Here is a 53,619-nt window from a genome sequence, read left to right on the forward strand (position 1 = left end):
ACGATCATGGAGCTGCTCGCCGCCGGCCTGAAGGACGAGAGCATCGCCCGGCGCCTGGGCATGTCCCTGCGTACCACCCGCCGCCACATCGCGGACATCATGGAAGAACTCGACGCCGCCAGCCGCTTCCAGGCCGGATACCGGTTCGCCGTTCAGGGCGGCGGCGGTGCCGACAGCCCCGGACAGGCGACAGAGACCCGGCCGGCACCGGTGCCGGTCCCTTCGCGAGCCGGTGCCCCGGCGGGTTCCCGCTCCACCTGAACCGCCCCGCGCCGCCCGACTCCCGCCCCGCCGTCCTTCGACGCTGCCGGCTCGAGCGCCTTCTTCCCGGGGACGTAAGGACGGATTTTCACCGGGCTGAGCGCACCGGCCGGGGACCTCGTCGCGGCAGGCCTGGTCACGCGCGGCAGGTCCGATGGGTCGGGGTGCGGCACGCCGGGTGGTCCGGATCGCGCGGGCCGCACCCCGGCCGTCACAGGGAACGAGTCAGGCGGTCGGTGAGGAGACGGGTGAAACGGGCGGGATCGGGGAGCTCGCCGCCCTCGGCGAGCAGCGCGCCGCCGTAGACCAGTTCGGCGATCTCGGCGAGCGCGGGGTCGTCGGCGTCGGCCTCGTGGGCCGAACGCAGCGCGGTGATCAGCGGGTGCGTCGGGTTGAGCTCCAGGATCCGCTTGACCGGGGGCATCTGCTGCCCCATCGCCCGGTACATCTTCTCCAGTGTCGGGGTCATGTCGTGCGCGTCGCCGACGATGCACGCCGCGGAGGTGGTCAGCCGCGTGGACAGGCGGACCTCCTTGACCTGCTCGGACAGCGCGGTGGTCAGCCACGGCAGCAGGGCCGCGAAGTCCGCTTCGCGCCTGGCCTTCTCGGAGTCGGCGTCCTGGCCGCCGTCATCGCTCCCGTCAAGGTCGACCTGGCCCTTGGCGATGGACTGCAGACGGTGGCCGTCGTACGCCGGGACCTGCTCGACCCAGACCTCGTCGACCGGGTCGGTGAGGAGCAGGACCTCGTACCCCTTGGCGGCGAAGGCCTCCATGTGCGGAGAGTTCTCCACCATCTGGCGGGTCTCGCCGGTCAGGTAGTAGATCGCGTCCTGGCCGTCCTTCATACGCCCGACGTACTCGCGCAGGGTGGTGGTCTTCTCCGGGTCGTGGGTCGAGGCCGCCGAGACGAGGTCCAGCAGCGCCTCGGTGTTGTCGCGGTCCTCGATCAGGCCTTCCTTCAACGCCCGGCCGAACTGGTCCCACAGCTTCGTGTAACGCTCGGTGTCCTTGGCCTGCATGTCCTTGACCGCGCCGAGGACCTTCTTGACCAGGCGCCGGCGTACGCCGCGGATCTGACGGTCGTGCTGCAGGATCTCGCGGGAGATGTTCAGCGACAGGTCGTGGGCGTCCACGACTCCCTTGACGAAGCGCAGGTAGTTCGGCATCAGCGCTTCGCAGTCGTCCATGATGAACACCCGCTTGACGTACAGCTGCACACCGCGCTTGGTCTCCCGGGAGAACAGGTCGAACGGTGCCTGGGAGGGGATGAACAGCAGCGCCTCGTACTCGAAGGTGCCTTCGGCGCGCATGTGGATGGTCTCGGCCGGGTCGAGCCAGTCGTGGCTGACCTGCTTGTAGAACTCGTGGTACTCGTCCTCGGTCACCTCGGTGCGCGGCCTGGCCCAGAGCGCCTTCATGGAGTTGAGCGTGTCGACTCCGTGGGTGGTGGCGCCGTCGGCGTCGGTGCGCTCGGACTTCATCCGGATGGGCCAGCGGATGAAGTCCGAGTACTGCTTGACGATCTGGCGGATCTTCCACTCGGCCAGGTAGTCGGCCAGGCCGTCCTCGGTGTCGGCGGGCTTGAGGTGCAGGGTGACCGCGGTGCCCTGCGGCAGACCGTCGACGGCCTGGACGGTGTAGGTGCCCGCGCCGTCGGACTCCCACCGGGTGCCCGCGTCGGTTCCGGCCCGCCGGGTGTCCACGCTGACCTTGTCCGCGACCATGAAAGCGGAGTAGAAGCCGACGCCGAACTGCCCGATCAGGCTCTCCGCGGTCGCGGCGTCCTGGGACTCCTTGATCTTCTCCAGCAGCCCGGCGGTGCCGGACTTGGCGATCGTGCCGATCAGCTCCACGAGGTCGTCGCGGCTCATGCCGATCCCGTTGTCACGGACGGTCAGCGTGCGGGCGTCCGGGTCGGCCTCCAACGTGATGTGCAGGTCGGAGGTGTCGGCCCCGAGCTGGGAGTCGGTCAGCGACTGCAGCCGTAGCTTGTCCAGCGCGTCCGAGGCGTTCGAGATCAGCTCGCGCAGGAAGATGTCCTTGTTCGAGTAGATCGAGTGAATCACCAACCTGAGCAACTGCCGGGTCTCGGCCTGGAATTCAAGCGTTTCGACACTGCTGCCCACTCTGGGGTCTCCCTCTTTCTGGTCGGGACGTCGGGACGTGATGAAGGATAGGCCCGTCAGCGGCCGGATCCCCGACCGGCCCCGTCACCCGGTGGACGGGACCGGCGGACGAGTGCGGGGATGCGCGAGGAGATCCACCGGTAACCCTGGTGGAGGCCGCCCGGGAACGTCATCATCACGACGATGAGGACCACGCCGTAGACGGCCCCCGGCAGGTTGTTGGCCACGTCGATCGGCAGACGGCTGCCGGACGACAGGTCCGACGTCACGGACGAGACCACGACGAGCAGCAGCGACCCCCACACCGCGCCTGCCAGACTGCCGAGCCCGCCCAGGATGGCGGCGGCGAGCAGCCCGAACGACAGGTTCAGGCTGAAGGCTCCCGGTGATGCGAGCGAGGTGACCCATGCCAGCAGACCGCCGCCGAGCCCGCCGCACGCCGCGGCGACGACGAAGGCCAGCAGCCGTACCCGGGCGACGTTGACCCCGCTGAGAGCCGCGGCCGCCTCGTCGTCGCGGGCGGCCCGCATCGACCGGCCGTATCTGCTGCGACCCAGGTTGGCCAGGAACCAGAGCGTGACGACGGCGCAGAAGCCCGTGACCCATGCCTGCCATCGGGGGGTCGAGAAGTCGGCCCCCAGCACCGCCGGTGGCGGCGAAGCGAGCACCGACAGCCCGTTCGAGCCCTCCAGGATCCCGCTCAGGCCCCGGACGTTGACCAGCGCGGGAAGCGCGACCGCCAGGGCCAGGGTCAAGGTGGCGAGATACAGACCGCGCAGGCGGGCGGTCGCGAGCCCGAGAAGCAGCCCCACACAGGCGGCCACCACCAGTGCGGACAGCAGTGCTGCGGCCAGGTTCCAGTGCTGATGATTGATCACCAGCGCGGTGGTGTAGGCGCCGATCGCCATGAAGGCGCCCTGACCGACCGAGATCTGGCCGCCCGGCCCGGCCAGGAAGGTGAGTCCCGCGGTCGCGCACACCAGGTAGGACAGCTCCGCCAGTTGGAAGTTGCGGTAGGACGGGAGGACGGCGCTGACCACGAGGACCAGCGCCAGGCCGGCGAGGGCGGCCAGGCCGTGGCGGACCACCGTGAGGCGCAGCGCGCGTGCGGCCGTGACCCGGAGGCGTTTCACACTCTCCTCCCGGTCGCCGGTCCGAAGAGTCCCGACGGGCGGGCCATCAGGGCCACCAGCAGTACGGCGCATGCCCCGAGCGAGGTGACCTCGGAGCCCGCGTAACCGGACACGTAGCTGAGGGTGCAGCCCAGCAGCAGCCCGCCGACGACGGAGCCGACCGGGCTCTCCAGCCCGCCGATGATGGCGGCGGTGAACCCGTAGACCAGCACGGTGTCGAATTGATCCGGCCCCAGGAAGACCACGGGGGCGATCAGCACGCCGGCCAGCGCGCCGATCAGTCCGGCGAGCGCCCAGCCGATGGTCAGGGTCGCCCCGACCCGTACGCCGAGCAGGCGGGCGAGCTCGGGGGAGTAGGCGCCGGCCCGCATGCGCAGCCCCAGGGCGGTACGGCGGAACAGCAGCACCAGGGCGGTCATCGTGAAAGCCACCATGCCGATCGTGAACAGGTCGTTGGGTGAGAGCAGGAGCCGGACGCCGCCGACGGAGTAGCCCCGGAGACTGAAGGGCACGGGGTAGGCGCGGGGTGTGCTGCCCCAGATCATCGATGCCAGTGCGTTGATCAGGACGATCAGCCCCAGGGCGACGACGGCGGCGTTCAGTTCGGGCCCGTTCTCCACCGGCCGGATGAAGACCCGCTCGACGAGGGTTCCCAGGACCAGTCCCGCCGCCAGGGCGCAGCCCAGTGCGAGCCAGTACGACCCGGTGCGGTCCTGGACCGTCCAGCCCACGAAGGTCGTGAGCATCATCATGGCGCCCTGGGCGAAGTTGATGACCCGGGTGGCTCGGAAGATCATGACCAGGGCCAGGGCGATGGTCGCAAAGATCATTCCATCGGTGATTCCGGCGAGTGTGAGGTTGAGGAACCTGACCATCAGAACCCCAGGTAGGCGTGGCGGAGCCGCTGCATCGACCGGGGGTCGGCGGCCAGGGCGGAGGCGTCCTCGTCGATGACGACCCTTCCTAGATTGAGCACCACGACCCGGTCCGCGATGGACAGCGCGCTCCGGGCGTTCTGTTCGACCAGCAGCACGGTGCGTCCGGAGTCCTCGTGGATCCGGCGCAGGACGGCCATGATGTGGGCCACCGCGCGGGGAGCCAGGCCGAGGGACGGCTCGTCGAGGAGGATGAGCCGTGGACGGCTCATCAGGGCCGTTCCGATGGCGAGCAGTTGGCGCTCACCGCCGGAGAGCGAGGCGGCGACGTCACGGCGGCGCTGCGACAGAACCGGGAACATGTCGTACACCTGGTCGAGGTCTTCCTTGCGTCCGGCCGGCTTCGGGGAGATCAGTGAGCCGAGCCGGAGATTCTCGGCCACGGTCAGCTCGACGATGACGCCCTGACCCGACGGGAGGTGTGCGATGCCGAGGCCGGCGATGTCCTCGACCCGGCGTCGGTCGATCCGGTGGCCCGCGAAGGAGATGGATCCGGAGGCGGGGCGCGCCAGTCCGCTGACGGCGCGCAGTAACGTGGTCTTGCCCGCTCCGTTGGCACCGAGGACGGTCGTGATGGAGCCCAGCGGCGCCCGGAGGGTGACGTGGTCGAGGGCCCGGACCGACCCGTAGTCCACCGTCAGGTCGTCGATCTCAAGCATCCGGGCCGGTCTCCCCACCGAGGTAGGCCGCGATCACCGCGGGGTTGCTGCGGATCTCGTCCGGGGTGCCCCGGGCGATCTCCCGGCCGAAGTCGAGAACCACCACGTCCTGGCAGACCGACATGACAAAGTCCATGTGGTGCTCGACCAGGACGATCGAGATGGCCAACTCGGGCAGAATTTCGGCGAGTTCGCTGATCTCGCGAGCGGAGAGCCCGGCCGCCGGCTCGTCGAGCAGCAGTAGTTCCGGCCGGTTCAGCAGGGCGCGGGCCAGTACCGTGCGTTTCCGGGAGCCGTGGTCCACGGCGTGGACGGGCCGGTCGGCCAGTTCGGCGATGCCGAAGGCCTCGAGGCGTTCCATCGCCCTTTCCCGCTGCGTCTGCTCCTCGTGATCGGCCCGGGGCAGGGCGAGGAAAGCGGAGAGCAGACCGGTCCGGGCCTGTGTGGTGGCGCCGACGAGCACGTTCTCCAGAACGGTGAGCTCGGGGAACAGGCCGAGACCCTGGAGCGTACGGGCGATGCCGAGTTCGGCCACCTGGTGCGGGCGGTGGCTGCGCAGTACCCGCCCTTTCCACCGGACCGTGCCCGCCTCCGGCCGGACGAAGCCGCAGACCACGTTGAACAGGGTGGTCTTGCCTGCGCCGTTCGGGCCGATCACCCCCATCACCCGGCCTGCGGGCACGGACAGGTCCACCCCGTCGAGGGCGACGACACCGCCGAACCGTACGGTCACTCCGGAGATCTCCATGAGCGGATCGGCCACGGCCGTACCCCCGAACCCCTGCGCGATGACATGGCCTGCTCCGATCCGCTCACCTGCGAAGCCGATCGGGCCGGCGGGACAGTAGCAGTAAGGATTGCACCTTCAATGCGTATTTGTGGTGACTTGGTGGCTCGGAGTGCTTCCGTGCCGTTCGCCGGGATCCGGGTGGCGCCTGGCATCGGTGGGGCTCGGCTCCCGCCGACGGCTCGGGGCTCACCGGGATCGAGCGGTGAAGGAAGGCACCGAGTTCAGGACCGTGCCAGCTCTGCGGCCGCTACGACCCTTCCGCGAAGAGGCGCAAGGCCCGCCTGGCCTATTTCGATATGGCGCCTGGTGTTCGTGAGGTCGGTTCCCAGGCCCGCGATCAACATGAGTGAGGTTTCCAGGGCGAACCTGTACGGACTGTGGGGCCCATTGTAGTCGCCGATTATCTCGGTAGAGGCATCGCATTCACTCTGGGCCCTGGTGAGTTCGCCTGCGGCCTTGGCCAGCCTTTTCAGGGATTGATCGAGCAGGTTTTCAATTTCTCTCGGAAGGTCGGGCGGAAAGCCCCCGTCGCCGGGCGCGGGGTGCCCGATCTTGGAAATCTTGGATGTCATCCTCGCGCAAAATCGAAGATGGCCCGAGGCGGCCGTCAGCGCGTTCCTGATGAAGTTCAGTCGATCCGTGATGTCCGCTCGAATGCTGTCGCTTCCGATCCCGTCGACAGACTGGTAGATCTTGTCCAGTGAGCCCAGGAGCGTGGCCGGACCGGGGTTACCTCCCTCGCTGCTCCCGATACCCTTGCGAGCAGAGAGCAGGGCTTCTTTGTACAAGGCGTTGAATTGCTTCAGATCTCCCAGCACTGCTTCGGAGAAACGCCGCTGCCGATCCATTGCAATCTCCGTGGCCGACCCCGCCGGATCCTTGGACCCGACGTCCTGATGGGTGCCTCCCGGACTCTTTTTCTCGGGATCCGCATATCCGTCGGAGATCGGCGGAAGGGGGGCTTCGCTCCGGACGGTCTGCTTTTTTGTGCCCGCGTCTGAAAGTGCCTGGCCGACCGCGGCGGCGTTGATCCCGTCGCCCCATAGCTCGATGTTCTCCTTGTTGATACGGATCCTCCCGAGAGGTGCTACGGAGAGGATGGTGCGGAGTTCATCCCACGGCGGCTCCGTCGAATCGTCCGGGAAGGCCTCATTTATGATGACCAATCCCTGGAACTGGCGTACCGCCATGGTGGTCGGCTTCGGCGCCATGGCGAGCACTCTGCGGTTCACCCGCGTGGTCTCCTTGAGCATGTCCTTGATATTTTTGTGCTCTTTTGCGTAATCCGCATCGAAGATCTTGTCCTGGTCGCGCTCAGGGGCCAGCCGGATATCCAACGTAAGAAGCCCTTCGAGGAGCCTGAGGTTCTTCGGGCCGAACCCGTATGGAACTTCGAGCCACGACCTGGACTTTCCGGGCAATTTTCCCTTCTTCTTCATCCTGCGGATCTGAAAATCGTGGGCGACGCCAGAAGTCCCTGCGGCCAACTGGAGCATACCGAGGTACGGGGACATTCTCGATCCCTTGATGCATGCGATTCCCAGGCCGACATATAGCCACCCGATGAGCGGTGAATCACCGGGCTTCAGCTCTGCTATGACCCGACGGCTCTCGCTATTGAACGCCTCGTCAGCGAGAATGATTTCCGCTCGATATGAGAGTGTCAATTCCGACCGGGCAGGGTTCTGGACGGAGCAGCTCACGGTCGCCGTGAAGTAGCTGTTTCTGGAACTCTTCTCGACCTCACGCCGGAAGGCGACTTTTCCCTCGCTCACGCCCGCTTCGACGATCATCGAACACATCTGGCGGCGCACGGCCGCCAGTGTTTTCATCAGAAATGGAATTTCATCGCCCCTGAATGATCTCGCAAGCGACCCGTTGCCTGTGCTTATGGAGCAGTTGATGACAGGTTCCTGCTTGGAAATCCTCTGCTCTACGTCATCCAGCGTCAAATACTCGGTTTCCGATCCGGAATCGTCATCCATCCGTCCGCCCGTCATGGCGTCAGCTTCAAGTGAATACGGTGGATCCGGGTCGGGCGACCGGTGGAAGTCGGAGCCGTTCGGTCTCCGGTAGGCCGAGCAGGCCGCTTTCCACCAGATCTCATCGGTCGGAAGTCCGCTCAGTCTGCTGTCGGAGTTCATGAGACCGTGGATGGTCGTCGATCGCATTTGCGCCAGCTGCAACCAATGGTACATTCCCATTCCGCGCTGTCTGCCTGCAAGGAATCCGGCAAGGTCGGAAATGGATGCCTCGCTCGCCTTTCCCCCATATTCTAGAAAGTCGCGGATAATGGCCTCGTCGTCGTCGGTCCAGGTGCGCCAGTGGGTTGTTGCAGCCAGTACTTCGTGCCACCATTGATGACACTCGACTCCCGTCCAGGGCGCAGCGTCGAGATCTTTTCCCAGCTGCATGTCCTGCACTGTCCGAGATTCCTTCGCAGCGCACCAGAGCCAGTTCCGGGCATCTGGGGAGTCCGGCCAGTCCGGCTGCTTGACGGCAGGGTCATCCGCACTCGTCAGGACTGTTGTCAGTCCGCGCTCGTCGTCAACCGTCCAAGTCATTTTTCAGCTCCAGCGGAGGGGCAGCCGTGGCACTGGAATCCTGCCGGTGGCACGGCGTCCGGTACCGCCCGATCGGACAGGAAATGGTGAAGACTCGGGCCGCCATCGGGCACCGCCGACCTCGTTCCGTCGACGGCCGGCCTTCGGACGGGGCGGTGCCGGGGCGGCCCTTCGCCGGGGCCGGAGGTGATAAAACAGTTTTCCTTTAAACCACTATGATGGGGGCGTGGCGCGTCACAGCACACAGTCGAGGGAGTTCAGGTGACCGAAGCGGCGACAACCCCGTCCGGCAGACGTGTCAACATCGACAAGCAGGCCCCGCAGGCCTTCCGAGCCCTGCTCGCCACCGCCGAGACCGTCCGCAGGATCGCAGCCGAGGCCGGGATCGACCGGCGGCTGACCGAACTCGTCAATCTGAGGGTCTCCCAGCTCAACGGCTGCGCCTACTGCCTGGACGTGCACACCGGAGCCGCCCTGAAGGCCGGCGAGAGCGCCCGGCGGCTCGGAGTGCTGGCGGCCTGGCGCGAGACGGAGGTGTTCACGGTCCGCGAGCGGGCGGCCCTCGCGCTGGCCGAGGCGACCACCCACCCCGCCGACGCGGTGGCGCAGGAGGCCGCGTACGGCGCCGCCCGGCAGGTGTTCACGGCGGACGAGATCTCCGCGGTGATCTGGGTGGCCATCGCCATCAACGCGTTCAACCGGGTCTCCATCCTCAGCAGGCACCCGGTCCGGCCGGGTGCCACCCGCTGAGGCCGGGCGGCCTCCGACCGGCCCGGCACCGAGCCGTGGGGCCGCCGACGACAGGCCGGGTCCGGGCAGTGGCCCCGGCGGCCGGGACAAGGAGATCCAGTTGATGCCTCGTAGATTCACGGTGTCCGACAGTGTTGTCATCCGGGTCGGCCCGCACGAGGTCTACCGCCATGTCGCGGATCCTTCCCGGATGCGCGAATGGAGCCCCGAGAACACCGGGGCCACCGTCCACGGGAATGCCGAACGCATCGGTGTCGGCACCGTGTTCGACGGCACGAACAGGCGTGGGCCCGTCCGCTGGACCACGCGCTGCATCGTCACGGCGGCGGAGCAGGACCGGTTGTTCGGCTTCCGGGTGTGTGCGATCGGTATCCGCAAGCCGCGCCTGCCCGTTCGGATGGCCGGCTGGGAGTACCGTTTCGAGGCGGTCCCGGAGGGCACCCGGGTGACCGAGACCTGGACCGACGAGCGGCGCAGGTGGCCCGGAGCCGTCGTCCAGGTGTACGACCGGATCGCCACACGGGGATCCACCTTCGCGGAATTCCAGGTGGGAAACATCCGCAGCACCCTGCACAACCTCAAGGCCGCCCTTGAGCGGTCCGACGTCGCTTGAAAGCCTCCCGCCGGAGGGGTCAGCCCACCTCGCTCTCCTGTCGCCACAGGAGTTCCGTCAGTCTCTCCAGCCCGGCCGCCAGATGGCGGCGGTAGGTGCTCATCGGCAGCCCGAGCAGGTCGGCGGCGCGCTGCTGGCTCCCGGCGGGCTGGAGATAGGTGTGGTGCAGCGCTCGGTAGGCACGTCGGTCCAAGGGGGAGGCCTCCAGTTGCGCAGCTGCCCCCAGGATCACACGGCGCAGCGTCGCGGCGGTGTTCCCTCCGTCGTCGCCTGCCGTTCGGGTGACTACCAGGCGTGAGCGCAGCAGATCGGCGCGGGCGAGACCGTCGGCGCGTCCCAGCCCCCGCAGAGCCTGCCGGACACCGGCGGCGAATTCCTCATGGGACAGCAGGCGGGTGGCCTGCGGGGGCGGTGGGGCGGTCACCGACCAGGGGTCGGCTGCGGACTGGCGGGTGCTGAGCAGGTTCAGCCAGCTGAGCGGCGGGGTCCGCCGCCAGTCGTGGACGAACACGCCGAAGTGGCGGCCGCCCACGGTGAAGTCGGCCGCGGGCGCCCGGGTGAAGTCGACGTAGGCGCAGGCCTCCTCCCACCGCTGCGGGTCGGCGAACGGGAGAAGGGTCAGCGCGGGCGGCCGGTGGACGAGATAGTCGTGGGTCAGCCGCAGCGTGATCAGGAGTTGGACCTCGGACGCGTCCTGGTAGTGCTCCGCGCTCATCCAGTACCGGACCAGCAGGGCCTTCTCGCCCTCGCGCAGGTCGCCGCCCGATCCGTCGAGCAGCCAGGCCCTGGCGGCGGTCGCCGCCGGGTCGGCGGGTTCGGCCGGCCCGGCTTCGCGGCCGAGGGTGAGGGTGGTGCTGTATCCGGCCGGTGGACCGCCCGGTTCGCGTACCACGCTGGTGGTGGCGGCCGGATCGGTGCTCCAGGCGGTCAGCAGGTCGGCCGAGGGACCGCCTTCGTGGCGCCGGGTCATCGTGTACAGCGCCGGCAGGTCCCGCTCGGCGGCGGGTAGTACGGTCAGCCGTTCCCAGCCCAGGGGCTGGAGGCTGCGGCGGGCGGCGGTGCCGTCGAGCAGCGGGGCCAGCAGCGCTGCGACGGATTGGTTCTCGCGGTGGAGGAAGGCGAAGTCGGTGAGCACCGACCGCTGCCGGGTGGTGTCCCCGCGGTCGAAGAACTGCTGGTAGTAGGCGGCCGCGCGCTTGTTGAGCGCGGCTCGTCGGTCGGGGTCGCGCCAGCGCAGTTCGGCGTCCAGGGCGCGGCGGACGAGGTCGTGCGGGGACAGGCCCCGCGAGCCGCAGTGGACGGCGGACAGACCGCGGAGCCAGTCGAACAGATCACGTGCGTCGGGCACGTCGAGCAGCTCGGCGAGCAGCGGCTCGGTGGTCACCAGAACCTGGGCACAGGCCTCCAGCGCGCCCCGGTGCGCCGCGGAGGGCACGGTCTCCAGCAGTCGTGCCAGCAGCCCGTGCACCACGCTGGGCGAGTCCGTCAGCCGGAGCAGGCCACTGCCGGTCTGCCGCCACAGGTCGGCGGCCAGCGCCAGCGCGAGGGGATGCCCGCCGGTGGCCTCCACCACGGGGCCGTGGTTCCGGTCGGGTACACCGTGCCGCCGCAGCAGTTCGCCGCTCTCGGTCCGGTCGAAGTGGCCCAGCCGCACCGGGTGCAGCAGTCCGTGCCAGGCCGGATCGGTACGCCATTCCAGGGGCGGTTCGGCCCGGCTGGCGAGCACCACCAGGGCGTCCGGCCGCAGAGCGGGCAGCAGGTGCTCGCTGATGATCGCGGGATCCTCGACGACCGGGTCGGCGGCGTCCAGGAGAAGAAGGAGGGCCGGTGTCCCGGCCAGCGAGGCCAGGTACCCGTCGTCGCCGAGTTCGCGGGGCAGCGGCCACGCGGTGGTGCGTCCGGCGGCGGCACCCTGCCGGGCGAAGTGGTGCAGGAGCGTGCTCTTGCCGACCCCGCCCGGTCCGTGGATGTGGACGACCGCTCCGGCCGGCCGCCCGAGCAGCTCCGCGAAGACCGCGTTCTCGGTCCGTCGGCCCACGAACCCCCGGTCACGCCCGTTCACCAGCCGGTCGGCCAGCCGTTCCGCCAACACCTCACCCCGCCCCATCCGGCACATGACCGCAGCTCCGGCAAAGACCGCAGCCAGTCTCCGGGGGCGCGCGGAGGGGAGTCAACCGGCGCGCGGGCGCACACCCGCCCTCGTGGGCCTCGGAGGTTCCGGCCGTTGCACGGGGGACCCGCCGGCGGCCGCCGGGGCCGGCGCGGCGGCTCCGCGATCTTGTCCCGGGTGGTCGGCCGGTGAGCGCCGTGAGCGGGAAACGGCCTGGAACCGGGCAGATGATGGACTGTCAGGTGGATGGAGCCCGTCGATACCTTCAGGACGTCGCAAGGCCCACGGGCCGACCGGCACCGGACAGGCCCGACGATCTCGCGCCGACAGGCCGCGCGCGGAGTTCCAGGGTCACGGAAGCATCGGAGAGGACATCTCATGGCACTCACCCACGCCCGCCGGCGCAGCACGCGCATCGCCACCGCACTCACCGTGGCGGCGGCCAGCTCGCTGGCCCTGCTGGCCACCGCCGGTACCGCCTCCGCCAACCAGTTCTACGGCGGCACCCTCCACCCCGGTGAGCAGCGCTGCGTGCAGCAGTACGCGGGGTACCAGGTCCGCGGGGACGGGCAGGCCACCGGACAGGGCGCCAAGTTCAAGATCCAGTACAACGGTGTCACGGTGCCCGGAACCGGATCGACCGGTCTGGTCAGCGCCTGGGCCGCCGAACTGCGCAGCAGCTACGGCACCTTCCCCGGCCCCGGCTACTACACGGCCTGCGTCACCAACAACGGCACGGCCGACACCAACGTCCGGCTGCAGCTGCGGACCGACGGCGAGTTCAGCTGAGACACGCCCGTCCGCGTCGCCGGCCGGCGACGCGGACGGGCATCGGCAGGGCCGCCACCCGCCGCGGTCCCGCCGATCGCGCACCGATCCTGCGTCAGACCGGGGCCTGCCACCGCGACTCCACCGCGCGGGCCGGTCAGGGCAGGAGTACGGCATGCAGGCACCGGTGCTGACCGCCGGAGGGCGTCAGGACCAGCGCTGTCTCTCCGGTGATCTCCACCGTCAGGCTCCCGGCGGCATCCGCGCAGATGAGTCCGCCCCCGTCGCCGAGGGCACCGGTGGTGTGGACGGTGATCACTTCCGGGGCGGCATGGGTTCCGGGGGCGCTGGGGACGGTGATTGCGAAGCGCTGGACGTCGGCCATGTGGATCGGCCTCCTCCGTGAGCCGGACCCGGCCCGGATCCATGCTGCGGATCGCCCGGTGGCTCCATGGTAACCACCGGGCCGGGTGACGGCGGAGGCGGCCGGACGGGTCCGAAGGTGCAGACACCACCCGGTGTGCCGCGGCGACTTCGAGGGTGCCCACGCGCTGCATGGTGGTGACGTACGCCCGGCGTTCCGGTGGCCAGCAGGTCGCATTCAGCCGCCGTACACGCCGTTTCAAGGTCTCACCAGCAGAGTTGCGCTCCGTGCCTACCTCACTCTCGCGTACCGGCGTCGCCTCGGTGTGCGCCGGGGCTCTGACGTTCTCAGGGCTCGTCCTCACAGGGATGGTCGCCGCACAGCCCGCGGCCGCCGCAAACCCCACCGGCTACCAGAACGTTCGGATCAACGAGGTCACCTCCTCGAACAACGACACGGTCGAGCTGTACAACGCCGGCTCGACCGCGGTGAGCATCAGCGGCTGGAAGATGTCCGACGACGGCTTCTCACCCCAGTCGTTCAGCCCGTCCGCCACCACGATCCCGGCCGGCGGCTTCGTCACCTTCAACTCGCCCAAAGGCCTCGGCGACGCGGACAAGCTGGTGATCTACACCGCCGGCGGCACACTGGTCGACCGCGTCGAGTGGGCCACCGACAAGGCGAAGCCGGCGATGGCGCGCTGCGGCGGCGACGGCACGGGGACATGGGTGACCACCACCGCGGCGACCACCTTCGGCGCCCCGAACAGCGCCGGCTGCCCGGCGTCGCCACCGGCGGCGAGCCGGGTGCGGATCAACGAGGTCACCTCGAACGGCGCCGACACCGTGGAGCTGTACAACGGCGGTACGAGCGCGGTCGGCATCGGGTCGTGGAAGTACGTCGACGGCGACACCGGCCACTCCCCGGTCTCGATCTCCTCCTCCTCACCGAGCGCCGGCAGCATCCCCGCGGGCGGCTACCTCACGTTCGGCTCCGCCCTCGGCCTGGGCGACAACGACTCGCTCCTGCTCCTCGACGGCAGCGGCAACACCGTCGACTCGGTGACCTGGACGACCGACGGTGCCAAGCCGTCGGACGAGCGCTGTGCCGACGGCACCGGCTGGTTTCGGACCTCCGTGACCGCGACGCCCGGCAGCGCGAACTCCTGCTCGGGCGGCGGCAGCGGTGGCGGTGGCGGGCAGACCGGCCACCTGCTGGGCGGCGGCGGCTCGCTCACCGGCGGCTGCACCCCCGAGGCCGCCACCGGTACCGGTAGCGCCCCGGCGGGCACGGCGGCGTGGCCGGGCGGCCTGGACGTCACCATCGCCGACGACGTCTGCGCCTTCACCACGTCCACCGGCCCCGAGGGACGCGACGTGAGTGGCCTGGCATTCGACCCGGCGACCCCGTCGGTGCTGTGGGCCGCCAAGAACAAGAACTGGCTCTACAAGCTGGTCAAGAGCGGCAGCACATGGATCCCGGACCCCTCGTGGAGTGCGACCGGCAAGCAGATCCGCTTCGCGGGCGGCTCCGGCCAGCCCGACGCCGAAGGACTGACGGTCGGCGGCAACGGCCACATCTACGTGACCTCCGAGCGGGACAACACCGACAACACGGCTCCCAAGGACACCGTCATGGAGTTCGACCCGGCTGCCACCGGATCGACCCTCACTCCGGTCCGCCAGTGGGACATGACCTCGCAGTTCCCCCAGCTCGACACCGGTAGCAAGGACGACGCCAACCTGGGCTTCGAGGGCGTCGGCTACGTGCCCGACGGCTGGCTGACCGCGAACCACTGGACCGACCCGCTCACCGGCGCCGCCTACGACCCGGCCGCCTACCCGCTGCACGGATCGGGCCTGTTCTTCGCAGGCCTGGAGTGGGACGGCACCCTGCACGTGTACGGCCTGAACTCCGACGGCACGTTCACCACCTTCGGCGCGATCGCGACCGGCAAGGTCTCCGTGACGGACGTGATGTTCGACGCCGGCACCCAGCGCCTCGTCGCGAGCTGCGACAACACCTGCGGCGAGACGCACACCTTCATGAAGATCAACGCCGCCGGTGCGATCGTCCCGGACGTCACCTACACCAACCCGGCCGTCATGCCGGCCGACAACCTGGAGGGATTCGCGCTCGCGCCGACCTCGACCTGTGCCGACGGCTCCCGCGAGGCGGTCTGGTCCGACGACGGCATCTACGGCTTCGGCCCCGGGAGCACCTCCTACGGGCACGCCCTCTACAGCGGCACCTTCCCCTGCTGAGCCCGCCACCGCACGGCTACGAGGCTCCCGGCAGCCGAGGTCACGACCGACCTCGCCGACTGCCGGGAGCCTCGTCGTGCCCGGACCGGGCCGCAGCCGTACACGCCGACCCGGTGCGGAGGCCGTGAGGTCCGGCAGACGACCAGCCTGCGTCAAGCGCCTCCACGGGCAGGCGGGCCGAGCTCTGCGGCCAGGGCGGCTCGCTGCTCCTCGAGAGCGGACCTGGCGGTCGGACGGTACGCCAGGATCTGCCGGGCCAGCGCACCCACACGTGGCTGGGCCACATCCCCGGACGTGGCGAGCACCTCCAGCTCCGCGCACAGCGAGGCCAGGTGCTCCAGCCCGAAGGTGCGGCAGTTGGATTTCAGGGTGTGGGCTGCCCGGCGCGCGGAGTCCGCATCCGCATGCCGGACACCCTGCTGGATCTCCTCGACGAGAGTGGTGAGCTCACCCAGGAAGGCGTCCACCAGGTCGATGGCGGACTCGGTGTCGAGTGCGTCGGCGAGCATCCTGATCGCTTCGGGGGCGATGACGGGTTCCGGGGTGGCCATGGATTCTCCACGAGGTCGTCGGCGGGCCCGGGCCGACCTCGGGTTCCGGTGGCTCGGCGCGCCACCAGCCGTTCTGCTGCCCCCAAGTCTGAGGTGCGGGCCCCGGGTCCGCATTCACCGGTCGGGTAGTTCGCGGTCCCCACAGACACTGCCCCCCGGGGTGCACGATCGCGCCGAACTCGCGGGGTGATGTGCGTCACAGTACTCATCACCCCTTGATAACGCGGGGGAAGCACAAGAGGCGTGGAGAGTGACGATGCGGCGGCTCCTTCGGACCAACGGCAAGCACGGCAGGATGCTTCTCCCGGCCGGCGTTCTCTGCGCCCTCCTCGCCGTCGGCGGATGCCAGAGCGGGGGTTCCGGCCAGGCGGGAGGATCCGGCTCGGCCGGCACGAGCCTGTCGGCCGCCGAGATGACCGCAGACCTGGCCCGCAACGCCAAACCCATCACGGAGTACCCGGCCGTCCCGCCGCTGGACGGCGGAGTCGCGGCCCTGAAAGGCAAATCCGTCTGGTACATCCCCATCGGATCCAGCATCCCGATCGCGAACGCCGTCGGCTCCGCGATGGATTCGGCGCTCGCCACCGCCGGCGTCGAGATGCACGTCTGCGACGGACGCCTGCTGCCCGACACGATATCCGCATGCATGTCCCAGGCCGTCGCCCAGCACGCCGACGCCGTGGTCACGGGCTTCATCGACTACTCACTCGTACCGACGGCCTTCGACGGCCTGGTGTCCAACAACATCAAGGTGCTGGTCGCAGGCGAAGCCCCGAGCGGAGGACGCACGTCATCCCCGCAGCTGGCCTTCTACGACGCGACGCCGTCCTTCGTGCACGCGGAACACCTCGCGCTGGAATCGGTCGTCTCCGGCAGCGCCGGCAAGGCCAAGATCCTCTACATCGGGATCACCAACTCCTCGCTGACCCGGAACATCGCCAAGGACGCCAAGGACTACCTCGCCCGGCAATGCGCGGGCTGCACCGTCAACTCGGTCGACTACGCCACCGCCGAGATCGCCAAACTGCCCTCACGGGTCAGCGCCGCGCTCCTGCAGTACCCGGACACCGACCACGTGGTGGTCGAACTCGACTCGGGCGCCAACGCCACCATCCAGGGCATCCAGGCCGCGGGCTTCTCGGACAAGGTCCAACTGGTCTCGGTCAGCGGCAACCTCGACGCACTCCAGCGGGTGAAGGCCGGGGACCAGCCGATCGACGTGGGCCTGAGCCCCGTCCACATCGGCTGGTCCTACGCCGACGGAGTCCTGCGGATGCTGGCCGGAAAGCCGGTGGCAGCGGTATCGACCCCGCCACGGGTCTTCACCAAGGACAACATCAACACGCTGACACTGACCGACCAGGCGTACGCGACCAACGTCTGGTACGGCACGGACGCCTACCAGGACACCTTCCACCGGGCCTGGGGACTGTCCTGATGGCCGCTGCTCCCGGCGCCCCCGCCCTGAGACTCGAAGTGCGCGGCCTGTCCAAGACCTTCGCCTCGGTGCGGGTCCTGCAGGACGTCCACCTCGACATCGCACCCGGTGAGATCCACGGGCTCGCCGGACACAACGGGTCCGGCAAGTCGACACTGGTGAAGATCCTCGCCGGCGTCCACGCGCCGGACCCCGGCGCCTGCATCAAGCTCGACGGCCACCCCCTCCGCCTCCCGGTCCGTCCCGGCCAGGCCCACGCGGCCGGCCTCGGCGTCGTGCACCAGGACCTCGGACTGCTGGACGAACTGAGCGTCGCCGACAACATCTGTGTCGGAGGCTTCCCGGTCCGGCGCTGGACCAGAAGCATCGACCGCGCTGCCCGCGACCGTCTTGCCGAGCAGGCTCTGGCCCGCCTCGGCGTCCGCGCCGACCCGTGCCGGCGGGTCGCTTCGCTGCCCGCCGCACACCAGGCCGCGGTCGCGACGGCACGAGCGGTCCGCGACCACCGCCCCGGCAGCGGCCTGCTGGTCCTGGACGAGTCCACCCGGGCCTTCACCGGACCCGACCGGGAGCACATCCACGCCTTCCTCCACAGGATCTCCGAGGAAGGCGGCTCGGTGCTGCTGGTGAGCCACAGCCTGCCCGAACTGCTGCGCACGGCGGACCGTATCAGCGTGCTGCGCGACGGCCGGCTCGTCGCGACCGGCCGGCCGACGGCCGGTCTGACGGAAGCCGAGCTCGCGCACTTGATGCTGGGGCGGCGCGACGTCCTGGCCACCGATCCGCCGGAGCGGACCGTGGCGCCCGGCACACCCGGGGCCGCACAGGTCCGGGTGGCTGCGCTCGACGGCGGCCGGATCCACGGGGTCGCACTGACGGTGGGCCGGGGAGAGATCGTCGGGGTCGGCGGGGTGCCCGGAAGCGGGTTCGAGGACATCCCGCGTCTGCTGGCAGGGGCGATCAGGGCGCGCAGCGGCGAGCTGACCGTCGGGGACCGGCGACTGGACCTGACCCGGGCGAACGTGCGGGCCTGCCTGCGAGCGGGCGTGGTCCTCGTCCCGGAGCGCCGCGACCTCGAAGGACTGGCCTATGACATCGACGTCCGCGACAACATCTGCCTTCCCTCACTGCACGGCCGCGGCCGCCCGGGATTCTTCAGCCTCAAGCGGCAGAGCGACCTCAGTACGCAGGCCCTGCAGGGGCTCGACATCCGCCCGGCGAACCCCGACCGCTTCACGGTCGGCATGCTCAGCGGCGGCAACCAGCAGAAGGTGCTGCTCGCAAAGTGGTTCGCCACGACGCCCGAGCTGCTGATCCTCCACGAGCCGACCCAGGGCGTCGACGTGGGGGCGCGCAGCGACATCCTGCGGGCCCTGCGCAAGGTGGCCGACGCCGGGACCTCCGTACTGGTCGTCAGCGGCGAGCCCGAGATCCTGGCGAGGCTCTGCGACCGGGTGCTGGTCCACCGTCCCGATGACGGCGGGCTGACCCAGCTCGACGCGCCCGGTGACGTCGAGGCCGCCCTGGAACGGCTGCACTCCACCGGATCCACGGCACAGGAGACCACCTGATGGCGCGCAGCCCCCGCGCCGCGGACCGCGTCGACGGCGCCGCCCGGTCCGGACCGGACCGGGGTCCGGCCGCGAACGGGCTGTCGATCAAGATGGGCGGTCTCGCGGCACGCTACGGCCTGCTGGCCATCTGGGCTCTCATGATCATCGTTTACGGCTGTCTTATCCCCGACCGGTTCCTCGCCCTCTCGACCCTGCAGACCATCGTGGGCACGCAGTCGTCGCTGCTGTTCCTCTCCGTCGCGGTCCTGTGCCCGCTGCTGGTCGGCGAGTTCGACCTGTCCTCCGCCTCCGTGATGGGCCTCGCCGCGACGCTCGTCCCGGTGGTGGCCGAGCGGACCGACGTCTGGACGGCCTGCGCGGTCGCCATCGCGGCGAGCGGACTGTGCGGTGTGCTCAACGCCCTCCTCGTCGTCCGCCTCGGCGTCCCGTCGTTGATCGTCACACTCGGCAGCGGAAGCCTCTACCTCGGGCTCGCCGAAGCCCTGTCACCGTCCGGTGCGGTGTCCCTCCAGGACAAGCGGCTGTCCCACCTCGTGACGACGAAGATCGCGGGACTGCCGCTGTCGTTCTTCTACTGCCTCGTCCTGTGCGCGGCCATGACCTATGTGCTGACCTGGACCCCGCTGGGACGCAGCATCGTGTTCGTCAGATCGAACCGGGAGGTGGCCCGGCTGGCCGGCGTCAACGTGGGGGCGCTGCGCGCCACGGGCTACACGCTCGGCAGCGTGATCGCCGGCCTGTCCGGTGTCGTCCTGGTCGGCACGGTGGGCGGCTTCGACCCCAGTGGCAGCCCCGCGTACCTGCTGCCGGCGTTCGCGGCCGCGTTCCTGGGTACCGCCGTGGTCGATCCCGGCAGGTTCAATCCCATGGGTACGCTCCTGGGCGTCTACTTCATGGCGACCGGAATCATCGGGCTGCAGCTTCTCGGCTACACCGGCTGGGTCCAGGAGGCCTTCTACGGAGCGGGCCTCATGGTCGCCGCCGTGTTCACCACTCTGCTCAACCGCACCGGCGGCGGACCGGCCCGGTCGCTGACGGCCTGATTCCGGCGCACATCACGGCCGGGAATGTGCCCGAGCGGGCAGCCCATCGAGGCAATGGAACTGCTCGATAGGATACGCGCCGACGATGATCCCGGGTCACGCGGGAGCGATAGTCTGTGTCGAACGTGGATTATCCGAGAATTTGACCCCAAGGGAAAGCGTGCAGGTGGCGTCGGTGGAAATTGACTACGTTGGCATGTATAAGATAATGGATGACCTGGTCACCGAGAGGCGGTCGCTCCAGCTGGCTCGCGACAAGCTGAACTCGGTGACATCTGTCCGGGAGAACATCGAGGAAGACCTGTGGTCGGCGTTCGGCATGCCCGAGAGCGGTAATGACAGAATCACGCGCCAAGGGTCGCCCGAGGTCCTCGAAGCGGCCAGTGTTCTGGGGTACATGTACGAGTCCATCGATGAGGTCGTCGACAGGGTCGAGACCGCGCTGGGAATGCTCGAAGAGGCTACCCTCGAATATGAGAACCTGAAGAACATCGGCAGGTCTATGAATGTTCGAACCGTCTGGCTGGAGTTCATCCTCAGTGGTGCATCCAGCGGAGGGGCCGGATCGTTCTGGGGGTTTCTGGCGATGGCGTCGAGCCTCATCGACCCGGCTGTCAACAATGCTTCGTCGATATATTCAATGGCTGCCAAGGCTCCTAATGGCGGCACTTTCGCCGAGTCCCGGGCAAGGGATATCTGGAACAAGCTGACCGGCCAGAAGGCGGAGATCGAACGAATCTCCGCCAGGGTTGAGGCCGTCTACCTCGCGCTGAGGGACTGGGAGGAGAAGAACCCGAAGCACTGACTCGTCCCGGGCCGGTGCCCGCCGCCGTCACCTGCCGTCGTGAAGACCGTGAGCCGGCCCGGGTGCCGCTACAGCCCCAGTTGCTGGCTCAGGAGGTAGTAGTAGAGCCCCTGATTGGCCATCAGCTCGTCATGGGTGCCCTGCTCGACCACGCGGCCCTGTTCGAGCACGACGATCCGATCGGCATTGCGTACCGTCGAGAGCCGGTGGGCGATGACGATCGAGGCGCGGCCCTCGAACAGCCTGGCCATGTTGTCCTGGACGGCGTGCTCGGACTCGCTGTCGAGCGAGCTGGTCGCCTCATCGAAGATCAACACCGGTGGGCGCGGGTAGACCGCGCGAGCGATCGCGATGCGCTGGCGCTGACCGCCGGAGAGCAGCAGACCGCTCTCCCCGATCTTCGTCTCGTAGCCGAGCGGCAGCCGTTGGATGAAGTCGTGGGCGGCCGCGATGCGTGCCGCCCAGGCGACCCGATCCATGTCCGGCTCGTCCTGGCCGAAGGCGATGTTCCGGGCGATCGTGTCCTCGAACAGGTGGTTCTCCTGGAGTACGAAGCCGATGTGGCGCCGTAGGTCGCGGTGGTCCAGCTCGTACAGGTCGGTCTCGTCGTAGGTGATCGTGCCGCTCGTCGGTTCGAGGAGACCGGCGAGGCACTTGATCAGGGTCGTCTTGCCGGAACCGCTGCGACCGACGATCGCGACGGTCTGACCGGGCCTGACGTCGAGATCGACGTGCTCCAGGATCGGCGGACCCCCCGGCCCGCCGTAGCTGAAGCCGACGTCGTGGAACCTGATCCGCCCGTCCAGCACCGGCACCGCCCGCAGGCGGCTGTGGTCCTCGCCCTGTTCGGGCTCGTGTTCGGTGATGTCGGTCAGACGACCGAGCAGGATGCCCGAGTACTGCAGCTGGTCCCACAGCGCCACCAGGAACACGATCGGCCCGTTGGCGAGCAGCACGAGCGAGTTGAAGGACACCAGGCCGCCGATGGTGAGGCCGCCGTTGAGCACCTCGAGTGCGCCGATCCACAGGAACAGCGCCAGCGAGACGAACGACACGAGCTGGACCGAGCCCTCGTAGAGCATCATCGTGAAGTCGGCCCTGAACAGCCGGCGCGCCAACTCCTTGAACTGCGTGAGCATCAGCCCCCGCAGCGCCTGTTCGGCGCCCATCGCCTTGACGGTCTCGATGCCCCTGATCGCGTCGATCTGGCGTGACTGGTACCGGCCGTACGACTCCTCGAGGCTGTCGAACAGGGGCTTGATACGGCGGGTGGAGTACCGCATCAGACCGGCGTACACGGGCACACCGGCGGCGTAGACGAGCGCCAGCACAGGGTTGAACACGAACATCAGCGCCAGGGCCGCGATGACCTGGGTCGCCGCGGTCAGGGCCTCCACGCCGGTTTGGACGATCAGCTGCCGCACCTGCCGCACGCCGTCCAGACGCCTCCCGATGTCCCCGATCCGGCGCGAATTGAAGTAGCTCATCGGCAGCGCCAGCAGCCGCCCGGTCAGGAAGTCGAGCGCGGCCGTGTCGATCCGGACGGTCATCCGACTCAGGATGTAGCGCTGGACGACCGTGGCGGCGGTCGCGACCACGATCGCCGCGAGCATCCCGAGGACGATCATGTTCAGCAACCCGTAGTCCCGGTCGGCGAGCACACGGTCGACGACCACCGCCGACAGGACGGGGATGAACAACCGCGTCGCGGCACCGACGAACGACAGGCCCAGCGCCCGCAGCAGGGTCCCCCGGTGCGGCCCGAACAACTGCAGGAACCAGCGCGCGCTCGGTTGCGCCTCCGGCTGCTCCCGGAACCCCTCGCCGGGCGCGAACAGTGCGGCGAACCCCGACCAGTTCTCGAGGAACTCCTCCATCCGGACCCGGCGGAGACCGACCGCGGGGTCGGCGATCCGGGCGTACTTGGCGTTGCTGTCGTACAGCACGACCCAGTGGTTGCCCCGGTAGTGGACGACCGCCGGCAGCGGCAGCTGATCCAGGCGGGTCTTGGAGGCCTTCAGGGTGGCGCTCGTCAGCCCCAGGGCCTCGGCGCCGTGCGCGAGGCCGTTCAGGCTGGTGCCGTCGGGCCCGGTCCGGACCGCGTCGCGCACGGCGCCGAGGCGCACCTTGCGCCCGAAGTACCGGCAGACCATGGCGAGACAGGCGGCCCCGCAGTCGGCCTCGTCGATCTGCCAGACATGCGGGAAGCGCCTGATCCGCCGCTCGGGCCGGGTGAACCGGTCCTCCAGGTCATGCTGCTCGTCCACCTCGACATCCGGCCCGGAGCCCTCGGCCCGCTGCCGCTGTTCCGTCGTCCCGGCCGGCAGCAACTCCTCCGAGAAGTCGGGCGGCACCCTCGCCCGGTCGCGATAGTGACGGCCGGCGACCTGCTCGGCGACCCGCTCCCGGAACTCGGGCAACTCCACGAGCAACTCGCCGAACACGGCGGGTTCGAGTTCGAGCAGCTCGACGTCGCCGGTCGCCTCCACGGTCGCGGTACGGGGGACCGAATCGAACAGCGAGACCTCTCCGAAGACGTCCCCCGTCCGCAGCAGGCCCGCCTCGCGCTCCTCGCCGGACTGCTCCATCCGCACGCGCAGCACGCCGTCGAGGACGACGTACATCCCGCCGGGCGGGTCACCCTGCCTGACGACGGCCTCACCCGCGGAGAACCTCAGCGGACGGAGCCTCGCTATCAGGCGGCCGAGCGCGGTGACGGAGAGGTCGGCGAACACGTGGTGGACGCGCAGCAGGTCGCGCACGCGGTGCTCGCGAACCTGCTGTTCGAGCCCGGTCCGCACCGACGGATGGGCACGCACCAGCGCGGCGAACACCGAACTGTCGAGCCGCAGAGCGCTGACCTCGCTGCTCGCCCTGATCGTCGAGGAGCGCGTGGTGTTCTCCAGCAGTGAGACCTCGCCGAACGAATCACCCGGCCCGAGGGTGTTCAACGGCACCTCTTCACCGTGCTCGCCCCGCTTGACCGCGCGGGCGGTCCCCTCGGCGAGCACCCAGTAGCCGTCGGCCGGGTCACCCTCGCGCACGATCACGGCTCCGAACCCGAACCTGACCGGCTCGAAGCTGTCCGCCACGAGTTCGCGCACCTCCGGTGCCAGGTTCGCGAGCAGCGGGATCCCACCCAGCGGCCCGCGTGCGGCACGCGCCTCGCTAGGGGAGCTCATCGAAGACCACCCGCTCGGCGACCTCGCCCAGCCGGGCGCGCTCCAGAGCGCACTCGCGAGCGCGCTGCGCCAGCTCCGGGTCGTCGAACGAGGGCGGATGCTTCTCGAGCACCTCGACGAGCAGGTGATCCGGCCCGTACGGAAGCGGCCCGAGCAGCTGCCCCACACGCGCGCCGAGCAGCTTCGAGCGCAGTGGCTCATCGACGTGCCGGAGCTCGACCCGCCGACGCTCGATCGAGGCTCCCGCTTCGATCGCCACGTCTTCGAGGGGCCGTCCGTCCATCCTCACGCACAGAGCCGCCTCCCGGGCGACGTGCTCGCCCTTGCACGTCAGCTGCCGCACGTGCACCCGGGTCCACTCCACCTGGCGCCGTTCGAGCTCACGCCGGGCCTCGGTGTCGTCGATGCGGGACGAGAACCGCGCGTACGCGAGCTCGAGCGGGGCCAGTACATCCCCGCGCAGCGGGGCCTGCACCGCAGGAAGGCCGACTACGTCCGCCACCGCCAGGTACGCGGCCAGCCGCCGTCCCACCCGCTCGAGCGCGCCGGAGCACACGGCATGGGTCCAGGTCGCCCGCCGGATCTCATCGGGACCGGCGTCCGTCTCCCTGGCCGCCCGCTCGTCGGACAGCACCGTGCCGCGGATGTAGTCGAGCCAGCTCGGCACGTCCAGCCCGCGAAGCGCGAGCCAGCCGTGGAGCTCGTCGGCGGAGAGCAGCCGGCGCTCGTAGCGGAACCGGCGTGCTCCTTCGTCGAACCTCGCCTCCCCGAGGCTCACACCGACCGCACGAGCGTGCCCGACCGCCCGCAACGCCGCACCCGCCGCTCCTTCCGCCTCGCCCCACTCGCCCCAGACCTGCGCGGCCGCGACGAGGTCGGCCCAGGTGAACGTCCGGCCGTCGATGATCGTGAATGCCCTGTGGCGGAGTACTTCAGGTCCCACGTGCGCCCCTCTCAGCCACGGACCCGTTCCATCCCCCCAGACACGCATGCCCCCCAACGGCACCATGCCCTCCGGACTCCGGGGAGGGCACGGTCGAGCCGTCGAACGAACCATCGTCCGGCTCACCGGCCGCCGACGGCGCCACTGCTGTTGGAGCTACGGCAGATGAGGGAAGGGTCCCTTCGGCAGCTTAGGGATTGACCCCGGCGAGTCCACCGCCCTATTACTGCCACCCTTCACATCCTCAGCAGATCCTTCCTCCGGCGCGAGATCCGGCTGCATATCGACAGACTTCTGGATTTCCTTGCTCTCTTCGCGATCCTTCATGGTTCGACCCCAATCTAGGGAGGAAGTTGATGAGCTCCAGTCTCTCCCGGCCGATCTGCAATGGCAATTGACAACATGCCAAGCGTTCGTCGGCCTGACCCAGCCGGAACTGCCAACTTGAGCGGGGCTTTGAGGAGTTCCGGTCGAACGGGAATATCGATCGGGCGAATACGGCGGCAGCCGTGCAGCAGAACAGGCCCTACCGGCCGCTCGAACGGGCATTGTGTGACGGCATCACAGTCCCGGGTCGGGGCCCATTTCGGCCATTCTCGCGGGTGACTGTGGTTCACCGGTTCTGCCGAGAAGAATCTGCGGCGAGCCGGTCGCAGGCTATCGCGGCTTCCGCCCGCACACTGGGGGCGCTGTCGTCCAGCAGACGACGGACGACCGCGTCGACCTCGCCGTCGGCGGTGGGCAGGTCGAGCCGTCCCAGCATCCACACGGCCAGGCTCCTGACGAAGTCCGCGGGATCGCCGCACTCCCGGAGGAGGGCGCTCCGCGCGGTTCCGTCACCCGGATCGTGCCGGGCCAGCGATGCGGCGGCCCAGACCCTGACGTAGCCCTCGGGGTCGTCCGCCGCGGTCGCGCGCAGTGTGGCTACCACGTCCTCGCCGAGGGCCCCGCACTGGCCCAGGGCGTGGCAGGCCAGTCTGCGGGCGAGGGGGTCGGGGCTCGACAGCAGCTCGTTCCAGTGACGCGCCGGTCTCCCGAGGTATCTGCCGGATCCCGCCATCACACATCACCACCCAGCGCCTCGTTGAGGGCGAACGCCGCATTGATCAGACTGAGATGGGTGAAGGCCTGCGGGTAGTTCCCGGCGACCTCGCCGGACGGGGAGGTCTCCTCGCCGAAGAGGCCGACGTGGTTGGCGTAGGTGAGCATCTTCTCGAAGATGAACCGTGCCTCCTCCACCTCACCGGCTCTCGCCAGCGCCTCGACCAGCCAGAAGGTGCAGATGTTGAACGTCCCCTCGCCGCAGTCGATGCCGTCGGCGGCGGCGTGCCGCACGCTGTAGCGGTAGACCAGGCTGTCCGAGGACAGTTCGCGGCGGATCCGTGCGAGGGTGCCCAGCATGCGTGGGTCGCTCGGTGCGACGAATCCCACGATGGGCAGTGTGAGGATGCTGGCGTCCAGGGCGTCGGTGGCGAAGTGCTGGACGAAGGATCCCCGGTCGGGCCGGTAGCCCTCCTGCATGACCGCTTCGAAGATGAGATCCCGTTCCCGCTGGATCCTGCTCCGGTCGAGGGGGAAGCTTCTGCGGTCGGCGATCCGCAGGCCCCGGTCGAGGGCCACCCAGCACTGGACCTTGGAGTAGACGAAGTGATGGCGTCCGCCGCGGATCTCCCAGATGCCTTCGTCGGACCGGCGCCAGTTGTCGGCGACCCAGTCGAGCATCCGGACGAGGTGCGTCCACAGGTCGTAGGAGATCTTCTTGGCATCGCGGTCGTAGATCTCGACGGCTGCGAGGAGCTCACCGTAGATGTCCAGCTGGAGCTGGTCGACCGCGAGGTTCCCGACACGCACCGGCCGCGAGCCGCGGTACCCGTCGAGGTGGTCCAGGTGCGTCTCGGTCAGGTCCCGTGTCCCGTCCACCCGGTACATCAGCTGCAGCGGCGCCTTCGAGGTGGCGTCCTCGACGGCCCGCTCCTCCAGCCAGGCCATGAACTTCTCCGCCTCACCGGTGAAGCCCAGCTGCATGAACGCGATGAGGGTCAGGGCCGCGTCCCGCATCCAGGTGTAGCGGTAGTCCCAGTTGCGGGGCCCGCCGAGCTCCTCCGGCAGGCTGGTGGTGGGCGCCGCCACGATCGCGCCGGTGGGATCGTAGGTGAGGAGCTTCAGGGTGAGGATCGACCGGTTGACCATCTCGCGCCAGCGCCCCCGGTAGGTGCACTGCCCGAGCCACCTCTTCCAGAACGTCACCGTCTCACGCAACAGGTCGTCGCCGACGATCCTGGACTCGGCGGCCGTCTGTTGCAGGTCGGCGCCTTCACCCAGGAGGAAGGTCGTCGATTCCCCCTCCCCGAGGGTGAAGGAAGCCGAGACGCCGTTCAGATGACGGGCCAGCGGGAACCTGCTGCGCAGGGTGAAGGACATGCCGTCGGAGCGGAACAGCGCCCCCGGGCCGCTGATCTCGACGGTGTGCGGGTCACGCGCGAAGTTGAAGGCCGGCATGCAGTCGAGGCGGAACTCGGTGCTTCCCCTGATCGACTTCGCGACACGGACGATCTGGTGGGATCCGGGGCCGGCGCGGCCCGGGTCCACCGGCATGAAGTCGATCACCTCCCCGACGCCGGAGTCACTCAGGAACCGCGTGACCAGGACGCAGGTGTCCGGCAGGTACATCTGCTGCCGACGGAGGCAGCCGGGGACGGAGATCCTGAAGTAGCCCCCCTTCTCGTCGTCGAGGATCCTGGCGAAGACGCTGGGCGAGTCGAATCTGGGGAGGCAGTACCAGTCGATCGATCCGTCCGTCCCGACGAGTGCCGCCGAGTGCATGTCCCCGATGATCCCGTACTCCTCCACGGGCCGGTACGTCACCGGCCACCCCCTACCCGGTGTGCCGCCCCGCGCGGACGGGATCCGATCCCGGCGGCCGGGACGACGGCCCTGCGAACTGATGTGGCCATGGGTCCCTCTCCTGCGGAGGCCGTGAGTGGGACTTCATGGTGCGGTGCCGTCCGCCGGAGCGGAAAGGACTGAGAGGGCAGCCATCCGTGCCTCGATCCCCCGAGGTGCCGACCGGTCCGGCTCCTACCCGACCGTCCACAGCGTCGTCGGATTGGCCTTGCCGCGCAGCGTGATCTCGCCGACGGGCTCCAGATCCGGCGGCATGGCGGCGAGCGCCGCACGGGTGGCGTCCGAGATGAGGATGGCGCGGCTGTGGTCCTTCGTCGCCTGCTCGATCCGCGCCGCCGTGTTGACGGTGTCGCCGACCACCGTGTATTCGATGCGCCGCTGCGACCCGACGTTGCCCGCCATGACCAGACCGGAGTTGAGGCCGATGCCCATCCTGAACCCCGGGCCGTAACCGCTCTGCGTCACCCAGCGGTTGAACTCGCCGAGGGCGTCGCAGGCCATGCTGCGCGCCGCGGCCAGGGCGAGGTCGGCATGGTGGTCGTTGGTGACCGGGGCGCCGAAGACGGCCATGAACCCGTCCCCCATGTAGCTCACCAGTGTCCCGCCGTAGTCCAGGATGACGTCGCTCATCGCCCCGAGGTAGGTGTTCAGGACTCCGGTCACCGCTTCCGGCGTGCTCTGCTCGGCCCAGGTCGTGAACGAGCGCAGGTCGCCGAACATGACCGTCACGACGCCTTTGCGGCCCTCCAGCCACTGTGAACCGTCGGGATCGGCCAGCAGGTCGTCGGCGACCTTCTCGGGCACGAATCGGCAGAGCATCGACCGCATCCTCGCGAACTCCCGGTCCCGCAAGTACTTGCGCTCCAGGATGGCGCGGCTCCTGGCCTGCAGGAGCGTCCGGCTGATCGGCTTGGTGACGTAGTCGTCGGCACCGAGCTCGATGGCCCGGACGACACTGTCCATGTCGTCGAGTCCCGAGACCATCACGACCGGCAGGTCGGCCGTCCGCGGCGTGGACCGGATGCCCCGGAGAACGTCGAAGCCGGTCGCTTCCGGCATCTCGATGTCCAGGAAGACCATGTCGACGGCCGACGTCTCCAGGTACGCCAACCCCTCCCTGCCGTTTACGGCTTCGACGGTCGTGTAGCCCTCCCGCTGCATCATCCGGCTGAGCAGCATGCGGTTGACGGGGTCGTCGTCGACGATCAGGACCTGGGGACGTCTGTCCTGCATGTGCTGTGCCTCCTGTCCCGGGCCGGTCGCCCTATTCGTGGCCCGGTGGGCCGGTGAGGGCCCGCTGAAGGTCGGTACGGATGTAGCTTTCCGCCTGGTGGACGACTCTGCGGGCCACCTTCGGCTGGGCGCGCAGGACCTCCATGAAGGTCGTCTTGTCGAGGCGGAAGAGTTCGCAGCGGGTCTGCGCCGTCACCGTCGCGGACCGGGGTTCGTCGAGGAACAGGCTGCGCTCGCCGAAGAAGCTCCCTTCCTGCAGACTCCTGATCCGCTGCCGGCCGTTGCTGACGGCGACCTCGCCTTCGGCCACCAGGTACAGGGCGTGGCCGGGTTCGCCCTTGGTGATGATCGTCGCGCCCGCCGGGTAGGAGACGGGTTCCAGCGCGAGCGCCAGGTTGTGCTGGAACTTCGCGTTGGTCCCGTGGAACAGCGGAACCTTGTCGAGCACGGAGTTGCGGAGCATGAAGCCGTCGATCCCGGTGCCTTCCAGCGTGCCTCCCGGTGAGCGCGCCTGGCGGCCGTAGACGAGCACGCACAGCAGCAGGTTGACGGCGATGAACAGGGTCGGCGCGAACGAGAGCAGACCACCGGCGGAGAAGCCGGTCCGGACGCCCCAGCTGACCAGACAACCGATGAGGATGACCAGGCCGACGGCAGCGACGAAGGTGTTGTCCCGAAGCGCCTGCCCCATGCTGGGCCGGGTCTCGAAGCCCTTTGCCGTGACCCGCCAGCCCTGCTTGACGCCGAACAGGAAGTTCATTGCGGACCGCATGCCCACCAGCAGGGTGAAGGTCCTGACGGCGAAGACTCCCGCGTAGAGGTCGAAGAGCCGGCTGGCCAGCGGTGATCTGAGCCGTCTCGTATAGCGGACGTAGACGAGCCATGCGGAGGCGAGCGGCGGGGCGAGCAGCATGAACCAGGTGAGGGCCGCGGCATGGCCGACCGGGAAGCAGAAGAACCAGAGCACGCTCAGCGGGAAGAAGACGGCGCCCGTCACGTAGCCGACCATGGACAGCACCAGATCGACCTTCTCCAGGACGGTGAAGCCCCTGGTGGTGAGGATCCGGTGGAAGCGCTTGAAGAGGACCTGGAAGGTGCCGTAGGCCCAGCGCCGGTACATGGTCTCCAGTGAGCGCAGGGAGCTGGGGACCCACTCGCCGGTGGCCATGTCCAGGTAGCGGCTGGTGTGGCCGTTGGCGTAGGCGCCGACCGTCTTCAGCAGGTCCTCGGAGAGCATCACGGTGCCCCGGTAGTGATCCAGCCAGGGGCCGCTGGCCTCCAGGACCGACCGCCGCCACATGGCGTTGTGACCGTAGAAGATCGCGAATCCGCCGGAGCCCCGGATCAGCTGCGAGACGTGCATGGCGCTCTGAACGACGGTCACGGGGCCGGTCAGGCCGTTGAAGTGATCGTTGGTCGCCATGGTGTCGAACTGGAGGACTCCGAGTCTCTCGTCGCACTCGAACTCGTTGACCGCGGTTTCGAGGAGCGGTCCGTGGAGCGGCAGCGATGAGTCGATGTCCAGCAGGACCACGTACTCGGCCTCGGCGATCAGGGACTGCGCCAGGTCGACGTTGCCGGGTTTGAGACCGCCCTTCTTCTCGTTGTAGCGGAAGAGGACGCGCAGCTGCGGGTCTCGGCCGTCGTGCGATTCCACGTAGGACTTCCAGCGCCGGTAGTCCTCCGAGTCGGTGTCGCCCGAGTTGTCGACGACGATGATTTCGCGGGGTCCGCCGTACTGCGCGTCCCGGGCGCAGTCGAACGTCATCTTCGCGACGTCGAAGGGCTCCTGGTAGGAGGCGATCAGGAAGGCTATCCCCGGAGACCGCTCGGCGCGGCGCCGCGGCCGGAGCGGCTGCGTCCAGTGCCGGTGGAACAGCGCGGCCTTGAACAGGAAACCGACTTCGTAGACCGTCGCGTAGAGCGGGATGACGGACAGCACCAGAACGATCCAGGCCAGGGCGGTGTGGGCGTGCGAGGCCAGTTCGAAGCAGAATAGGCCGGTCACGACAAGGGTCGCCCCGAAGAAGGGCCAGTCGATGACTCTGCGCATATCGCTCCTTTCCGTTCGGACGCCGCGTTCGGGCGGGGCGCGTCCATACGGGCCAGGTCAAGCCTTTGCCGTTCGGCGCTGCGGTGCCATCCCACCGGGGCAGTCGCCAGGGCAACACCCGGCCGTCGGTGAGGCCCGGTGCCCGGCCCGTTCCCCGCGGTCCGGACCGGCCACCCGAAAGGCCGTCCCAAGGGGCATCGCGCTCCCGCCCGGCCATGACACTGTGGCTCCTCGGAGGAGTGAGGGAGCAGGTCGCCGATGAAGGGTCTGTGGATCTGGGCTTTCGAGGAAGCCGTCAACGGCCGCTACGGAGAACGGGTCTGGGACAGCATGCTCGAGACCGCCGGGATGGACGGCGTCTACACCCCCATGGGCAACTATCCGCCCGAGGACCTGTTGAGGCTCGGGGAGGCGGGGGCCGAGGTCGTCGGCCGTCCGGCAGCGGAGTTGTTGGACTGGCAGGGCACGGAGGCCGTCGGCCTCATCGCCGAGAGGTACCCGTACTTCGTGGAATCCCATCACTCGCCGCAGTCGCTGATCCGGGCGATCGACTCGTTCATCGACCCCGGATTCTGGCGGCACCACAATCCGTACGTGCCGGTCTTCGACTTCGAGCAGGCGGCGCCGGACCGGCTGTCCGTCCTCTACCGTCCGCGTCCGTCGGCGATCCTGTGCGCGACCATCGGAGGAGCGATCAAGGGCATGGTGCTGGTCTTCGGCGAGGAGCCCGACGTCCGGCAGAGCTCGTGCATGTGGGACGGAGCGGGCCACTGTGTCTTCGAGGTCGGGCTCGGCCGGCGATGACGGAACGGCGGCCCGCGCGGGCGGGGGAGGAGGAGCTACGACGGCTCATGCGCCGCGTCGAACGGGAGCGGCTGATCCGTCTGGAGGCGGAGCGGGTCGCCGAGGCGGTGGTCCACGATCTGTACAACAGCACCAACCAGCTGAAGCTGATGGTCGACATCGCCGAGCTGTCGAACCGCAGTTCATCCTTCTTCAAGGTCCTCGAGCTGGCGGTCGAGCGACTGTGTGCCTACACCGGGTGGCCTCTCGGCCATGTGCTCGTCGTCGACCACGACACCGGTGATGCCCGCAGTTCCGGGATATGGGGTCAGGCCGAGGCGGACGCCGACTTCTCGGCCTTCCGGGCCGCCCATGAGGAGCTCCGTTTCGGGCCGCGGGACGGACTGCCCGGCCGGGTGCTGGCGACCGGCGCCCCGGCCTGGAGCACCGGGGAGACGACCGGGCCCACGCCCGGGGAGCGGGCCGCGGCGGGTCCGCCCGGCCTCGGGTCCTCCTTCGCCTTCCCCGTGCTGACGAAGGATCGGGTCGACGTGGTCGTCCAGTTCTTCGCCGCCTTCACCGACCCGCCCAGCCGGGCGCTGCTGGAGCTGGTGTCGCACGTCGGGATCCAGATCGGCTGGTCGATCATGCGCGAGCGGGACAAGGAGAAGCTGAGAGCAGCCAGACTCGCCGCCGAGGAGTCCGCCCGGAGCAAGAGCTCCTTCCTGGCCACCATGAGCCACGAGATCCGCACCCCGATGAACGCGGTCATCGGGATGACTGAGCTGCTGCAGGGGACCCGCCTGACCGACGAGCAGCGCGGCTTCGTGGAGGTCATCGCGTCCAGCGGTGAGCTCCTCCTGACGATCATCAACGACGTCCTCGACTACTCCAAGATCGCGGCGGGCCGGCTGGAACTCGAACTGCAACCCATGGGGGTACAGGACTGCGTGGAGTCGGCCCTCGACCTGGTGGCCCCGCGCGGGGCGGAGAAGTCCCTGGAACTGGCCTGCCTGGTGGACCCGGGCGTGCCGCACGCCGTCGTCGGCGATCGCTCACGGCTGCGGCAGATCCTGTCGAACCTGCTCAGCAACGCCGTCAAGTTCACCGAGTCGGGCCAGGTCGTGGTCTCGGTCGAGTCGGCGGGACCCGCCCCCGACGGCAGGTACGAACTGCTCTTCTCGGTGGCCGACACCGGCATCGGCATCCCCGCCGACCGGATGGACCGGCTCTTCCGCGAGTTCAGCCAGGTGGACGCCTCCACGACTCGCCGTTACGGCGGAACCGGCCTGGGCCTGGCGATCAGCAAACGGCTCGCCGAGCTGATGGGCGGAACCATGTGGGTCGACAGCGAGACGGACGTCGGCTCCACCTTCCACTTCACCATCCAGGCTGTGCCGGCCGAGCTGCCCGAGGCCAGGCCGGTCGTTCAGGGGTCGCTCATCGGACGCCGTGTGCTGGTGGTCGACGACAACGCGGTGAACCTCGAGGTCATCCGACGCCATGTCACCGCATGGGGCATGGTCGCACAGGTGACCGACCGGCCCGCCGAGGCGCTGGGCTGGATCAGCGACGGCCGGCCGTTCGACATCGCGATCCTGGACATGATGATGCCCGACACGGACGGGGTCACACTGGCCGGCCTGATCCGCCGGCAACGCACGGCCAAGGACCTGCCCCTGGTGCTGCTCTCGTCCCTCTCCTACACGAAGAGCGGGCTTGCCGGAGCCGACTTCGCCGCCTGCCTCAACAAGCCCGTCAAAGCGTCCCAACTCCACAACGCACTGGTCAACAGCCTCGCCTCGGTGGAGGAGGGACCGGAGCCGGGCCCGCCCCCGGTCCAGGACCGGCCCGACGGCGAACGGTCCCACCGGATCCTCCTCGTCGAGGACAACCAGGTGAACCAGCGCCTCGCGGTGCTGATGCTGAAGAAGCTCGGATATCGCGAACCCGTTCTGGCCGAGAACGGCATCGAGGCACTCGAGGCGCTGGACCGCGGACGCTTCGACGTCGTCCTCATGGACGTGGAGATGCCCGAGATGGACGGTCTGGAGGCGACCCGCCGGATCCACCGCGCCTGGGCGGACGACGTCCGTCCGCGCATCGTCGGCATGACCGCCAACGCCATGGCGGGCGACAAGGAACTGTGCCTGGAGGCGGGCATGGACGGCTACATCGCCAAACCGATCCGCCTCGACACGCTGGCCGAGGAACTGCGGCAGGTGCGGGCCACGGCCGGCGGCCCGGCGGCGGGCACGGACGTCCCACCCCGACCGGAGCACGGTCCGGCGGCCCCGAAGCCAGGGAAGAAGGAAGAGCTGAGACCTTGATCGAACAGCAGCTGCGAATGGTTCCGTTCTTCAAGAACCTTTCCATGAAAGCCATCGAGGCGATCGCCGGACGAATAGAGGTGGAGCAGCACGTCCGAGGGGATGTCGTGTTCCGCGAAGGCGACCCGGCCCACACCATGTATCTCGTGGCCTCGGGCCGGGTGGACGTGCTGGCCGGCCTCAACGAAGAACCGCTCGCCTCGCTGGGGCCGGGCAGTTTCGTCGGAGAACTGTCCCTCCTGCTGCGCGAGCCGCGTTCGGCCACCTTGCGGGTGTCGGCGGACGCCGTGCTCCTTGCCCTGCACCAGCGGGATCTCGACGACCTGCTCGACCGCTATCCGTCCATCGGCATCGAGCTCTCCAGAGAGCTCGGCCGACGCCTGGTGGCGACCAACCGGCAGCTGGTGTCCGCACCGGCGACCCGGATCACCGCGGTCGTCGGCGACGGTCTGCCGGACCTCGCGGCAGCCGTGCTCGCCCGGGCGGGAAGCGCGAAGACCGGTGTACTGATGCTCCCCGGGGCACGGGACGCCGGCCCGTTCCCCGAAGGCGTGATCCGGCGCGAAGGCTCCGGACTCCAGATCAGGGACCTGGCGGCGATGGCCGGAAGAGACGTGGACGGCATCGTCCACCTGCTCGTCGGGCTTCCCCCGGTGGCGACCGAACTGGCACAGGTGGCGATGGACGTCTCCGAGCACGTCGTCGCCCTGAGCGCCCCTCCGGCCTGGGTCGGGCATCGTGAACGGCTGATCGTCATGCGCGGGCGCAAGGACCACGACCGGATCGCCCGGTGGGTGACGGGCCAGACCGTCGGACTGGCGCTGTCCAGCGGAGGTTCCAAGACCGTGGCCCATCTGGGCGTCCTGCGGGTGCTACGGCAGGCCGGCATCCCCATCGACGCGGTGGCCGGCACCAGTGGCGGGGCCCTGGTGGCGATGTCGGTCGCCCTCGGGCACCCGGACCACGTGCTGTTGGACGTGTTCCGCGAGGTGGCCCGTGCCGTCCGTCTGCGCCGCATGGGTCTGGACCTGAACCTGGTTCCCCACGCGGGGCTCTTCAAGGGCGCCCACCTCCGCCACCGGCTCTCGGCCTGGACGTCCGACCGGCAGTTCGCGGACACGGAGATCCCCTGCTGGATGGTGGCCACCGATGTCACGACCGGAGCAGAGGTCGTCATCAACCAAGGGCTGCTGGCCGACGCCGTGCGCGCCTCGGCCAGCATCCCCGGCGTCGTGACCCCCTGGCCCATCGGACACCGACGCTGCATCGACGGGGCGGTGGTCAACCCGTTGCCGGCCAACGCCCTGCGGAACGCGGGGGTGGGGCACGTCATCGGCTCCAATGTCGCGGGTCAGGAACTGGCGGTCAAGAGGGCCTCCGATCCCAATCTGATGCAGATCATGGGGCGTGTGCTCAACTCGATGGAACGAGAAATGATCAAGTTTCAGTTGCCGCTGGTGGACACGCTGATCAGACCGAACATCGGTCCTACCGCCAGCCTCGACTTCAGCTGTATCGACGCGTTCATCGTCGAAGGCGAGCGGGCGGCCCGCGCAGCGCTGCCGGACCTCGCGGCAGCGCTGGCCAACCTCCGTCCGGCCCCGTCCTGACCCGGCCCGCTCACGAGCCGTCGGAGGGGCCGACCAGCCCCGGAGGGAGGTAGCCGCCGCTGACGGCCCGGAGGTGGGGGACCCCGATCTGCCGGGCGAAGCCGGGGTTGTCGGTGAACACCTCCACGACGAGTTTGGCCGGGGAGGCCCCCGTCCGGTCCGAACCGCGGACGTAGTAGAGGCGGTCGGTGCCGGTGGCCTTCAGGACGAACGTGTTCGCGTAGTGGGGGAACGGGCGGTACCACACGCCCTTGAGGTCCTTGGCCCGGTCCCTGCGGTGCTCTGCACCGTCCGCCCTGATGATGTACTCGCTCCACATCGCGGGGTCCTCCGTGAATGCGTCCGGATCCGGTTCGAGGAGGGTGAAACCGTGGGGTGTGGCGTACCCCCACACCCGCTGGCCCTTCCCCTTCCCGGCGGACTCGATCGCGACCAGGTGCCCGAGGTTGCCGGGTTGGGGGCCGCGGTCGTCGACGATGGCGTAGCCGTTCTCGCCGCCGATCCATCCGCCGGTGAGGCTCACATTCTCGGGGAGCGGTGTGCGGGCCGTTCCTCCGGTGGGCCCGGAGGCCTTGAAGTACTCCTTGGGCCATGCTCCGGTGAGTGCTGACAGCGACTTCTCGAGCTCCTCCGGAGTCACGATCTGCGCTTCGGGGATGTCGAGGCAGGAAACGATCGCGCCGGCGATCGGTGCGAGGAGCACGGAGCCGACGATCTGGGCGACCGATCCCTTGAACGCGTCCGCTGCGACGTCCTCGTCGATTCCCGGGGCCACCCGGACGCCGACGGCCGTCGCCGCCGCCGTCCACTGCCCCGGGTCCTTCAGGGCGTCCTTGACGTTCGATTCCTCCACTTCTCGGAAGTCGCTGAAAGCGCTCACCAGCTGACCGGTTCCGTGGTTCTCCGCGGCTCGGATCACCGCTATGGCTCGCTTTGCCGCGGTGTCGAACCACGCGTTGGCGACGCTGGTGACGACGGACTGCACCAGGGGCCACGCCGGTCCGGCGAACGAGCCACCGATGCCCACATATCCCATGAGCACCTTGATGTTGTCCTGGGACCGCACCCTGAAAGCCTCGATGAAGGCGTCCGGGTCGGCCCTGAGCCGATCGATGACGTTCAGGCCCTCCTTCTGACGCCGCTCGGCCTCCCGGGTGTACAGCGTTCGCTGGTGTTCGACCATGGCGTGGCCCTCCAACGCCCCCGCGAGAGCGAAGGCCCAGCCGTACAGCGGGGCGAGCGCCGCAGCGACGCCCAATCCGGCCTGGGCGTACTGGTCGGCCTTCTTGCACTCGTCGACCAGGGCGCGCAGGTCCTTCGCCACCGCGTCGTCGCCCTGGGCCTCCTTGACGACCAAGGCCTCCACCGCGCTGTCGACGACCACCCGTTCGGCTCTGACGGCCGCCGTGATCCGCCGAGCGCACTCCTCGACCGCCTCCGCGGCGTCGGGCAGGGCCCGGTCGAACAGATCCGCTGCCTGCCGGCGCACGCTCTCGTCCTGACCCTGCGCCCAGGAGGGGCCGATGAGCTGCTCGGCCTCCTCCAGCTGCCGCACCAGTTTCGCCCGGGCGTTGACGAGTATGTGCAGGCCGTCCTCCAGCCCGGTGCACGTTCGGGTGAGCGCGCTCTTGTTCGAGCCGTTGATGAACTTGTACGAGCTCACGGTGGTGAGGGCCGGGAGCAGGGCACGTATCCAGGCGTCCTGAAGATCCAGCCTCTGCAGCATGCCCCTGCCGGTGCCGATCACCTGCTCCAGGCCGAGCTTCAACTCGTCGGCGACGACGGCCTCGACGTTCGAATCGGCCTGCTGCCCGGGCAGATCGCTCCTGGCCACCCGCAGCTGCGAGACGAGGTGGGGGAGGTTGTGTTCGTAGAATTCCCTGAGCCCGGCCTTGGTGAAGCCCTTGCTCAGCATGGACTCGACCATGGCCTTGGCGAGCGCCCGGATCTCCTGGTCGGTCGCACCCCGCCGGACGGGTTCCCGGCCGGCGGGCCCCCGTTGGAGAGGCGTGAGCTCGATGGACTGCTCGCTCATCTCAATTCCCCCTGACGTTCAAGTCGGTCACATCTCGGCCGGTTGCGGTCATCGCTGGTCCTCGAGCAGCTTCAGGAACTCCGCAGCCAGCAGCTCCTCCCCGCCCGCCGGCAGGCCCGGTCCGCTCGCCACCGCGTCCAGGAAGGCCTCGCGGGTGGCTTGGTCGGCCGTGTCCTGCGCGTCACGCAGGAGGACCTGTTCGTGGCTGAGCCAGATCTCGCCCGGACCGCTGGAGCGCTCACCCCGCGCCACGGCGTCGGCGAACTCGTACACGCCGCCGGGGCCGATGCGGTAGAACATCTGCCAGTTCTCGTCCCACAGGGCCTCGGCGTGCTCGACGGGCGTCTGTGAGCCCGGGTCATGCCGGCGGGCCGCGTACAGGTCGGCCCACGTCTGGTCGTTCCAGGTCTGCGACTCCTCGTCGTACCACTCGTAGGCCTCGTCCCGGCGGTCGTACCGGTAGTCGAGGCCGTACGCGTCGTCCCTGACGGGCTCGGCGTACCGGCGCCGGTCGTAGGTGGTCCAGTCGTCCGCGTCCGTGCCCGCGGCGTACAGGTACTGCCCCGTCCCCTCCTCGATCCGGTAGAACTCGGTGCCGGGAGTGCCGTCGTGGTTCGGGTTGGGCCAGCAGTCGGTGCCGTCACCCCCGCCGGTCCCGTCCTGAGCGGTCCGTTCCCGCTCCCATCCGAGGACCACCGGGAGGAACCAGTCGACGAACACGCCCGGATCGGCTCCCGGACCGGTCAGCTCCACGAACCGGCTCTCGCCCGCGCCGTCGCGTGCGAGCCGGCCGCGGAGTGCATCCAGGTAGGTGTCGACCCGGTCGGTGCACTCCGGCCACGCCCACTCGTCCTGGAACACCAGCGCGGCCAGTCTCTCCACCAAGATCCCGGCAGCCGGGTTCGCACCCCGCTGCGGACTTCCCTCGGCCAGCCATTCCTGCAGCTGCTCGACGTTCTCCCGCTCCACGGCCATCAGCAAGCCCCCTGTACAAGCGCTGTCGTGAGCCCACGATAGAAACCGCTGCGGGCCGGGGCCTGCGTCATCCGGCAGACAATCCCGCACGGCGGCCGGGCACGGCCGCCGTGCGGGCGTGCGTCATCGAGGAGCCGGGTGCCGTTCGCGAGGTGTCTCTGCGGGTCGCAGGGCGGAGCCGGCCGTCGTCACCGTGACGGCCGCAGCACCCGAACGCGTCAAGGCTGTCTCGTCGTGCCGGTGAAGTCCGCGTGGATCCCGGTGAACCTCAGCTCCGGGGAACCTCGCTCGGCGGCTGCCGTGGCGGATGCCTTGGCCACGGCGTCGTAGCTGTTGCTCGCGTCCGAGGCCGGTATGTGCACGGTCACCGGCTCGCCGTCGCACACGAGCGAGACGGTCCATCCGCCGACCGGCGGGCGCCGCAGGGTCTTCTCGGCACTGTCCACTTCGGGGAACCTCCGTCGGTCGTGGCAGGCAGCAACAGCAACGTAACGCCAGCCTGGCACGCTGCCCACGGCCTTCCGGGCAACGCCGGGGGCAGGCAGGGATCAGGTGTCCGCGTCGACGTGGTCGTTGGGGTTGAAGGTGCGGCGGTAGGCGGCGGGCGGGACCCCGAAGGCCGTTCGCATGTGGGTGCGCAGGGAGTTGGCGGTGCCGAAGCCGGCCCGGTGGGCGACCAGGTCGATCGACAGGTCGGTGGTCTCCAGCAACTGCTTGGCCAGTTCCAGGCGCTGCGCGGTGAGCCACTGCACCGGGGTCAGGCCGACCTCGTCACGGAACCGCCGGGTGAAGGAACGCAGGCTCATCCGGGCGTGCTCGGCGAGCCTGGCCAGGGAGAGCGGCTCGCCCAGGTGCTCCAGCGCCCAGGCACGGGTGGCGGTGGTGCTGGCGAGGGTGGGCTCGGGGACCGGGCGGTCGATGTACTGGGCCTGTCCGCCGTCCCGCCAGGGCGGGACGACGCACATCCGGGCGGCCCGGTTGGCGGCGGCCGCGCCGTGGTCGCGGCGGATCATGTGCAGGCACAGGTCGACGCCGGCGGCCACGCCCGCGGAGGTGAGCACGTCGCCGTCGTCGACGAAGAGGACGTCCTCGTCGACCTTGACCATGGGGTAGACGCGGCGGAACTCGCGGGCGAGGTTCCAGTGGGTGGTGGCCGGTCGGCCGTCGAGCAGTCCGGCGGCGGCCAGCACGTAGGAGCCGGTGCAGATGGACACCAGCCGGGTGCCGGGCCGGATGCCGGCGATGGCCGCGGTGACCTCGGGCGGCAGCGGACCGCCGCGGCTCAGCTCGGGCATGGCGTGGGTGGGCGGGATGATCACGGTGTCCGCGGCGCGCATGGCCTCGGGGCCGGCGGCGGGCTGCACGGTGAACCCGGCGTCGCTGAGCACCGGGGCGCCGTCGGCGGTGCAGACGGTGACCTCGTACAGGGGGCGGCCCTCGGCGTCCTCCACGCTGCCGAAGACGCGGGACGGGATGCCGAGCTCGAAGGGCGGCACTCCGGGCAGAGCGAGCACCGCGATCCGGTGCCCCCGCGGTATCCGGCCGTGGCCCTCCTGGTCCGTCCCGCCCGTAGGCGGGGCCTGCTGCATCTCGCTCATGGCCAGATTCTGTCACATAGTGGCCAGACGGCCAACACTCTGAGGAGTCGGGCAGGTGCACTGTTGAACGCATCGCGCCGGGGACCTCCCGGTCGTGCACCGCTGCCGGGCAGGTCCCGGCGGTGAGGATCGGAAGCGGAACGAGGCGGACAGCATGCGTGCGGTGGTCGTGGAGCAGTGGGGCGGACCCGAGACCCTGGTCGAGCGCGAGGTCGAGCGTCCGGTACCGGGCCTGAACGAGGTCCTGGTCCGGGTACACGCGGCCGGGGTGAACCCGGTGGACTGGAAGACCCGTGCCAGCGGGGCCCTGGTCGAGTGGGGCGCCGTCCCGGCGGTGGGCTGGGACGTGTCCGGCACGGTCGAGGCCGTCGGCCCGGGGGTCGGCCTGTTCAGGCCGGGGGACGAGGTCTTCGGGATGCCGCTGTTCCCGCGTCAGGCGGGTGCGTATGCGGAGTTCGTGGTGGCGCCGGCCCGCCACCTCGCCCGCAAGCCGGCCGGTCTGACGCACACGGAGGCGGCGGCGTTGCCGCTGGCGGCGCTGACCGCCTGGCAGGCCCTGGTGGACACGGCGAACGTGCGTCCCGGGGAGCGGGTCCTGATACATGCGGCGGCCGGCGGCGTCGGGCACCTCGCGGTGCAGATCGCCAAGGCCCGCGGCGCGTACGTCATCGGCACGGCCAGCGCGGGCAAGCACGACCTGGTGCGGGAGCTGGGGGCGGACGAGGTGATCGACTACCGGGCGGTGCGGTTCGAGGACGTCGTGTCCGATGTCGACGTGGTGCTGGACGGAATCGGCGGAGAGACGGCAGAGCGTTCGCTGAAGGTGCTGCGACCCGGCGGACGCCTGATCACCCTGCCCGGCCCCGACGACGTTCCGGCCGCCGCGGACGGGGTGCGGGCGGTGTGGGTCTTGGTCGAGCCGGACCACCTGGGCCTGCGCGAGATCGGCGCTCTGGTGGAGCGGGGCGAACTGAAGCCGGTGGTCGGGGCCGTCGTGCCGCTGGTCGAGGCCGCCAAGGCGCACGAGCTCGGCGAACAGGGCAGCGTCACCGGCAAGATCGTCCTGACCGTCGTCTGACGGCACCTGCCCGACGGCTGTCGGGGCCGCAGCGATCGCGCACCGCCGCCGGCAACCCCAGCAGGACCGAGGGTTGCCGGCGACGGTGCGCGTCCGCATGCCCGGGCAGGCACGCTTGGTCGTCGGAGCGTCCTTGCGGGCTGCAGGTGGGGGACGATGGGAGCGACGTTCAGGACGGCGACTCCGAGCGGCCCGGCGCGGAGGTTTGGCAGAGGTATCGACTATGAGGCGTTATCGGCTGGAGCTGGAACTGCTGACCTGCGCCTGGAGCGGGCACTTCCTGGTCGCCGAGGCCGCAGCGGAGGACGGTTTCGCTTCCCTGGTCGTACGCCGGACGGCCGACGGGCTGTGCTGGCAACGGTGTCTGCGCTGCGATGCGTGGCTGCCGTCCGTCGGCGTCCGGGGGCACGACGGTGCGCCGGCCGGCGGACCGGGGGTGGTCCTGCCCGAACGCGGCCGGGCCCTGCGGGACCGCTACGTGCTGCGCCTGATCGCGCTGGACCGGTTGCTGCACTTCCTGCTCCTGGGGACGGCGGCCGGGGTCGTCTTCCTCTTCACCGCCGACCGCGCCCGGCTGTCCGATCCCTTCTACCGGGTGGTGGACGCCCTGCAGAGCGGCGCGGGCGGGGTGGGTGCGCGGCCGGGTACCGGGTTGGCCGGTGAGCTGGAGAAGGCTTTCCAGGCACCCGCTTCGAAGCTCTGGCTGCTGGGCGCCGTCCTGGCCGCGTACGCGCTCCTGGAAGGCGTCGAGGCGGTCGGGCTGTGGCGGGCGCGGCGATGGGCGGAGTACCTGACCTTCCTCGCCACCGCACTCCTGCTGGCGCCGGAGGTGTGGGAGCTGGCCCACCGGGTGACCGTGTTCAAGCTCGCGGCGTTCGTGGTCAACATCGCCATCGTGGTCTACCTCGTCCACGCCAAGCGCCTCTTCGGTCTGCGCGGCGGGCTTGCGGCGCAGCGACGCGAACGTGAGGGGGAGATGGGCTGGGGGGCGCTCGAACGCGCGTTCCCGCCGCGACCGGCCGGTGGACACCACGGTGCCGCGCCGGGGCCGGCGGACTGACGGATCCTCCGACGCCGTCCGTCGCCGCGTCCCGTCGCCATTGCTGACGAAAAGTCAGCAGGTTCCGCCGCTCGTATTGACGGTACACGGACACGGCTCTACAACGTAGTCAGCCCCCGAATCCCTCGTTGCCCGGGAGCTGTGAACGTTCTTCTTCTCGATCCCCCTCGCCGAGAAAGAGGCCTTCCCATGCGTCTCCACCGCCGCTTCGCCACCGCCACCGCCACCGCTGCCATCGCGCTCGCGCTGGGCGCGGTCCCCGCGTCCGCGACACCGCTTCCCGCCGACACCCCGGTGCTGACCACGGGCAGCGCCGGAGGCACCGCAGTCTCGGCGGGCGACGTGCTCGCCGCACCGCTCGCCGCAGGCACCCGGGCGACCTTCTACTCGAGCGCGACCAGTGCGACCGGCGTCACCTGTACCGCCTCCCAGCTCTCGGCCGGTGTGCTGAGCAACCCGGTGGCACCCGGTACGGCGACCGAGTCCCTGACCGGGCTGACCTTCGGTTCCTGCACCAGCAACGTCACCGGTGTGACCTCGGTCCGCAGCCTCACGGTCGGAAACCTCTCCTACCAGGTCGCCGTGAACGACAGCCCCGGGCTCCCGGTCACCGTCACCGGGGGAAGCACCGGGGCGATCCAGGCCACCGCCGTGCTCAACAGCTGGTTCGGTCCCATCACCTGCACCTACCAGCTCAGCGGCGCGTTCACCGGCAACGCCGACAACGCCTCCCACGGCCTGGCCTTCAGCAACGAGCACTTCGCCAAGAGCGGAGGATCCGTGCTCTGCCCCGCGGACGGCTACTTCTCCGCCGCCTACGGTCCCGTCGCCGACACCACCCAGCCCGGCAGCCCGGTGGTGTACGTCAACTGACCGGAGCCGGCCCGGCCGGTGGTCCCGTACCGCCACCGGCCGGGCCGTTCCCGAACCCCTGCGGACCGCCCGAAGGCCGACACCGCAGCACCGAACGTGCGCCCTCGTTCCACCCTCAGGTCGTAGCCGGTCGTGCCGGCCCGATCGGCTCAGGCCGTGGTGCGGCGGGTGGTCCGCTTGGCGGGCGTGGCCTTCTTCCCGGCGCCCGGGGCGGTCTTCCCGCTGCTCGCTGCGGCCTTCCTCGCGGCGGGCGCGGTGGTGGTCCGTGCCGAGGCCGCCTTCTTGGCGGCGGCCTTCTTCGCCGTACCCGCAGCCGCGGAGGCGGGACTCTTCGAGGCCGCCTTCCTGCCCGCCGGGGCGCCGGCGGCGGTCGCGCCCGGAGTGAGTGAGCCCTTGGGGGCCTTGGCGACCGCGGGCCCGGCCTTCGGCAGCTTCTTCGCGCCGGAGACCAGGTCCTTGAACCCCTGTCCGGCGCGGAAGCGCGGCACCGTGGTCTTCTTGACCCGCACGCGCTCGCCGGTCTGCGGGTTGCGGGCGTAGCGGCCGGCGCGCTCCACCGACTCGAGCGTCCCGAAGCCGGTGACCTGTACGGGCTCGCCCGCCACCACCGCCCGCACCATGACGTCGAGCACGGCGTCCACGGCGTCCTCGGCGGCCGCACGGCTGCCGAGCTGCCCGGCCACCGCTTCCACCAGCTGTCCCTTGTTCACGACGACTCCCGATGAATTGAAGCGATTTGTAGTATTTCCGTCCTCACCATAGGAGCCGCTCGGACATTCCGCCCGCCAACACGGCTCGCACACCGGGTGCACCAACATCCCTGCACCGCGGTGGACTTCCAGGCTGGATCTCCGGCACGCACCTCACTCCCGGCCGTCCCCGGGCGGATTCACGCAGGGCCCATGGCGGATCCCCGGGAATGTGGGACGGTCCGGGAGACGAGGCCGGATTTCTCCGGATCGTAGGCACGGCGCGCCCCGCCGGGCCCGTCATACACGGTCGTGTCGTGCGCCGATCTCCACGTCCCACCGGTCCGTGCCGACCATCCGGGCGGTTTCACGCCACCATTGAGGTCCGGAGCTGGCGGCGAGAGCTGAGCCCGAGTTTCATGTAGACGCGACTCAGATGATATTCCACGGTTTTGGGGCTGATGTAGATCTCATTCGCGATTTCCTGATTGGTCAGCCCCTGAGCAGCGAGATGGGCGACATTCTGTTCACGTTCGGTCAGCTTCCCGAGTCTCCCGGCGTTGGACGTCGCCGAGGCGGGAGCGGGCAGGGACGCCGGCCTGGTGCCGAGACGGGCCAGGTACGGGGTGGCCTGCAGGAGGCTGAACCTCTCCCGGGCCCGATCGAGCCAGGTCTCGCCGCTGCGGTCGCCCTCCGCGAGGAGCGCTTCGCCGTAGGCCTGCTCGAGCCGGGCCCTGTGCAGGGGGATCTCGGCACGTTCCACCGGCTGGCTCAGTCCCCGACGATATGCGGCCAGCGCCCCCTTCCGGTCGCCGTGCCTGGTCGCGAGCATGCCGGTGACCAGCGCTGCGACCGCCTGGAGGCAGGGGATCTCTTCTGCCATGGCCGTCAGGTCCCGCCCTGTGGCCTCTGCCGCATCCTCCGCGCCCGCCTGCGCCCTTGCCTGGGCGAGTTGGGGGAGCCACAGAATCCGCCAGAAGCGGCGGGACGGCAGCCGTGCTGCCTGCTCAAGCGCATTCAGGGCCTTGACCACCGCCGGCGTACCCCCGCGGGCCTCGGCGATGGCCGCGTCCACCGTGGCGATGACCGGCCCGTCGAAGTACGGGTTGATCCGTTGCGACCAGTCCCACGCCGAGCGAAGGTGCCGCTCCGCGTCGTGCCAGTGCCCACGGACACCCGCCATGAGGGCGACCGCCGCGTGACACTGCCCCATTCCGAAGATGAATTCGTCGGCCGCGGCCTGGGCGAGCATCTGCTCGGCGGTCAGCGCTGCGTCGTCCCATGAACCGGCCAGAAACTGCAGGAAGGGCAGTGCGACGTAGGCACCGTTCAGCCCCCTCGCGGTGGGACGCGGCCGCCGCCTCTCCGTCACGAGGTCGTCGACGCCCGCGACCAGGTTCCCCGCCAGTCCTCCGACGAACCCCCGGGCCATCAGAAGGGGAGTGTCCGACGTGACGACCGAAGACGGCGCCTGAGGCAGCGCCGCGATCTCGGGCGACGTGGCCAGCGCCTTCGAAGGGCTCTCCGCCATCCCGACCGCGATGGTCAGGAAGTACCGGGCCTCACCCAGCGCCTGCGCGTCGAGAACCGCTTCGTCGAGGACGTGCCGCAGAAGCGGGATGGCTTCCCCGGCACGCGTCTGCCAGAAGTACATCTGCCCGAGCCCCAGCCGTGCCCGGCTGGCCAGCGTACGGTCGCCCTCGCCCTCCGCATCTTCCAACGCTTGCAGGTAGAGCGGTTCGGCAGTCGTGAACTGGGCCTGGAAGTGCGCATAACGCCCGAGGATGTAGGTCCGCCGGGAACAGGGGACACAGGCTTCGGCGACGGACCGCAACGCCGCGCTGCGCCGCGCATCGAAGGCGAGGACGTACTGCGAGCGGGCCACTGTTTCCAGTAGCCGGCGCTCGTACTCCGTCCGGTTGTCGGAGAGGTCGGCGGCCCACAGCATCAGGGTGCCCGCCCTGGCGAGCCGGCTGCTGTCGACGAGCCGCTGTGCCTCGTGCTCCAGCTCCGAGGCGAGGCCGGGGTCGACCTGGTCCGTGGCGGCCACCCGGTGGCCCCAGGCGGAGTCGCCGTCGACCACCGAAGCGGCCGCACTGTGGAGCTCACGCCTGCGCCCCGGGTCGAGCTGCCGATACACGGCCTCGCGGTGCAGTTCGTGGTCCATGCGGATCAGGGTGGTGGCCGAGGCCGGGTCCCAGCTGACCAGCCCGCTGGACAGGACGTCCCCGAGGGCGACGACGGGATCACTGACCCGGGCGAGTTGGCCGACGCGCATCAACGGCACCGTCTGGTTGAGCACCGCCAGCGCGTCGACCAGCGACCGCGCGTCCGCGGGCAGCCGGGCGAGAGCGGCTTGCACCGAAGCCGTGAGGGACTCGGGCAGGGGCAGGTGCGTGGCGGGGCTGTTGAGGTCCTCCAGCGAATTGTTCATGATCAGTGAACGCAGGTAGAGGGGGTTTCCCCCGGTGTGCGACTGCAGCCGCTCGCATGCCTGGGGCGACAACGTTCCCCCGCCCTGCCGGGCCAGGAGCTCCACCTCGGCGGGGACCAAGCCGTGAAGGTGGATGACGGTGCTGTGGTTGGCTCCGCCGGAGAGCCGTCGGATGTACTCCTCACCGTCGTTCTGGGCGGGCATCCGCGCAGTGAGGACGAGCAGCACACGGTCCGCCCACAGGCGTCTGATCAAGAAGCGCAGGGCGTTGACGGATTCGACGTCCGCCAGCGGGACGTCGTCGACGACCAGTGCGACCGGGCCGGATTCCTGGAGGGCCCCCACGAGTTGCAGCAGCTCCCCGCCGATCTGATGGGGCTGGGCGACGTCGGCGCGGCCGGCCCGCAGCGACGGGCAGCAGCTCGTCCGCCCTCCCGGCGAGCTGCGGATCCACTGGTCGACGACGCCGAAGGGCCAGTCCTTTTCGGACTCGTCGCAGCTGGCCCACAGCACCGTGAATCCGTCCAACCTCTTCACGGCGGCCCGCGCGAGTGTGCTCTTGCCTATCCCGGCCTCTCCCTCGATGCGCACCAGCCAGGGTGTTCCGGCGGCCGCCTTCTGCGCGCAGTCCGCCAACCTCGCGAGTTCTCCCGGGCGACCCACGAAGCCCGGGAGGAAAGGGACCGAACCACCCATGTTCCCATGAGACACCCGGACGACACCTGATCGCACGTCCGGCGACTGCCGCGGCCGGGCGTGATACGACTCCGCCGGAGCCTGCGCCGGGGCCCGAGTGGCGCAACCGGTCTGCGGAAGGGGCGATGTATACGCTCGATTCGCGCGCGGCGAACGCTTCCCGCCGTTCGAAACCTGTAGACGTCCGGTCCGGGAACGGGGTGGAAGAAGGAGCCATGGACGCCACCGGGACGTTGCATTTCGACCACGTCACCAAGTCCTTCGACGCCGGCCCCCCGGTCATCGCCCGACTGGACCTCCATCTGTCTCCGGGGGCCTTCATGAGCGTGGTGGGCCCCTCCGGCTGTGGCAAGACGACGATGCTGCGACTCGCGTCCGGGCTGGCCGAGCCGACCGGTGGAGCGGTCCTGGTGGACACGGACAAGATCGCTTATGTTTTTCAGGACCCCGCTCTGCTCGCATGGCGCACAGCGCTGAAGAACGTGGAACTCTCCGGCGAGCTCCACCACACCGGCAAGGCGGAGCGGAGAAGAAGGGCCACCGAGGCACTGGCCCTCGTCGGGATGGCCGGCTTCGAGGGGTACCGCCCGTCCCAGCTGTCCGGGGGGATGCGGATGCGTGTCTCACTGGCCCGGGCGCTCATGGTCGATCCGCGGATCTTCCTCTTCGACGAACCGCTCGGCGCACTCGACGAGATCACCAGGCTTCGTATGCAGGAGGAGTTGCAGAGTCTGTTCCTGTCCCAGAGCTTCACGGGCCTCTATGTCACGCATTCGATCAGCGAAGCCGTTTTCCTGTCGACGCAGGTGGCCGTGATGTCCGCCGGTCCGGGGCGGATCATCCGGGAGATCGCCGTTCCGCTCCCCTTCCCGCGGCGGCCGGAAATTCGCTTCCAGAAGGAGTTCTCGCGGATCTGTGCGGAGGTCTCCCAGGCGCTCGCGGAAGGCAGTCGGCCGTGAACCGGCACGGGAAATGCGGCCGCGCTGTCACCACGCTCGGGTGCGCAGCTGCCGGCGGCTGCTGACGCTCAGCTTCTGGTAGACGTGGCCGAGGTGATACTCGACGGTCTTGACGCTGATGAAGAGCTCGGAGGCGATTTCCCGGTTGGTCATGCCCTGGCGGGCCAGGTGAGCGATGTCGCGTTCCCGGCCGGTGAGGCCGCTCGGCTCTTCCCGGCGACCGTTCGTGGTGGCGACACCGGCCTTGGCGATGTCCTGTCTGCAGCGTTCGAGAAATGGGGCGGCGCGCAACTCCGTGAGACGCGATGCCGCCCGTTCGAGCAGTTCCGAGGATGCGGCGGGCCGTCCTGTCCGGGCGAGGAGGCGGCCCGTCGCCTGCTCGAGCAGCGCGCGGTGCAGCGGCGCGTCGTCCGGGGGGACGGGCTGCTCGAGTGCCTGCTGGTAGTGGTCCGCGGCTCGCTCCGGACGGCCGTCGTTCTCGGCCAGCTGCCCCGTCAGCCGGGCGCAGACCACATGGAGGTACGGGATTTCATGGACGAGCCGCTGGAGTTCCGACAGTGCCTCGTGGGCCTCGGGCAGGTGGCCGTTGGCCAGCAGCGCCTCGGCATACAGTGGCAGCCACCAGCTCTTGTACAGGGCCGGGCCGGAGTCCGGCGGCATGTCCAGTATCGGCTGAAGGGCCTCGAGCATCGCAGGATAGTTCGCTTGCGCCTGTCCGAGAAGGGCGCGAGAGACGGCCGTCTGCACGCGGTACCTGGGGCCGGAATCGGGTAGGCCATGCTCGGCGACGGTGATGTGATCGAGCGCCGTAGCCCATTCTCCGCGCATTGACGGAACCCATGCGGCGATGGAGTGGATGAAGGATAGCGCCCTTACTTTCCGCTCCGCCTCCAGGAAGTTCATGGCATTGTGGCAGTTGATGACCGCATCGTCCCATTCGCCGAGCGTGAACTGAACCGAGGCGAGATCGGCCGATGCCCATTCCGCTACGAACGGGTACTCGCTCCTGGCGAGCTTCAGAACCATTTTCAGGTCCCCTGCACCGGCTGCCAGGTCCCCGGCGAACGATGCGTAGCAGCCGCGGTACATGACCACCACCGCGTTCGCAGGATCCGTGATCTTCGGAGTATCCGGCAGCCCGGCGAGGAAGCGGATCTCTTCCAGTGCCGCCCGCGCGCCGGCCTTGAACCCTATCCCGAACGACAGCCAGACCTTGGCGTAGCCCGCGAGAACCGGAGGGATGTCGGGAAGCCTCAGCACGCGCCGAGAAACCTCGGCCATTTCATCGCCCTTCCCCTCGTAAACATAGACGTTCCCGAGCCAGAACCCGGCCATCGCGGCGATCCACTCCTGTCCGCGGACGCGCGCGGCGTCGTCGAAGGCCCTCCCGAGCTGGGTGACGGCCTGCGCCCGCTCACCGAGAACGGCGGCGTAGGCCCCGAGGGTCAGGTCTCGCAGCGGGCTGTCCGCGCATGCCCGGACCGATTCGAGCAGGGGTGTCACGGACGTGAGCTTTCCGTGCCAGATCAGCCACGAGGCCGCCGACAGCAGGAGACGCTCGTGTTCGCTGCGCGTGGCCGAGATGTCGGAGGCCCATCGCAGCATTCTGGCCGCCCGTTCGGTGTCACCCAGCGGAAGGCGTCGCTCGGCCTCCTCCTCCAGCTGCCGGGCCAAGACCTGGTCCGGCCCCGATACCGCGGCGACACGGTGGCCCCAGGCGGCCTCCCGGTCGACCAGGTCCGCCGCCGCGGCGTGCAGCCGGCAGCGCTCCACGGGATCCGTCGCCTGCAGGATGGTCTGGCGCTGCAACTCGTGGTTGATGCTCACGTGCGCCACGACCTCGTCCGGCCACCAGCGTACGAGCCTGACATGCAAGGCCGGCTCCAGGTCCGCCGCAGGGTTCTCACAGGCGGCCAAGGCGGCGGCGAGTGCGATCGGCTGCCGACCGCCCAGGACCGCGATCGCCTCCACGAGCCTGCGGGATGGCGGGGGCAGGGCGTCCAGTTGCTGTCGGACCCCTTGGCCCAGTGACTTGGGCACGGGAAGAGCGTTCCGACCGTCGTCCAGGTCCTTCAGCTCGGTCAGCACCGTCTCCGTGAACAGCGGATGACCTTCGGTGTGCTCTCGAAGCCGTTGCGCCAGCCGGTCGTCGAGCTGGTGCTCGACCGTGGCATCCAGCCAATGACGCACGTTGGCCGTGTCCAGGCCGGTCAGTTGCACCCTGAAACCCGCCCGGGCCGAGCCCACCCACCTGTACGCCTCCTCCAAGGACTCGTCAGGGACGACCTCGGTGCTCGCCCCCAGGGACCACGGCCGGTTCCGCGCCGTGAGAACGACGAGCACCGAGTCGAACTCGAGACGGCGGATCACGAATCCCAGCGCCTGCAGGGACCGCTGGTCCGCCCACTGGAGATCGTCGATGACGAGGGCCACCGGCCCCCGCTCCTGCAACCGGCCGACGAGCGCCAGGAGCTGGGCCCCCACCGGAAGCGGTGCCGCGCCGGACGAAATCGGCATGCCCAGCAGGGGGAAGTCGTCCTGGAGCGGACCGAGACGTTGTATCAGCTGCGACACCACGCCGAAAGCGTAGTCACGCTCCGAATCGTCGCAGAAAGCCCGGAGCACGCTGAAGCCGTCCAGTGCGGCACCCGACAGACCCCGGCGGATCAATGCGGTCTTGCCGATCCCCGCTTCCCCTTCGACCAGAATCACCGCAGGGCAGCCCGCCCTGACGGTCTCCAGGCACCGGCCGATGACCGCAAGCTCATCCGCACGTCCCACGAACAAGGGACTCGCCGACACGTCCATCGCACCACCGCAGCACCGCTCGGGCAAACCGATATCCATGTGCGGCGTTCCGGGCGGGCCGCGTGACGGGACCTCCGAGGAGGATCGCAGGATCGGTGACCACCACCGTTCCCATCATGTTACTGAACTTGAATGCGCGATGTATCGGGCAGCTGTCCGGACAACGTCGTCACCGCATTCTCAAACCGGCCTCGCGGGCGTGTCGGTGGACGACTTGCACGGGTACGGCGAGAAGATCATTGGTATGGCCCGATCTGCTCCCCGAACCGGACGCCCGGGACAGCACTCCGGTCAGGTCGCCAAGACCGCCGGAAGCGGGAACACCGCCACGTCCGGGGTGAATCCGCGTCCGTCTCCGGGCGAATTCGTCCGTACGGAGAGCGTCTCCGGCTCCGAAGGGCAAGGCCGTGGACGGTGAACGGGAGTCGGATCGGAAGGATCTCGTTCGAGTCACGGCGGTCGGCGCAGGAGGGCACGGGAAGAACTCACGGGCAGGATCCGTCCTGCGTACGGTCATCCCGCCGGCGGGCGCACTGGTTCTCCTGCTCGGCCTCTGGCTGTTCGTGACCTACGTCGTCCTGTCGCCGGGCCGGCGGTTCCTGGTCCCACCGCCGCAGGAGGTCTTCGCGGATTCGTTCCTGCGGTGGTCCCATCTGAAGCCCCTGCTGGCCGCGCTGAAAGTGACCGCCGGGGTCGCGCTCACGGGACTGGTCATCGCGGCGGTGACGGGATTCCTCGTTGCGGTCCTCATGAGTCAGGCGGACTGGGCCGCACGTGCGATCTATCCCTATGCCGTCGCCCTGCAGACCGTGCCGATCCTGGCGATCGTCCCGCTGATCGGTCTGTGGTTCGGTTACAGCTTCTCCAGCCGGGTCGTCGTCTGCACCCTCATCGCGCTGTTCCCGATGATCGCCAACACACTGTTCGGTCTGCGCTCCGCCAGTCAGGAGGCCCATGATCTCTTCACCCTCAACAAGGCCACGCGATGGCAGCGTCTCACCCGGCTGCAGATCCCGGCCGCACTGCCCTCGATCTGCCTCGGGCTGCGGATCTCGTCCGGGCTTTCGGTGATCGGCGCGATCGTCGGCGATTTCTTCTTCACCCAGGGAGCGCCGGGAATCGGCACGCTCCTCGACCTCTATCGGGCAACGCTGCAGTTCGCCGACCTTTTTGCTGCGATCATCCTTTCCGCCCTCTTCGGCATCGCGGTCTTCCTGGTGTTCACCGGTCTGGGCGGTCTCGTCGCCTACCGACGCCGTTGAGATCCCGGCTGCGGTCCGTCGAATCCCGCACACCTCGAACCCGCGCTTCCAGCTCTGGAGCACCCATGCGAATCCTCTTGGTACCGACCGCCCTGATGGCAGCGGCAGCACTCGCCGCATGCAGCTCCGCCTCCGCCCCACAGGCGCCGAGCTCGGCCCTGCAGTCCCCGGACGCAGCGGTCGACCTGGCGGGTGTCTGCCCCAAGACCGTGGTAGTCCAGACGGACTGGCAGCCGGAGGCCGAGCACGGAGCCGTCTATCAGCTGCTCGGCCCCGGATACACGATCGATACGGACAAGAAGCAGGTCAGCGGCCCCCTCGTCATCAACGGCAAGGACACCGGAGTCCAGATCGAGATCAGGACCGGTGGCTCCACGATCGGTTTCCAGACCATCCCGGCACAGATGTACATCGACAAGAGCATCACGCTCGGATACGTGAGCACCGACGCGGCCATCGTCGCGGCGTCCGACCAACCCGTCAAAGCGGTCGTGTCGCCCCTCAACAAGAGCCCGCTGAGCATCATGTGGGATCCCGCCTCGAACCCGACCTGGACGGGCATCGCCGACATCGGCCGGAGCGACGCCAAGGTCGTCGTCCAGAAGGGTGTGGTGTTCGCGCCGTGGCTGGTGCAGGAAGGCCTGATCAAGTCCAGCCAACTCGACACCGGTTACGAAGGAACGCCCGCCCGATTCGTCGCCGACCCCTCGATCGCACAGCAGGCCTTCGCCACCGCCGAGCCCTACATCTACCAGCACGAGATCCCGGCCTGGGGCAAGCCGGTGAAGTACCAACTGCTCGCCGACGTCGGATACAACCTCTACCCCGAGGCGCTCTCCGTCCGCGACGGGGATCTGGCCGCCCTGTCACCGTGCCTGACCAAACTGGTCCCCATCGTGCAGCAGGCCCAGGCGGACTACCTCGCCGATCCCGCCGCGACCAACAAGCTCATCGTGGACGCCGTCGCCAAGTACAACGACGGCTGGACCTACTCGGCGGGCGTCGCCGACTACGCCGTGCGCACGATGCGGGACCTGAACATCGTCGCCAACGACGCCTCGGGACCCCTCGGCGGCATGGACCTGAACCGGGTGGAGGCGGCCGTCAACACCTTCTCCCCGATCCTCAGGTCCACCGGCGCCACCATCCCGGAGCGCCTTCTCGCCTCGGACATCGCGACCACCGAGTTCATCGACAAGAACATCACACTGCCCCACTGAAGCCCTTGGGGCAGACACCCGGGGACGGCGCCGCCTTGCGGGCGGCCGACGGCCCCGGGTGCGGGGACCGCCCCGCCGGGGGCCCCCGGGCCGCCGCGCCCGGGCGCCCGGGAAACCCCCACCGCCCCCCGGCGGGGGGCCCCC

40 protein-coding genes are annotated in these 53,619 nt (G+C 69.4%); 18 read left to right on the plus strand and 22 right to left on the minus strand.

Translation table 11 applies throughout. From position 1 onward, the window contains the following. On the plus strand, window positions 1–261 hold a 261-nt coding region (locus AB0D08_RS21265; RefSeq protein ID WP_359890640.1), incomplete at its 5' end, for a helix-turn-helix transcriptional regulator. A gap of 211 nt (window positions 262–472) precedes the next feature. On the opposite strand, the gene htpG is transcribed toward AB0D08_RS21265, so the two are convergent. The 6 genes from htpG to AB0D08_RS21295 form a co-directional block, all read right to left on the minus strand. After that, window positions 473–2,389 carry a molecular chaperone HtpG gene (htpG, locus tag AB0D08_RS21270; RefSeq protein ID WP_033819263.1) on the minus strand — a complete coding sequence of 639 codons (1,917 nt, stop codon included), beginning with the start codon at window positions 2,387–2,389 and terminating at the stop codon, window positions 473–475. Window positions 2,390–2,445: 56 nt separating this feature from the next. After that, window positions 2,446–3,522, minus strand: coding sequence for a branched-chain amino acid ABC transporter permease (locus tag AB0D08_RS21275; RefSeq protein ID WP_199520289.1), 1,077 nt, complete (start codon window positions 3,520–3,522; stop codon window positions 2,446–2,448). Further along, complete coding sequence (locus AB0D08_RS21280; RefSeq protein WP_033819264.1) at window positions 3,519–4,397, minus strand: branched-chain amino acid ABC transporter permease; 879 nt, start codon at window positions 4,395–4,397, stop codon at window positions 3,519–3,521. The genes AB0D08_RS21275 and AB0D08_RS21280 overlap by 4 nt, the downstream gene beginning before the upstream one ends. After that, the gene (locus tag AB0D08_RS21285) at window positions 4,397–5,116 is read right to left on the minus strand and encodes an ABC transporter ATP-binding protein (protein WP_359890644.1); all 720 of its coding nucleotides are present in this window, start codon (window positions 5,114–5,116) and stop codon (window positions 4,397–4,399) included. The genes AB0D08_RS21280 and AB0D08_RS21285 overlap by 1 nt, the downstream gene beginning before the upstream one ends. Then, window positions 5,109–5,864, minus strand: coding sequence for an ABC transporter ATP-binding protein (locus tag AB0D08_RS21290; protein ID WP_051812029.1), 756 nt, complete (start codon window positions 5,862–5,864; stop codon window positions 5,109–5,111). Before AB0D08_RS21290 ends, AB0D08_RS21285 begins: the two co-directional genes overlap by 8 nt. Before the next feature lie 263 nt (window positions 5,865–6,127). Further along, on the minus strand, window positions 6,128–8,329 hold the full coding sequence (locus tag AB0D08_RS21295) for a hypothetical protein (RefSeq protein ID WP_149038025.1): 2,202 nt from the start codon (window positions 8,327–8,329) through the stop codon (window positions 6,128–6,130). 402 nt (window positions 8,330–8,731) lie between these two features. On the opposite strand from AB0D08_RS21295, the gene AB0D08_RS21300 reads away from it, so the two are divergent. Beyond that, entirely contained in the window at window positions 8,732–9,220 is a 489-nt protein-coding gene (locus tag AB0D08_RS21300; protein ID WP_033819268.1) for a carboxymuconolactone decarboxylase family protein, read from the plus strand. A 103-nt stretch (window positions 9,221–9,323) separates the two neighbouring features. Further along, the gene (locus AB0D08_RS21305) at window positions 9,324–9,833 is read left to right on the plus strand and encodes an SRPBCC family protein (RefSeq protein ID WP_033819269.1); all 510 of its coding nucleotides are present in this window, start codon (window positions 9,324–9,326) and stop codon (window positions 9,831–9,833) included. 19 nt (window positions 9,834–9,852) lie between these two features. On the opposite strand, the gene AB0D08_RS21310 is transcribed toward AB0D08_RS21305, so the two are convergent. Next, complete coding sequence (locus AB0D08_RS21310; protein WP_359890647.1) at window positions 9,853–11,922, minus strand: hypothetical protein; 2,070 nt, start codon at window positions 11,920–11,922, stop codon at window positions 9,853–9,855. Between the two features lie 399 nt (window positions 11,923–12,321). Here AB0D08_RS21310 and AB0D08_RS21315 point away from each other — a divergent pair, with 399 nt between their 5' ends. Then, window positions 12,322–12,732, plus strand: a complete 411-nt coding sequence (locus AB0D08_RS21315) for a hypothetical protein (RefSeq protein ID WP_033819270.1) — start codon at window positions 12,322–12,324, stop codon at window positions 12,730–12,732. 136 nt (window positions 12,733–12,868) lie between these two features. Here AB0D08_RS21315 and AB0D08_RS21320 read toward each other — a convergent pair whose 3' ends face one another. Continuing rightward, window positions 12,869–13,096, minus strand: coding sequence for a DUF6296 family protein (locus AB0D08_RS21320; protein WP_033819271.1), 228 nt, complete (start codon window positions 13,094–13,096; stop codon window positions 12,869–12,871). A 347-nt stretch (window positions 13,097–13,443) separates the two neighbouring features. Between AB0D08_RS21320 and AB0D08_RS21325 the strand changes: the two genes are divergently transcribed. After that, window positions 13,444–15,339 (plus strand): lamin tail domain-containing protein, encoded by a 1,896-nt coding sequence (locus tag AB0D08_RS21325; RefSeq protein ID WP_359890650.1) that lies wholly within the window; start codon window positions 13,444–13,446, stop codon window positions 15,337–15,339. Window positions 15,340–15,491: 152 nt separating this feature from the next. On the opposite strand, the gene AB0D08_RS21330 is transcribed toward AB0D08_RS21325, so the two are convergent. After that, complete coding sequence (locus AB0D08_RS21330; protein WP_359890653.1) at window positions 15,492–15,890, minus strand: Hpt domain-containing protein; 399 nt, start codon at window positions 15,888–15,890, stop codon at window positions 15,492–15,494. A gap of 412 nt (window positions 15,891–16,302) precedes the next feature. Between AB0D08_RS21330 and AB0D08_RS21335 the strand changes: the two genes are divergently transcribed. The 4 genes from AB0D08_RS21335 (at window position 16,303) to AB0D08_RS21350 (ending at window position 20,750) form a co-directional block, all read left to right on the plus strand. Further along, a complete protein-coding gene (locus tag AB0D08_RS21335) occupies window positions 16,303–17,328 on the plus strand; it encodes a substrate-binding domain-containing protein (RefSeq protein WP_359890655.1) in 1,026 nt (341 codons plus the stop codon). Beyond that, a complete protein-coding gene (locus AB0D08_RS21340; RefSeq protein ID WP_359890657.1) occupies window positions 17,328–18,899 on the plus strand; it encodes a sugar ABC transporter ATP-binding protein in 1,572 nt (523 codons plus the stop codon). The genes AB0D08_RS21335 and AB0D08_RS21340 overlap by 1 nt, the downstream gene beginning before the upstream one ends. After that, window positions 18,899–19,945 (plus strand): ABC transporter permease, encoded by a 1,047-nt coding sequence (locus AB0D08_RS21345; RefSeq protein ID WP_051812026.1) that lies wholly within the window; start codon window positions 18,899–18,901, stop codon window positions 19,943–19,945. The genes AB0D08_RS21340 and AB0D08_RS21345 overlap by 1 nt, the downstream gene beginning before the upstream one ends. A gap of 175 nt (window positions 19,946–20,120) precedes the next feature. Next, the gene (locus tag AB0D08_RS21350; RefSeq protein WP_149038029.1) at window positions 20,121–20,750 is read left to right on the plus strand and encodes a hypothetical protein; all 630 of its coding nucleotides are present in this window, start codon (window positions 20,121–20,123) and stop codon (window positions 20,748–20,750) included. Window positions 20,751–20,818: 68 nt separating this feature from the next. Here AB0D08_RS21350 and AB0D08_RS21355 read toward each other — a convergent pair whose 3' ends face one another. The 6 genes from AB0D08_RS21355 to AB0D08_RS21380 form a co-directional block, all read right to left on the minus strand. Further along, window positions 20,819–23,932: a peptidase domain-containing ABC transporter gene (locus AB0D08_RS21355; RefSeq protein WP_033819275.1), complete on the minus strand. Its 3,114-nt coding sequence runs from the start codon at window positions 23,930–23,932 to the stop codon at window positions 20,819–20,821. Next, entirely contained in the window at window positions 23,919–24,875 is a 957-nt protein-coding gene (locus tag AB0D08_RS21360) for a hypothetical protein (RefSeq protein WP_158515468.1), read from the minus strand. Before AB0D08_RS21360 ends, AB0D08_RS21355 begins: the two co-directional genes overlap by 14 nt. A gap of 613 nt (window positions 24,876–25,488) precedes the next feature. Continuing rightward, window positions 25,489–25,935 (minus strand): HEAT repeat domain-containing protein, encoded by a 447-nt coding sequence (locus AB0D08_RS21365; RefSeq protein WP_033819277.1) that lies wholly within the window; start codon window positions 25,933–25,935, stop codon window positions 25,489–25,491. Then, the gene (locus tag AB0D08_RS21370; protein WP_033819278.1) at window positions 25,935–27,740 is read right to left on the minus strand and encodes a glycoside hydrolase family 15 protein; all 1,806 of its coding nucleotides are present in this window, start codon (window positions 27,738–27,740) and stop codon (window positions 25,935–25,937) included. Before AB0D08_RS21370 ends, AB0D08_RS21365 begins: the two co-directional genes overlap by 1 nt. 213 nt (window positions 27,741–27,953) lie before the next feature. After that, entirely contained in the window at window positions 27,954–29,012 is a 1,059-nt protein-coding gene (locus AB0D08_RS21375) for an adenylate/guanylate cyclase domain-containing protein (RefSeq protein WP_033819279.1), read from the minus strand. 31 nt (window positions 29,013–29,043) lie between these two features. After that, window positions 29,044–31,065, minus strand: a complete 2,022-nt coding sequence (locus tag AB0D08_RS21380) for a cyclic nucleotide-binding domain-containing protein (RefSeq protein ID WP_033819280.1) — start codon at window positions 31,063–31,065, stop codon at window positions 29,044–29,046. Window positions 31,066–31,323: 258 nt separating this feature from the next. Between AB0D08_RS21380 and AB0D08_RS21385 the strand changes: the two genes are divergently transcribed. The 3 genes from AB0D08_RS21385 to AB0D08_RS21395 are packed head-to-tail and all read left to right on the plus strand — an operon-like array spanning window position 31,324 to window position 35,788. Next, window positions 31,324–31,869 carry a heme NO-binding domain-containing protein gene (locus AB0D08_RS21385; RefSeq protein ID WP_033819281.1) on the plus strand — a complete coding sequence of 182 codons (546 nt, stop codon included), beginning with the start codon at window positions 31,324–31,326 and terminating at the stop codon, window positions 31,867–31,869. A gap of 47 nt (window positions 31,870–31,916) precedes the next feature. Then, window positions 31,917–34,178 (plus strand): response regulator, encoded by a 2,262-nt coding sequence (locus AB0D08_RS21390; RefSeq protein ID WP_051812027.1) that lies wholly within the window; start codon window positions 31,917–31,919, stop codon window positions 34,176–34,178. After that, window positions 34,175–35,788, plus strand: a complete 1,614-nt coding sequence (locus tag AB0D08_RS21395; RefSeq protein ID WP_033819282.1) for a cyclic nucleotide-binding and patatin-like phospholipase domain-containing protein — start codon at window positions 34,175–34,177, stop codon at window positions 35,786–35,788. The genes AB0D08_RS21390 and AB0D08_RS21395 overlap by 4 nt, the downstream gene beginning before the upstream one ends. A 10-nt stretch (window positions 35,789–35,798) precedes the next feature. On the opposite strand, the gene AB0D08_RS21400 is transcribed toward AB0D08_RS21395, so the two are convergent. The 4 genes from AB0D08_RS21400 to AB0D08_RS21415 form a co-directional block, all read right to left on the minus strand. Next, a complete protein-coding gene (locus AB0D08_RS21400) occupies window positions 35,799–37,823 on the minus strand; it encodes a hypothetical protein (protein ID WP_033819283.1) in 2,025 nt (674 codons plus the stop codon). Between the two features lie 48 nt (window positions 37,824–37,871). Next, on the minus strand, window positions 37,872–38,798 hold the full coding sequence (locus AB0D08_RS21405; RefSeq protein ID WP_033819284.1) for a hypothetical protein: 927 nt from the start codon (window positions 38,796–38,798) through the stop codon (window positions 37,872–37,874). Between the two features lie 218 nt (window positions 38,799–39,016). Further along, entirely contained in the window at window positions 39,017–39,244 is a 228-nt protein-coding gene (locus AB0D08_RS21410; protein WP_033819285.1) for a hypothetical protein, read from the minus strand. Between the two features lie 102 nt (window positions 39,245–39,346). Beyond that, window positions 39,347–40,387, minus strand: coding sequence for a helix-turn-helix domain-containing protein (locus AB0D08_RS21415; protein ID WP_359890678.1), 1,041 nt, complete (start codon window positions 40,385–40,387; stop codon window positions 39,347–39,349). Between the two features lie 163 nt (window positions 40,388–40,550). On the opposite strand from AB0D08_RS21415, the gene AB0D08_RS21420 reads away from it, so the two are divergent. The 3 genes from AB0D08_RS21420 to AB0D08_RS21430 all read left to right on the plus strand — a co-directional run bounded on the left by AB0D08_RS21420 (window position 40,551) and on the right by AB0D08_RS21430 (window position 43,407). Further along, window positions 40,551–41,474, plus strand: a complete 924-nt coding sequence (locus tag AB0D08_RS21420; protein WP_359890666.1) for an NADP-dependent oxidoreductase — start codon at window positions 40,551–40,553, stop codon at window positions 41,472–41,474. Window positions 41,475–41,697: 223 nt separating this feature from the next. Beyond that, the gene (locus AB0D08_RS21425) at window positions 41,698–42,534 is read left to right on the plus strand and encodes a DUF2127 domain-containing protein (RefSeq protein ID WP_359890668.1); all 837 of its coding nucleotides are present in this window, start codon (window positions 41,698–41,700) and stop codon (window positions 42,532–42,534) included. Between the two features lie 189 nt (window positions 42,535–42,723). Further along, the gene (locus AB0D08_RS21430) at window positions 42,724–43,407 is read left to right on the plus strand and encodes a Tat pathway signal sequence domain protein (protein ID WP_359890671.1); all 684 of its coding nucleotides are present in this window, start codon (window positions 42,724–42,726) and stop codon (window positions 43,405–43,407) included. 149 nt (window positions 43,408–43,556) lie between these two features. Here the strand turns inward: AB0D08_RS21430 and AB0D08_RS21435 are convergent, their stop codons facing one another. After that, on the minus strand, window positions 43,557–44,117 hold the full coding sequence (locus AB0D08_RS21435) for an HU family DNA-binding protein (protein WP_033820300.1): 561 nt from the start codon (window positions 44,115–44,117) through the stop codon (window positions 43,557–43,559). Between the two features lie 346 nt (window positions 44,118–44,463). Continuing rightward, complete coding sequence (locus AB0D08_RS21440) at window positions 44,464–47,226, minus strand: LuxR family transcriptional regulator (protein WP_082526490.1); 2,763 nt, start codon at window positions 47,224–47,226, stop codon at window positions 44,464–44,466. Between the two features lie 215 nt (window positions 47,227–47,441). Here AB0D08_RS21440 and AB0D08_RS21445 point away from each other — a divergent pair, with 215 nt between their 5' ends. Then, window positions 47,442–48,185, plus strand: coding sequence for an ABC transporter ATP-binding protein (locus AB0D08_RS21445; RefSeq protein WP_033820302.1), 744 nt, complete (start codon window positions 47,442–47,444; stop codon window positions 48,183–48,185). A 27-nt stretch (window positions 48,186–48,212) separates the two neighbouring features. Here AB0D08_RS21445 and AB0D08_RS21450 read toward each other — a convergent pair whose 3' ends face one another. Then, entirely contained in the window at window positions 48,213–51,032 is a 2,820-nt protein-coding gene (locus AB0D08_RS21450) for an AAA family ATPase (RefSeq protein ID WP_359890675.1), read from the minus strand. Window positions 51,033–51,400: 368 nt separating this feature from the next. On the opposite strand from AB0D08_RS21450, the gene AB0D08_RS21455 reads away from it, so the two are divergent. Both AB0D08_RS21455 and AB0D08_RS21460 read left to right on the plus strand, forming a co-directional pair. After that, entirely contained in the window at window positions 51,401–52,255 is an 855-nt protein-coding gene (locus AB0D08_RS21455) for an ABC transporter permease (protein WP_082526492.1), read from the plus strand. 65 nt (window positions 52,256–52,320) lie between these two features. Then, the gene (locus AB0D08_RS21460) at window positions 52,321–53,475 is read left to right on the plus strand and encodes a hypothetical protein (RefSeq protein WP_033820304.1); all 1,155 of its coding nucleotides are present in this window, start codon (window positions 52,321–52,323) and stop codon (window positions 53,473–53,475) included. Window positions 53,476–53,619: the final 144 nt, after the last annotated feature.

The organism is Kitasatospora sp. NPDC048540, assembly GCF_040651175.1.
Classification (GTDB): domain Bacteria; phylum Actinomycetota; class Actinomycetes; order Streptomycetales; family Streptomycetaceae; genus Kitasatospora.

What these genes read in the sequence shown, in the direction of transcription:
- AB0D08_RS21280 (WP_033819264.1), bottom strand. Translation starts at nt 4,397, where the DNA reads ATGGTCAGGTTCCTCAACCTCACACTCGCCGGAATCACCGATGGAATG.
- AB0D08_RS21285 (WP_359890644.1), bottom strand. Translation starts at nt 5,116, where the DNA reads ATGCTTGAGATCGACGACCTGACGGTGGACTACGGGTCGGTCCGGGCC.
- AB0D08_RS21290 (WP_051812029.1), bottom strand. Translation starts at nt 5,864, where the DNA reads ATGGAGATCTCCGGAGTGACCGTACGGTTCGGCGGTGTCGTCGCCCTC.
- AB0D08_RS21305 (WP_033819269.1), top strand. Translation starts at nt 9,324, where the DNA reads ATGCCTCGTAGATTCACGGTGTCCGACAGTGTTGTCATCCGGGTCGGC.
- AB0D08_RS21315 (WP_033819270.1), top strand. Translation starts at nt 12,322, where the DNA reads ATGGCACTCACCCACGCCCGCCGGCGCAGCACGCGCATCGCCACCGCA.
- AB0D08_RS21320 (WP_033819271.1), bottom strand. Translation starts at nt 13,096, where the DNA reads ATGGCCGACGTCCAGCGCTTCGCAATCACCGTCCCCAGCGCCCCCGGA.
- AB0D08_RS21325 (WP_359890650.1), top strand. Translation starts at nt 13,444, where the DNA reads ATGGTCGCCGCACAGCCCGCGGCCGCCGCAAACCCCACCGGCTACCAG.
- AB0D08_RS21330 (WP_359890653.1), bottom strand. Translation starts at nt 15,890, where the DNA reads ATGGCCACCCCGGAACCCGTCATCGCCCCCGAAGCGATCAGGATGCTC.
- AB0D08_RS21335 (WP_359890655.1), top strand. Translation starts at nt 16,303, where the DNA reads ATGACCGCAGACCTGGCCCGCAACGCCAAACCCATCACGGAGTACCCG.
- AB0D08_RS21340 (WP_359890657.1), top strand. Translation starts at nt 17,328, where the DNA reads ATGGCCGCTGCTCCCGGCGCCCCCGCCCTGAGACTCGAAGTGCGCGGC.
- AB0D08_RS21345 (WP_051812026.1), top strand. Translation starts at nt 18,899, where the DNA reads ATGGCGCGCAGCCCCCGCGCCGCGGACCGCGTCGACGGCGCCGCCCGG.
- AB0D08_RS21355 (WP_033819275.1), bottom strand. Translation starts at nt 23,932, where the DNA reads ATGAGCTCCCCTAGCGAGGCGCGTGCCGCACGCGGGCCGCTGGGTGGG.
- AB0D08_RS21365 (WP_033819277.1), bottom strand. Translation starts at nt 25,935, where the DNA reads ATGGCGGGATCCGGCAGATACCTCGGGAGACCGGCGCGTCACTGGAAC.
- AB0D08_RS21375 (WP_033819279.1), bottom strand. Translation starts at nt 29,012, where the DNA reads ATGCAGGACAGACGTCCCCAGGTCCTGATCGTCGACGACGACCCCGTC.
- AB0D08_RS21380 (WP_033819280.1), bottom strand. Translation starts at nt 31,065, where the DNA reads ATGCGCAGAGTCATCGACTGGCCCTTCTTCGGGGCGACCCTTGTCGTG.
- AB0D08_RS21385 (WP_033819281.1), top strand. Translation starts at nt 31,324, where the DNA reads ATGAAGGGTCTGTGGATCTGGGCTTTCGAGGAAGCCGTCAACGGCCGC.
- AB0D08_RS21390 (WP_051812027.1), top strand. Translation starts at nt 31,917, where the DNA reads ATGCGCCGCGTCGAACGGGAGCGGCTGATCCGTCTGGAGGCGGAGCGG.
- AB0D08_RS21400 (WP_033819283.1), bottom strand. Translation starts at nt 37,823, where the DNA reads ATGAGCGAGCAGTCCATCGAGCTCACGCCTCTCCAACGGGGGCCCGCC.
- AB0D08_RS21405 (WP_033819284.1), bottom strand. Translation starts at nt 38,798, where the DNA reads ATGGCCGTGGAGCGGGAGAACGTCGAGCAGCTGCAGGAATGGCTGGCC.
- AB0D08_RS21415 (WP_359890678.1), bottom strand. Translation starts at nt 40,387, where the DNA reads ATGCAGCAGGCCCCGCCTACGGGCGGGACGGACCAGGAGGGCCACGGC.
- AB0D08_RS21420 (WP_359890666.1), top strand. Translation starts at nt 40,551, where the DNA reads ATGCGTGCGGTGGTCGTGGAGCAGTGGGGCGGACCCGAGACCCTGGTC.
- AB0D08_RS21425 (WP_359890668.1), top strand. Translation starts at nt 41,698, where the DNA reads ATGAGGCGTTATCGGCTGGAGCTGGAACTGCTGACCTGCGCCTGGAGC.
- AB0D08_RS21430 (WP_359890671.1), top strand. Translation starts at nt 42,724, where the DNA reads ATGCGTCTCCACCGCCGCTTCGCCACCGCCACCGCCACCGCTGCCATC.
- AB0D08_RS21440 (WP_082526490.1), bottom strand. Translation starts at nt 47,226, where the DNA reads ATGGGTGGTTCGGTCCCTTTCCTCCCGGGCTTCGTGGGTCGCCCGGGA.
- AB0D08_RS21445 (WP_033820302.1), top strand. Translation starts at nt 47,442, where the DNA reads ATGGACGCCACCGGGACGTTGCATTTCGACCACGTCACCAAGTCCTTC.
- AB0D08_RS21450 (WP_359890675.1), bottom strand. Translation starts at nt 51,032, where the DNA reads ATGGATATCGGTTTGCCCGAGCGGTGCTGCGGTGGTGCGATGGACGTG.
- AB0D08_RS21460 (WP_033820304.1), top strand. Translation starts at nt 52,321, where the DNA reads ATGCGAATCCTCTTGGTACCGACCGCCCTGATGGCAGCGGCAGCACTC.